The sequence below is a fragment of the Pseudomonas sp. A-1 genome, from assembly GCF_004801855.1.
Lineage (GTDB): Bacteria > Pseudomonadota > Gammaproteobacteria > Pseudomonadales > Pseudomonadaceae > Geopseudomonas.
The window spans coordinates 1-52863 of the sequence record NZ_SSTC01000002.1; the positions used below are offsets into that span (position 1 = coordinate 1).

A 52863-nucleotide genomic window follows, 5' to 3' on the forward strand; every position below is an offset into this window, starting at 1 on the left:
CAGTCACTGGCCGACGAGAACGCCCGGCTCAAGCGGCTGTTGGCCGAACAAGCCGAGGAGCTGGCCATCGTAAAAAAGGTCGCCGCGTACTTTGCCAAGAGCCTCAAGTGAAGTACGCCTTCATGAGAGCGCACGCCTTGCTGTTCCCGGTGAAAACCATGTGCCGCGTGCTGGGCGTGGCCCGCAGTGGCTTCTACGCTTGGTGCTCACGCAAGACGTCGATGCGCCACCAGCGGAGGATTGAGCTGGATCGGCAGGTCGCGCAGGCATACAGCGCACGCAAAGGGCGCAGCGGGGCTCCACGGCTGTGCCACGACCTGCGAGACGCCGGGCTGCCCTGCAATCGCAAGACAGTTGCCGCTTCGATGCAACGGCAAGGACTGCGTGCCAGGGCCGCCAAGAAGTTCAAGGCCACCACCAACTCCCGCCACTCGCTGCCGGTGGCAGAGAACCTGTTCAAGCAGGATTTCACTGCATTGGCACCGAATCAGAAATGGGTGGGCGACATCAGTGTGCCGCAGCAAGCGGCGTAAGAGATGAGGGTATGGCCCCTCGCCATCAGCTTGCAGGAGCGGGTGGCAAACCACCGCAAGCGGCTTGGGTCAAAAGCCTCGGTCGTGAGCGTTGCGGAAAAGGCGCCCAAAGGCGTCAGGTGTGAACCCGGAAGGCGAACAACCGTGAACTGCCGTTCAAGTGTCGAAACTACTCAGATGACATCGAAACCGGGGAGTGATGTTGCTCCGGGAGAGGCTGGGACGAAACTTGCTTACGGGCCCAGCGGTGTCCGGCATAGAGGCAGCGCGAGCCGGGTTCGGGCTCTTGCGTTGAACTGCGGGAACCTTCGGTGGCGATGGCAAGGGAAAGGCGCAAGCCCGCAAGGCGAGGCCGACAGTACCGATGCGCCACCAAGGGGCGGAGCGGCTCGTAGTAGTGATGAAGTCGCTGTAATGGCGAGGGAGCGAAGGGGCCGCATCATCCAGTCATTCGAATGCGCCAACTGCGTGAGCAGGAGGAGCCCATTCGCATGACAAAGCCGTATGAAATTCCCAAGGCATGGATCTGGGAAGCGTATCAGCGTGTCAGGGCCAACAGAGGTTCAGCTGGCGTCGATCAGGAGTCGATCGAGCAGTTCGAACGTCGGCTGGGCGATAACCTGTATGTCGTTTGGAACCGGTTATGTTCCGGCAGCTACCTTCCGCCGCCGGTGAAAGGCGTGCCGATTCCGAAGAAAGCAGGGGGTGTGCGCCTGCTCGGAGTGCCCACCGTGGCGGACCGGGTGGCGCAAGCCGTGGTCAAGGGTGTATTGGAACCGATCCTGGAGCCGATCTTTCACCGCAACTCCTACGGCTACCGCCCAGGGCGTTCTGCGCTCGATGCGGTGGCGATGGTGCGGCAGCGGTGTTGGGAATACGACTGGGTCATCGAGTTCGACATCAAGGGACTGTTCGACAACATCGACCATGAGTTGCTGATGCGGGCGGTCCGAAAGCACTGTCAGAATCCATGGGTGCTGCTGTATATCGAGCGCTGGCTCAAGGCACCGATGGAAATGGCGGATGGACAGCGGGTAGAGCGGACACGAGGCACGCCGCAAGGTGGCGTCATCAGCCCGCTGCTGGCCAACCTGTTCATGCACTATGCCTTCGACCGCTGGGTGACCGAGCATCTGCGCAGCGTACGTTTCTGCCGCTACGCCGATGACGGGGTGATCCACTGTAAAAGCCAGGCGCAGGCGGAATATGTCTTGCGCCGACTGGCCGCCCGGTTCGGTGAGTGTGGGCTGGAGCTGCATCCGGACAAGACGCGGATCGTCTACTGTCGGGGTATCAATCGTCCGGACGACCATCCGGTCATCCAGTTCACGTTTCTTGGCTACACGTTCCGTCCGCGCAAGGCGGTGGACAAGCATGGCCGGGTCTATGTGAACTTTGCTCCGGCAGTCAGCCGCGATGCCCTGCGGGCAATGCGGCAGACTATCCGGGGCTGGCATCTCCAGCTTCAGTGCGACCGACAACTCGGCGACCTGTCTCGCCGGTTCAATCCAGTCTTGCGTGGCTGGTTGAACTATTACGGACGCTTCTATGGCTCGGCAATGGCCGATGTCTGGAAACACCTGAACGCTTATCTGGCGCGGTGGCTAATGCGCAAGCACAAGTCCCTGGCTCGTCATAAACGACGGGCCAGGGCAATGCTTGGGCGGTTGGCTGCCGCATGGCCTCGGGCTTTCGTACATTGGGAGCTGGGATATGCTCCTTCGGCTGGATGATGGGAGCCGGATGAGTCGAGAGGCTCACGTCCGGTTCTGCGAGGGGCTGGGGGTGAAATTCCCCTGGTCTACTCACCCTTACCTGCACACCGAGGAAGGTTGGCTGTATCTGGCGGTGGTCATCGACCTGTATGGCCGATCCGCGCGGCGGTTTCCACCGCCCAGCGTTGCAGGCGGGTCAGGCGTTCCGGCGTATTGGCCTGGTAACGCTGCGCCGCCAACAATCGTCAGGCCGCGGGGTGCAGGCGCGTCGCCAGCGCCGTGCGGCGGATCACCAGCTTCTCCAGCTCGGCCACGCAGAACACCAGCAGGCCGGCGCCCAGCACCTTGAGCCACTCCAGCGGGGTCAGCCCGGCCGAGCCGAAGATCCCCTGCATGAACGGCGCGTAGGTGAAGGCCAGTTGCAAGGGGATGCAGGCGGCGATGGCCAGCAGCACGTAGCGGTTGCCGAGCAGGCCGCCGCGGCCGAGCACCGGGGCGAAGATGAAGCGGCTGTTGAGCAGGTAGAACATCTCCGCCACCACCACCGCGTTGACCGCCATGGTCCGCGCCGTCTCCAGGCTGGTGCCGGCGGCCAGCTCCCAGAGGAACAGGCCGAGCGCGCCGGTCATCATCAGCACCGAGACCATCAGCACCCGCCAGACGAAGAAGCCCGACAGCAGTGCCTCGCCCACCGGCCGCGGGCGGCGGCGCATGATGCCGCGCTCGGCCGGCTCGAAGGCCAGTGCCAGGCCCAGGGTGCTGGAGGTGACCATGTTGATCCACAGCACCTGCGCGGGGGTGAGCGGCAGGGCCAGCTCGAAGAGGATGGCGGCGATCACCACCAGCGCCTCGCCGCCGTTGGTGGGCAGCATGAACAGGATGAACTTCCTGATGTTGTCGTAGACCGCGCGGCCCTCGCGAACCGCGCTGGCGATGGTGGCGAAGTTGTCGTCGGCCAGCACCATGTCGGCGGCCTCCTTGGCCGCCTCGGTGCCCTTGAGGCCCATCGCCACGCCGACGTCGGCGCGCTTGAGCGCCGGGGCGTCGTTGACGCCGTCGCCGGTCATCGCCACCACCTGGCCGTCGTCCTGCAGCGCCTGTACCAGGCGCAGCTTGTGCTCGGGGCTGGCGCGGGCGAACACGTCCACTTCCATCGCCACCCGGCGCAGGGCGGCATCGTCCATCAGCGCCACCTCGGCGCCGGTGAGCGCCGGCTTGCCCACGCCGATGGCCAGCTGCGCGCCGATGGCGCGGGCGGTCTCGGCATGGTCGCCGGTGATCATCTTCACGCGGATGCCGGCCAGGTGGCAGTCGGCGACGGCGCGCATGGCCTCCTCGCGCGGCGGGTCGATGATGCCGACCAGGGCCAGCAGCACGAAGCCGGATTCGGTGTCGGCGAACGCCAGCCGCTCGCGCTGCGGGGCGGCGCGCTTGCAGGCCAGGGCGAGCAGGCGCAGGCCCTGGGCCGCGGTGTCGGTGGCCATGCGCCGCCAGTAGTCGACCTCCAACGGCCGCTCGCCGTCGAGGTCGAGCTGCGCCACGCACATGTCGAGCACCCGCTCCGGCGCGCCCTTGACGAACAGCCATGGCTCGTCGTCTCCGTCGCGGTGGTAGGTGGCCATGAAGCGGTGCTGCGACTCGAAGGGAATCGAGTCGAGGCGCGGCCAGGCCTCCTCGCCCAGCTGCTGGGTGAAGCCGGTCTTGCCGCCGAGCACCAGCAGGGCGCCTTCGGTGGGATCGCCCTCCACGCGCCACAGCTGGTCTTCCTCGCGCAGGCGGGCGTCGTTGCACAGCACGCCGGCGCGGATCGCCATGGCCAGCGACGGATAGTGCGCGGCCTCGACGATGCGCCCGTCGAGGCTCATGTCGCCCACCGGCGCATAGCCCACGCCGCCGACGGCGAACACGTGGCCGGCGCAGACCACGCGCTGCACGGTCATCTCGTTGCGGGTCAGGGTGCCGGTCTTGTCCGAGCAGATGGTGGTGACCGAGCCCAGCGCCTCCACCGCCGGCAGGCGGCGGACGATGGCGTTGCGCCGGGCCATGCGCTGCACGCCGAGGGCGAGGGTGACGGTCATGATCGCCGGCAGGCCCTCGGGGATCGCCGAGGCGGCGAGGGCGACCACCATCATGAACATTTCCGCCGGCGCATGGCCGCGCCACAGGGTGCCGAGCACGAAGGTGGCGGCCGACAGCGCCAGGATGGCCAGCGCCAGCATGCGGCCGAAGCGGTCGACCTGGCGCAGCAGCGGCGTGCTCAGATTGCGGATGGCGGAGAGCATCTGGTTGATCTTGCCGAGTTCGGTGGCCGCGCCGGTGCCCACCACCAGGCCGCTGGCCTGTCCGTAGACCACCAGGGTGCCCGACCAGGCCATGCCGTGGCGGTCGCCCAGCGGGGCGTCGGCGGCCACGCTGGCGGCGCTCTTCTCGACCGGCAGCGACTCGCCGGTCAGTGCGGCCTCCTCGACGCGCAGTTCCTTGACCTCGACCAGGCGCAGGTCGGCCGGCACGCGGTCGCCCGAGGCGAGCAGCACCAGGTCGCCGGGGACCAGGTCGGCGGCGTCGATCTCGCGGCGCTGGCCGTCGCGGACCACGGTGGCGTGCGGCGAGAGCATGGCGCGGATGGCGTCCAGCGCCGATTCCGCCTTGCCTTCCTGGATGAAGCCGATGATGGCGTTGACCAGCACCGCCAGCAGCAGCACGCCGGTGTCGACCCAGTGGCCGAGGATGGCGGTGATCACGGCGGCGGCGAGCATCACGTACAGCAGGATGTTGTGGAACTGCAGCAGAAGGCGCAGCAGCGGGCCGCGCTTCTTCGGTGGCGCCAGCCGGTTGGGCCCGTGGTGCGCCAGGCGCCGCCGGGCCTCGTCCTCCGACAGGCCGGCGAGGCCGGTCTGCAGGGCCTGCTCGATCTGCGCTCGCGACAGGGTATGCCAGGCAGGTTGCGCGGCTTCCTGGGGGGATGGGGTCGGGTGATCGGTCATTGATCCGTCCTGTTCCGAGTTCCGTCGTGGGCAGGATAGGCCTGGCAATCCGGCAATTCCCTGCAGGATATGTGTGATCTTGTTTCGCGATCGTGTCGACGACCGCTACGGAAGGCGTGGCTGAGGGCGAGTCCCCGGGCACGGTTTGCCGAGCCCGGTTATAACTACAGGTCTCATCGTTCTAAACGCTTATGACAAAAAGCCGTTATTCTCCCGCGCAATTTGCGATGGGCTTGAGTTCGCTCTGCAGGGGTGATGATGGATTCGGCGATTTTCGGTTTCGTGTTTGCAGGCCTGGCGGTCGGCTTCATCGTCGGCATGACCGGCGTTGGCGGCGGTTCGCTGATGACGCCCATCCTGCTGTGGTTCGGCATCAATCCGGCTACCGCGGTGGGCACCGACCTGCTGTACGCGGCGATCACCAAATCCAGCGGCGTGCTGGTGCACGGCAAGAACAGGAACATCGACTGGGCCATCACCGGCTGGCTGGCGCTCGGCAGCGTGCCGGCCGCGGCGCTGACGCTGCTGTTCCTGCACAACCTGCATGCCGACCCGCAGGCCCTGAATGCGCTGATCAAGCAGGCGCTGGGCTTCGTCCTGCTGCTGACCGCGCTGGCGATCCTGTTCAAGAAGCAGCTGCTGGCCTTCGCCAGCCGGCATGCCGGCGACCACTACCAGCTCAGCCCGCCGACGCTGAATGCGCTGACGGTCGTCACCGGCGTGATCCTCGGCGTGATGGTGACGTTGACCTCGATCGGCGCCGGCGCGCTGGGCACGGTCGCCCTGTTCATGCTCTACCCGTTCCTGCCCACCCGCCGCCTGGTCGGCACGGAAATCGCTCACGCGGTGCCCCTGACCCTGGTCGCCGGCCTGGGTCATGCCGGCATGGGCAGCATCGACTGGCAGCTGCTGGGCTACCTGCTGGTCGGCTCGCTGCCGGGCATTTATATCGGCAGCCATCTGACCGGGCGGATTCCCGAGCATCTCCTGCGTCCGTGCCTGGCGATCATGCTGTCCCTGATCGGCTACAAGCTGGCGTTCTGAGCCAGTCCCCCCGGCCTGCGCGGCCGGCAGGGCAAGCCAACGATGGGCGAAGCACCTTGCGGTGTCTTCGCCCATCGCGTTTCTGGCGGGCTTACAGGCTGAATTCGCCTTCCGCGGCGATGGCTTCCAGCGCCAGGCGCGGGCTGGGGGTTTCGCGGGCCTGCAGCGGCTCGGGCAGGCTGGCGGCGTCGCCGCGCTTGCCGACGGCGACCATGGCATGGACCTCGTAGCCGTCCGGGATCTTCAGCTCGCGGCGCGCCAGTTCCTTGTCGAAGCCGGTCATTGCGTGGGTGTGCCAGCCGGCCAGGTGCGCCTGCAGGGCGAAGAAGCCCCAGGCAGCGCCGGTGTCGAAGGCGTGCGAGGGGGCGGGCTGTTCCTCGCTCTTGCCCGGCGCCACGAAGCTGGTCTTCGAGACGATCACCAGCAGCGCCGAGGCGTGCTGCGCCCAGCCGCGGTTGAACTCGACCAGCAGGCTCAGGTAGCGCGGCCAGTCGGCGCTGTCGCGGCGCGCGTAGAGGAAGCGCCAGGGCTGCGAATTGTAGGCCGAGGGCGCCCAGCGCGCAGCCTCGATGAAGCCGAGCAGGGTGGTTTCGGGGATGTTCTCGCCGGTGAAGGCGCGCGGCGACCAGCGCTTGATGAACTGCGGGTCGATGGCATGGGTGGCGACGCGGGAATTGTCGGTCATGGCTCCTGGATCCTTACTATCCGTTGATTGAAAACCTACCCTTATAATTCGATGGCCTGACTTTGGTAACCCGTTGCGGATTTTTCCGGGCCTTCGCCCGCGGCGGAGACTCCCCAGCCAGGTGCGCCTCGGCGGCAGCGACCTGTAGTCGACCGGCCGCGGCGTGGTTTACTGCGCCAGCCAGCCCGTCGCAACGTGCTTCGCGGGCCCATGGAGAATCCGCCCGATGCTTCGCCCCTTCGTGTCCGCTCTGCTGTCGTTGCTGATCACCGCTCCGCTGTTCGCCGGGCAGGTCGAGCGCCAGCCCCTGTTCGACTTCGTCAGCCCCGATGAGGCGGTGCAGCTCGCTACCCACAATGCCGCCCTGCCGGCACCCGCCGCCGAGGTCACGGCGCAGGGCGAGGCGCTGCGCCGGCTGACCTTCGCCGCGGGCGAGGTGGCGAGTGTGCGCCTGGCGCCGCAGGCGGGGAGCTGGGACTGGTCGCAGGCCGGCGCGATGAGTCTGCGCCTGCAGAATGCGATGGACTGGGCGCTGACCATCGACGTGAAGATCGAAAGCGCCGACGGCCAGGCGCTGGTCAGTCGCATCGCCCTGCCGGCCGGGCCGGCCCAGGAGCTGCTGGTGCCACTGCAGGCCAGCTCGCCGCGACAGCAGGGGATGCGCGCCGCGCCGCCGATGCCATGGGAGCACGGCGGCCAGCGCATCCTGCTGGCCACGCAGGTGGATGGCCAGCTCGAGCGCAACCGGGTGGTGGCGGTGACGCTTTCGCTGGATCATCCGCAAGCGCCGCAGAGCCTGCTGCTCGGCCAGTTCGGCGTGCGCGCCGGAACCGATCTCCAGCAGGCGGGCTATGCCGGCCTCGTCGACGGCTACGGCCAGTTCAGCCGCGGCCAGTGGCCCGGGAAGGTCGACAACGACGCCCAGCTGCGCGAAGCGGCCGCCGCCGAACGCATCCAGTTGCAGGGCTGGCTGGCCGGGCGCCCTCGCCAGGATCGCTACGGCGGCCTGCTGGACGGCCCCAGCTTCGTCGCCAGCGGCTTCTTCCGCACCGAGAAGCGCGACGGCCGCTGGTTCCTGGTCACTCCGGAGGGCCATCCGTTCTATTCGCTCGGCGTCAATGCGCTCAGCGCGGCGCAGAGCGCGACCTACGTCGAGGGCCGCGAGGCCATGTTCGCCGACCTGCCGGCGGCCGGCAGCGCCCTGGCCGGCTGGTACGGCAGCGACGACAGCCGGCGCGGCACCGGCGCCAGCCGCGACCTCGGCTTCGCCCACGGGCGCTGGTTCGACTTCTACCGCGCCAACCTGCAACGCAGCTATGCCGAGCCGCGCTGCAGCAGCCCGGCGCCCGCCGCCGCGGCGGACTGCAGCGCCTTCGACGCCCGGCGCTGGACGACGCACACCCTCGACCGCCTGCAGGCCTGGGGCTTCAACACCATCGGCAACTGGAGCGATGCCGCCCTGGTGGAGGCCCGTCGGGTGCCCTACACCCTGCCACTGCTTATCAGCGGCGACTACGCGGTGGTCAGCACCGGCCTCGACCTGTGGGGCGGCATGCCCGATCCGTTCGATCCCCGCTTCGCCGCGGCTGCCGAGCGTGCCGTGCAGGTCGCCAGCCGTGGCCATCGCGACGATCCCTGGCTGATCGGCTACTTCGCCGACAACGAACTGGCCTGGATCGGCAGCGGCGATCCGCTGCGGGCGCGCTACGCGCTGGCGCTGGGCACCCTGCGCCTCGGTCCGGAGTCGCCGGCCAAGCGCGCCTTCGTCGAGCAGTTGCGCGGCCAGTACGCCAGCGTCCGGCAGCTGGCGGCGGCCTGGGGCATCGCGCTGGCGGACTGGGGCGCTCTGGAGGGGGCCGGCTTCCAGGCGCCGCTGCCGCAGGAGGGCCGTCCGGCCATCGCGGAGGATCTGCAGCGCTTCCAGCGCCTGTACGCCGACCGCTACTTCCGCACCGTCGCCGCGGCGCTCGAGGCGCAGGCGCCCAACCACCTGCTGCTGGGCGGGCGTTTCGCCGGCACCACGCCGGAGGCGGTGGCCTCCTGCGCGCAGTACTGCGACGTGCTGAGCTTCAACTTCTACACCCGCGAGCCACAGCATGGCTACGACTTCACCGTGCTGCGCGCGCTCGACAAGCCACTGCTGGTCACCGAGTTCCACTTCGGCTCGCGCGACCGCGGGCCGTTCTGGGGCGGCATGCAGGAGGTCTGGGTCGAGGAGCAGCGCGGTCCGGCCTATGCGCACTACCTGGAGCGGGCGCTGGCCGAGCCGAGCATCGTCGGCCTGCACTGGTTCCAGTACCTGGACCAGCCGGTGACCGGGCGCCTGCTCGACGGCGAGAACGGCCACCTGGGCCTGGTGGCGATCACCGACCGGCCCTGGCAGGGCTTCGTCGAGGCGGTGCGCCAGGCCAACCTGGCAGTCACCGCGCGCCTGCTGGGTCACTAGAGAACTATGCCCACCAGCTTCTTCAGCAGTTCTTCGAGCGGCATGACGGTGAGCAGCAGCGGCACCACCGGCAACAGCGTCGCAAACGCGAGGCGCATGATGACATCCCTGGTGACCGGGGCGATGCGCATCTCCTGCACCACTGCAAAGCTGTTGCCAAGATCGGCAAGCGACTGGATATCGCCGCTGCCCACCAGCGGCTCATCGGCCGGAGCGCCACCGCGCAGCCATTTGTTGTCGAAGTCGCGCACGTAGTTCATCGCCAGACCGCCGTATTCGCGCAGGCCGATGCGCTTGGCGTTGGCCAGTTGCGCCGAAAAGACGAACAGCGGGGCAATGACCAGGCACTCGACGAAGATCACCACCATGGCGATCTCGGCCTTGAAAGCCGGCAGCCTGGAGCCGACGTAGAAGATCCGGTTGGCCAGCATCCCGGCCAGCAGCGCGCCGTGCGCCAGCGCCAGCGGCATGAAGGCGTAGGCCGAGTTGGCGAGGAAGCCCAGGCCGCCGACCCGGTCCGGATGGGTGGGTACCAGGTTCAGCTCGATGCGCGATACCTGCCAGAGAAAGCGCATCCAGATGAACAGGCGGAAGAACCAGCGGATCAGCAGGAACTGGAAGATCGGCACGCTCACGTAGCCGTACCAGATCCCGGCCAGCGACAGATCGAATCCCGAAGCGGTCGGCACCGTATACCAGGTGGCGGTATCGAGGACGGCGGCGCTGCGCCATACCACCAGCACGCCAACCCCGTAGACGAAGGCGATGAGCAGCACCTCGGCGATCACCGAGTTGCGCAGGCGCATGGCGGAGGCAATGGCGGCCTCGAATCTCGTCGTCGCAGCTTCGGGGACCAGCCGGCGCTCGAGGAACTGCCTGACTACCGGACGGATACGCTGATGGACGATCAGCTCGGCGCCGATCAGCAACGGCATCGCCACTAGGAAGCGGATATGCACGTCGAAGTCCATCAGAAAGGGGATGGCCACCCCGCCGCCCAGCAGTCGTCCCTCGAGCGCCGAGAGCAGCAGCAGCGGCAGCCAGGCCAGCAGCGCGATGAAGAGGATGCGTTTCTGCGCCAGTTCGAGCGCGTCGCCGGACAGCCGCGCGCGGCGGAACAACTGGAACAGCGGGCCGCCGAGAACCAGCGAGAAGTCGGCCGGATCACTGGTGAATCGTTCAGGCGCTGTCGGCTGGTCGGGTGCAGTCTTCATTCCGGCTACCATGGCGGAGTCAATGTCCCTGACTGGCCCGTCAGGGCGGGGAGCCTTGCCCGGACAGTCCTGCTTGCCGGCCCGGAGCGCCCGGCGCGGTGTCCCCCGTTTCACGATAGACGATGAAGTCCGGGCCGGCGGCCGGCGACCTCCTGATCGCCAGCCGCTGGCGGTGTTCGCCTCGTCGCTGGCCGGCGTGGCGACCAGCATCAGTCATCCGGGCAAGACCTCGTCCCGCGGAGTGCCAGTGGAAACCCTAGCCAGCCTGGGCATCCACGATGGCTCCGTGCGCGTCTCGGGACGATTGTTCAGATCCACGCAGCAGGCGTGGCTGCGCTCTCGTCACCCGGCCTGCAGCTCGAGGTGCTGCGGGGCGATCTCGCCGTCGCTGACCAGCAGGGCGAAGTGGATGACGCTTTCCAGTTCGCGGGTGTTGCCGGGCCAGGCATGGCGCTCCAGCACCTGCTGCGCCGCCAGGCCCAGCGTCGGCGCCGGCAGGCCGAGCCGCTGGGCGTGTACGCCGAGGAAGTAGCCGGCCAGCGGCAGGATGTCGCCCGGCCGCTGGCGCAGCGGCGGCAGTTCCAGGCTGCCATCGGCCAGGTAGTCGATCAGGCGCTGGTCGAACTTGCCCACCGCTGCCGCGCGGCTCAGGTCGAAGCTGGTGGCGGCCACCAGGCGCACGTCCACCGGATTGGCTTCCCGCGCACCGACGCGCAGCACCTCGCGGGTTTCCAGGGCGCGCAGCAACTGCCCCTGCAGCTTCAGCGGCAGATCGCCGATCTCGTCCAGATAGAGGGTGCCGCCGTGCGCCGAGCCGAACCAGCCGGCGCGGCTGCTCGCGGAGCCGTTGTGGACACCCGGCACGTGGCCGAACAGTTCGGCCTCGGCGTGCTGCGGGCTGAGGCTGGCGCAGTTGAGGGCGACGAACAGGCCGGGCCGGCCGCTGGCGCGGTGGATGTGGTGGGCCAGCAGTTCCTTGCCGGTGCCGGTTTCGCCGCGGATCAGCAGCGGCTGGCCGCCGGGAGCGAGGCGCTTGACCTCCTGGTACAGCGCCTGGGAGCGCGGGTCGACGAACACCAGCGCCTTGGCGCGGATGCTCAGCGGGCTGCGCTCGGCGTCGCTGAAGGTCAGCACGGGTTGGGCGAGCGGGTTGTCGGATGGCATGGCGGACTCCGGGCCGGGGTGCGCGCCGGCCGTTCAGGACGAGGGGAGGCCCGCCGCGCGGGCTTCAGGCCAGGCGGCGGGCATGCTGTTCGATCAGGTTCTGCAGGCGGAAGAGGTGGGCGAAACCCTGCTCCCACTGGCGGTGGCCGGACTTGACGTTGATGTGCCCGGCGCCGGCCAGCAGAACCGGCTCGGCACCCCACTGGCGGGCCAGCTCCAGGGCGCGTGCCGGGGTGGCGGCGGGGTCGTTGTCCGAGCCGACCAGCAGGCTGGGGAACGGCAGCAGCTGGCGCGGGATGGGCGCGAAGTCCTGCAGCGCCTCGGGGCAGCCGGGGCGTTCGACGTCCGCCGGCGCCACCAGCAGCGCCCCCAGCACCTTGTCGCGCAGCGCCGGTGCCGCCTGGGCCGCCCAGTGGGCGAGGGTGACGCAGCCCAGGCTGTGGGCGATCAGGATCAGCCGCCGGGGCGCTGCCGCCACGTGGCAGTCGAGACTGGCGACCCAGTCCTCGCGACGCGGCTGCAGCCAGTCGTCCTGCTCGACCCGGCTGGCATCCGGCAGGCTGCGCTGCCAGTGACTCTGCCAGTGTTCGGCGGGGGAGCCCTGCCAGCCGGGCAGGATCAGGTAGTGGACGGCGTGACGGCGCATGGGCTGGCCCTCGTGGAGGCTGTGGACCCGTGCAGTCTAGGTAGCGGATGAAATATTGTTAAGTAATAAAAAATTATTTATCTATTCTATATGGTTATTTTTTTGTGACTCAACCATGCCCCGGCCGATGGCGGTGGGGCGCCAGCAGCCAGTGCTGATCCTTGCCCTGCAACCGCTGCATGCCGTTCTGCAGCCAGTGGCTGGCGGCCTTCTCCGCCCGCTGGATGAGTTCTGCGGTGTGCGAGAAGTCGAAGGTGTTGATGGCCAGCGGGCACAGGGGCGGCAGCACGACCAGTTCGCAGCGCTGCGCGAAGCGGTCGACGTCGGCCAGCAACTGGCGCATGGCCAGCAGGTTGATGGCGTGCAGGGCGATGGCCAGCGCGCCGTGGGGTGGCTCCTGCAGCGCACAGGGCGTGCCGGTGGGCAGGATCAGCACGCGGGTCGCCCCCAGTTCGATCGCTGCGGAAATCGGCGTGTTGCTGGCGATGCCGCCGTCCATCAGCGGCCGGCCGTCGATGACCACGCTGGGAAACACTGCCGGGATGGCCGCACTGGCGAGCAGGGCATCGGCGGCATCGCCGGTGGAGAGGATGACTTCCCGGCCGTCCAGCGCATCGGTGGCAACCACGTGGCAGGGCAGCGCGGCGTCTTCCAGGTTGCGGTAGGGCAGGCGCGTGGCGATCAGGGCGCGCAGCGGGTCGGGCTGCGCCAGAAAGTCGCGCCGGCCGAGCAGGCAGAGCAGGGTGTCGCTGGTCGACAGCGGGAAGACATCGCTGCGGCGCAGGTCCAGCCAGATGCGCTCGAGCTGCGCGACGCCGCTTTCGTCGGGTGCGGCGGCATAGTAGGCGGCGTTGATGGCTCCCACCGAGGCGCCGACCACCAGGTCGGGGGTAATGCGCGCGCGACACAGCGCCTTGAGCATGCCGACCTGCACGGCGCCGAGGCTGCCGCCGCCGGCCAGCACGAAGGCGGTCTTCGGCGCGCCCATGAGGTTTCAGGGCAACAGGCTGGGCCAGATGCCGATGTTCGGTGGCAGCGGGCAGTGGTGGACATGGTCGCCGGTACACCCCTGTGCGAGCGGACCGCTGGCCGCGCTCTGGGCCTGGCCGCCGGCGACAAGGGCGACCCCCACGATCATGGCACCCAGCAGCCAGGGATAGGCATCAACCTTGACCTTCATGGCACGCCCCTTCGGTAGCGGTCAGGGAGTGCGGTCCGTGCATGCGGGGCAGAAAGCCGGCCTGCGGTTTCTGTCCCGGGCGTGGCGTGGGCGGAGCGGCCGTGGCCACGGATCCTCACAGGCTGAGCTTAGCCCAGCCCATCCGGGGCGGCATGGCGAGGGGAGGGGCGCTGCCCAGGCGGCAGGCTGGCCGGCAGTCCCGGAGCGCGTGGCGCTCCGGGAGCCTATCGGGCTGACGGGTCAGCGGGAGGCGGAGGACAGGCTGCGCACGCCATCGACCAGCACCTTGCCGTCGACGCCGCTGGCGTCCTTGATCCAGGCATCGGCGACGCCGGCAGTGGCGTCCTGCATGGCCTTGTAGGCGGCGGCGTCGATGGCCACCAGGCCTTCGGCCGGGGTGGCGCTGCGGGCGGCGTCCATCGCCTTGTCCCAGGCGGTGGCGAAACGGTCGTTCAGCGCCGGGCCGCTGTTGCGGTCGATGATTTCCTGCAGGTCCTTGGGCAGGCTGGCGAACTTGTCCTGGTTCATCAGCATGGTCAGCACGGTGTAGCCGAAGGCGTTTTCGCCAGCCGGGGTGGCGCTGTGGTACTGGGTCACCTCGTTGAGCTTGGTGGCCGGGACCACTTCCCAGGAGGCCAGGGCGCCGTCGACCACGCCCTTGGAGATGGCTTCGGTCATCTGCGCCGGCGGCATGCTCACCGGGGTGACGCCGAGGGCTTCCAGGGTCTTGGCGGCGGTGCGGCTGGAGGCGCGCAGCTTCAGGCCCTTGAGGTCCTCGAGGGTCTTCACCGCCTTGCCGCGGGTGTGCAGGTCCATGCCGCCGTCGCCGAACACGGAGAGCACCTTGTAGCCCTTGAAGTCGTCCTTGGCATACTGCTCGTAGAACTTCCAGATGATGTCGTTACCGGCCTTGCCGCCGTAGGGCAGCATGAACGGCAGCTCGAGGGCCTCGACGCGCGGGAACTTGCCGGCGGAGTAGGCCGGGGCGGTCCAGACGATGTCGGCCACGCCGTTGCGCGCCATGTCGGCCAGCTTGGCGGGGGTGCCGCCCAGCTGCATCGACGGGTACAGCTGGCACTTCAGGCGGTCGTTGGACTCCTGGCGCAGCTGTTCGCACCACGGCTCGATGATGTTGACCTGGGCGTTGGAGGTGGACGGCAGGAAGTGCGCAACCTTCAGGGTATAGCTGTCGGCGGCCTGGGCGGCGCCGGCGGCGCCGATGGCGAGGGTGAGGGCTGCGAGCTTGAGGGTTTTCATGGAAGGAGGCTCCCGTTCTTGTTGTGGCTGGATTGTTAACATTTCAATCAAGGGGTTGCACGTGTTTTTTGAAGCGTTTTCACGCTTGCGCGGCGCGCCTGCATTCGCGGCAAGGCGCTGCCCGTGCGTGCCCGGCGACGCTGGCCGGCCATGCGGCATGGTCCGCGGGGATGGCGTCGGCCGCGACTTTCCGTGATCCCGCGACGCTACCTGAGCGATTGGCGTTGCGCACCGCGCAAAAGCTGACCCAGGTCAACGCCAGCTCCGATCCCGCGGAAAAGCCGCGCAATCAGGCGAGAAACGAGACGGCGCCGGCGGCGAGGCACGGCTGCGGCGCGGTCACTTCTTCTGCTCGTCGGCCAGTTCGGCCGCGGGATCGCTCCGCTGGCGAGGGCGGGCAAATAGGTCGAGAATGGCCGCCTGATGCGCGCCCGGCAATCGGCGCGCGCGACCACGGTCAGCCCCGGCAGGGGCCAAGCGGAAGGACAGCATGGACAAGATATGGCAACAGATGTGCACGGCGGCCGGTATCGACCCGCAGCGGCGGCTGGCGGCGCGCCGGGCGATCCTCGAGGACGCCCAGGCGCTGGAGTGCACCCTCTACCGCCCCGACGAGAATGACCCGGATGCCGAGGAGGAGGATCTGGGCGAGGCCCGCGTCCTGCTGGTCGGGCCGTTCCAGGCACCGGAGCACTGGGAGGCCGCGGAGCGCGAGGCATTCTTCGGCGACGACGATCCGGCACTGTTCGTCACCGCGCTGATCGAGTGCGAGGCCGAGCCCGGCTCCGCTGCCTTCTTCCTCGCCGAGGAGGGCGACTACCTGGCGGCGATGACCGGCCAGGGCGAGGTGGCGATGTATTACGTCCACGACTGTGCCGAGGACGACCACGGCCGGCGTTGCGTGCTGATCCGCGACGACCAGCCGCTGGATTGAGCGGCGCGCCTCAGTGGCGCAGCAGATAGGTCTCGTCGTCGGCCTGGACCTGTTCGAACACCCACTGCCAGTAGCCCAGCAGGGTGGCGCCGCCATTGATCGCGTGCAGCCACTGGGCGCGGGAGAAGTGCGGGTGTTCGGCGTGCCGGTGGCCGGCCGCGTACTTGTCCTGCAGCTCGTTGGGCGAGCAGCGGAAGTCGTTGAGATCGTAGGGAGAGGCCTTCCTCAGGGCTATCGTGCGGCCAGTGAGCGAGATGAACATGGCTGGGCTCCTTGCGGTTTGCTTCGATGACTGTCGCCCCGGCGGGCGCCGGGACGGAGGGCGGACAGGCCCTCCGGCTTCCGGATTACTGTATATGCGTACAGTTAAAAATCAAGCATTCCTGCATGCGGAAACGACAGACCCCGGCGCAGGCCGGGGTCTGTGTGGCGTCACCCGGGGAGGGTGGCGGGGGGTGATGTGTTGCTTCAGTGCACGAGCTGCTCGAACAGGTAGTCGGGCAGCGGGTCGATCACGATGCTCTGGCCCCGGTAGTTGGCCTTCACCTCGTCCCTGGCGATCACGCCGTGCGGCAGGCGCGTGTCGTCGCCCAGTTGCTCGCGCGCGCGGTAGTCGATCAGGCAGCCGTCGGCTTCTACCCAGATATGGGGAGAGATCACCTTGCCGTCCAGTTCCACAGTTCCCAGCATTGCCCGATACGGAATCCGCTTCTCGGCGAGGCGCGTCACCACGAGGCGGCTCAGGCCGTCGCAGGCAGCCTTGGCGGAGTCCAGGTCATCGAGCAGGTTCTTTAGCTGGGGTTCGTTCATGAGGGGATTCCTCTGCTTGTCAAGGTGGCCCCATTTTAGACCAAGGTCTAATGCTCGTGAATAGGTTAACGACGGATTCGGGCGATTTTTTTGCGGCGCACAACGGTCGCTCGCTGCCCGGGGGCAGCCTGCGCCGACCTGCCGTGGGCTGGTCGGCGCCGGACAAGCGTACCTCAGTGGGGCTTGCTGCGCGTCGACTTGCGCCGGGCGGAGGCACCCTCGGGGCTCAGCAGGTGCAGGTAGTCCTGCAGGTAGTCCTGCAGGGTGGTGCTGATCGGCATGGCTCCGGTGGTTTCCTTGAGGGCGGCGGCGGCCTCCTTCTGCCAGGCGGATACCGCTTCCTGGGTCGCGGCGGAGAGCGAGCCGTGATTGCTCAGGGTGGTTTCCGCCAGATGCTGCACGGCGCGGGTCTGCAGCTGCAGGGCCTTCCAGTAGAGGTCGCTGGAGACCAAGGCCAGGCGGCTCCAGTCGCTGGCGTCGAGCATGCGCGTGGTGGCGTTCTCCAGTTCGGCGGCGCAGGTGTCGACCGCCCGGCTGCCGGCCTCGTTCCAGCGCAGGGCGTTTTCCCGCTGCAGGTCGCAGAGGCGGAAGGAGAACTGCAGATTGACCTTGTACAGCGTCAGGGCGGACTGGGCATCGAAATACATGGCGACTTCCCTCGGGGCTGAGGTGGGAGGAGGGGCGGCAGGCTACTTTTCACGCACGTACTGGCCGGGCGCGTCGTCGAGCGGCGGATAGCCGCGCTCGGGGGTGCCCAGCGCGGGTGGCGCGACGGGTGCCCCTGAGCGCTCCTGCAGCCAGGCCTGCCACTGCGGCCACCAGGAGCCCTCGTGGCGCGGTGCATTGGTCAGCCAGGCGTCGGGGGCCACGTAGGTGCCGCCGGCGGGGCGGTCCATGACCTGGTAGTGGCGCCGGGCCCGGCCCGGTTCGCTGACGATGCCGGCGTTGTGGCCGCCGCTGGTGAGCAGGAAGGTGATCGGCGCCGGCGTCAGGTAGTGCAGCTTGAACACCGAGCGCCAGGGAGCGACGTGGTCCTGGGTGGTGGCCACGCAGAAGATCGGCGTGTCGATGTCGCTCAGCGACACCGGGCGCCCGCCCACCGGGTAGCGTCCCTCGCTGAGGTCGTCGTTGAGGAACAGGCGGCGCAGGTACTGGGCGTGCATGCGGGCCGGCATGCGCGTGGCGTCGGCGTTCCAGGCCATCAGGTCGTTCATCGTGCCGCGCTCGCCCATCAGGTACTCGCCGACCATGCGCGACCACAGCAGGTCGTTGGAGCGCAGCAGCTGGAAGGCGCCGACCATCTGTCCGGCGGTCAGGTAGCCGGTTTCGCGCATCTGGGCCTCGAGCAGGCTGACCTGGCTCTCGTCGATGAACAGCGCCAGCTCGCCGGGCTCGGTGAAGTCGGTCTGCGCGGTGAACAGGCTGACCGAGGCGAGGCGCTCGTCGTTGTCGCGGGCCATGGCGGCGGCGGCGATCGACAGCAGGGTGCCGCCCAGGCAGTAGCCGGTGGCGTGCACCTTCTGGCCGGGGACTATGGCGTTGATCGCCTCGAGGGCGGCGAAGAAGCCGAGCTGCAGGTACTCGTCCATGCCCAGGTCGCCGTCCTCGGCGCCGGGGTTCTTCCACGACAGGCAGAACACCGTGTGGCCCTGGTCGACCAGGTACCTGACCAGCGAGTTGTGTGGCGACAGGTCGAGGATGTAGTACTTCATGATCCACGCCGGCACGATGAGGATCGGCTCGGGATGGACGGTACCGGTGGTCGGCGCGTACTGGATCAGTTCGATCAGGCGGTTCTTCAGCACCACCTTGCCGGGCGTCGTCGCCACGTCGCGGCCGACCACGAAGTTCTCGGCGCCGGCCGGCGGCCGGCCGGCGGCCATCCGCTCGAAGTCCTCCAGCCAGTGGATCATGCCGCGCGCCAGGTTGCCGCCGCCGGTTTCCAGGGTGCGCTGCAGCACCACCGGGTTGGTCGGCAGGTAGTTGCCGGGCGAGAACAGGTCGAGCAGCTGGCGGGCGGCGAAGGCCACCACCTCCTCGTGGTGGCGCGACACCCCGCGCACGCCGTGGGTCGCCGCGCGCCACCAGTCCTGGGTGAGCAGGAAGGACTGGTGCATCAGGTTGAACGGCCAGTCGTGCCACTCCCGGGCGGCGAAGCGACGGTCGCGCCTGGGCGGTTCGACGCAGTCGTGGGCCGGGCAGTCGGGGGTTGCGAGGGCGATCTCGCGCAGGTACTGGCTGACCCGCCGGGTATGTTCCAGCGCCAGGCTGGTCAGCTCCAGCTGCTTGCCGGGCGAACCGGCCAGGTGGCAGGACCAGTCGATCAGGGCGAGCAAGAGGGCGGTGGGGGAGAGCGACGAACTGGCCCGGGCGATCGCGGCGTGGACCTTGAGATCGAGGGGATTGGGGGCGCCGTCGTCCGGCACGGGCGTCGAAGGCGGCAGGGCGGCCGCAGGGGTGGGCATGTTCATCGTTTACTCCTTCAACTGGCGGAACAGGCTCTCGCGGTGCCGCAGCGCTCCGTTGATGCGGCGCAGACGCCCGCAGGCGGACGTCTGGAAGGCTCGGGCCAGACGGTATAGAGATCGGGGCTCGAGGAACAGGATAGCTGTCTTTTGTGCGCTGCAACAGGAAAAGCTCGGGTGGCTCACTCCCGGGCGTCGTCAGCGGTGCGGGTCAGCGGCGGCAGGAAGTCGCGGTCCGGGTCGTAGTCGGGCTTGAGCCAGGGCGACAGCTCCTGCAGGTCCTCCGGGCTGAGGATGCCGGCCGCCTGCTTGAGGCGCAGCTGCTCGAGGAGATAGCTGTAGCGCGCCTCGTTGTACAGGCGCACGGCGCTGTACAGCTGGCGCTGGGCATCGAGCACGTCGACGACGTTGCGGGTGCCCACCTCGTAGCCGAGCTGGGTGGCTTCCAGGGCGCTGCTGCTGGAGACGATCGCCTGCTTGCGGGCCTCCACCTGGGACACCGCGCTGTTCACCGCGCGGTGGGAGTCGCGGGTATTCTGCACCACCTGGCGGCGCAGGCTCTCGCGCTGTTGCTCGCTCTGGCTCAGGCGCTGCCAGGCCTCGCGCACCTGCGAGCTGGTCAGGCCGCCGCTGAACAGCGGGATGTTCAGTTCCAGGCCGATGCTCTGCTGCGCCACGTCGCTGATGAGCGGGCCGACGCGCCCGGACAGCGCGGTATTGCTGTAGCCCAGGCGGTCGTTGTCGCCCTTCTGGTACTGCGCCACCAGGTCGATGGTCGGTGCGTGGCCGGCCTTGCGCTGGCGCAGGGTCTGCTCGGCGCCGCTCACCGCGTACTGGCTGGCCTGCAGCAGGATGTTGCGCTGCATGGCGGTGTCGACCCAGGAGTCGGATTCGTTGGGTGCCGGCGGGACGATCGGCAGCTCGTGGCGGACGCCCTCGACGAAGCGGTAGTGACGGTCGGTGAGGGTGGTCAGCGCCTGGAAGGCGTCCTCCACCCGGCGCTCGGCGATCAGCCGGTTGGCGCGCGCGGTGTCGCGGCCGGCCTGGGTCTCGAGCACCTCGGTGCGATCCGACAGGCCGACCTCGAAGCGCGCGCTGGCCTGCTCGAACTGACGCTGGAAGGCCGCTTCCTCGGCCTTGGTCGCCGCCAGGGTGTCCTGGGCGCGCAGCACGCCGAAGTAGGCGTCGGCGCTCTGCAGGATCAGGTTCTGCTCCACCGCCGACAGCTCCAGCGCGGCCTGGCTGCTCACTGCCTTGGCGGCCTGCAGCTGGAACCAGCGGTCGGCGCGCAGCAGCGCCTGGCTGAGGCTGGCCTGGAAGAGCGGGCCGCTGCGCGAGAAGCTGGTCGAGGGCTGGTCCAGCTCGGTGCGGGTGTCGCGCAGGCTGGCGCCGCCGTTGAGCTGCGGCAGCAGGGCGGAACGCGCCTGCGGTACCGCTTCCTTGCGCGCCTGGTAGTCGGCACGTGCGGCGGCCAGGTCGGCGTTGTTGCGCATCGCCTCCATGTAGACGCCGAACAGGTCGACGCGGGTCGACAGCGCCGGCTGTTCGGCTCGCAGGCCGTGGCTGGCGCCCAGGGCGATGGCCAGCGCCAGCAGGCGAGCGAGGCTGGGGGTCCGTTTCAAGGTGAGTTTCCTCATGTTCCTGATCTGCGAAGTATCCGTCACTGCAGCGACCTGCGCAGGCGGCCGAGTGCGCCGGCGAAGAAGGCCGCGCCGATGGTCGCCAGGGCCAGCAGCTGCGGCCAGACGATGTCGACCCCGGCGCTGCGGAACAGCACGGCCTGGGCCAGCTGGACGAAGTGGGTGGTGGGCGCGGCCAGCATCACCTGCTGGACCGCTTCGGGCATGCTCTCGCGCGGGGTGACGCCACCGGAGAGGATGTGCAGCGGAATCATCACCAGGATGGTCAGCAGGCCGAGCTGCGGCATCGAACGCGCCACGGTGCCGAAGAAGATGCCCATCGAGGTGGTGGCGAACAGGTGCAGGGCGCAGGCGCCGATGAACAGGGCCAGCGAGCCCTGCAGCGGGATGTCCAGCCAGCCGCGCACCACGAAGGCCAGCGAGAAGGCGGCGGCGGCGAGCACCACCAGGCCCATCGCCCAGATCTTGCCGAGCATGATCTCGACGGGGGTGACCGGCATCACCAGCAGGTGCTCGATGGTGCCGTGCTCGCGCTCGCGGATCAGCGCCGCGCCGGTGAGGATGATCGCCAGCATGGTGATCTGGTTGACCACCTCGTTGACCGCGCCGAACCAGGCGCGGGTCAGGTTGGGGTTGAAGGCGGTGCGCACCACCGCCTCCACCGGCAGGGCCTCGGCGCTGCGGTAGCGCTGGACGAACTCGGCCACCTCGGCGGCGATGATCTGCTGGATGTGCCCGGCGCCGGTGAACGCCTGGCTGACCTGGGTGGCGTCGACGTTGAGCTGGATGGCCGGCCGGCGGCCGGCCAGCAGGTCCTCCTGGAAGCCCGGCGGGATGTTCAGGGTGAAGGTGTAGCGGCCATCGTCCATGCCGCCGTCCATCTGCGCGTGGTCGATGTACACCGGCGGCACGAAGTAGGGCAACTGGAAGGCGTTGAGCAGGCGCTGCGAGACCGGCGAGCGGTCCTCGTCGACCACCGCGATGGTGGCGCGGTGCGGCGCCTCGGGGATGGCGGTGGCGCTGGAGTAGATCGCCAGGGTGAAGGAGTAGACGATCAGCACCACCAGCGCCGGGTCGCGGTACAGGCTGCGCAGTTCCTTGAGGCCGAGCTGGAGGATGTTGGACAGGGCGCGCATGTCACTTCTCCTGCTTGCGCAGGCCGGCGACGCTGGCCAGGGTCAGCAGCGGGATGGCCAGCAGCAGCGGGACGAACGAGGGCAGCAGCTCGCCCATGTCGAGCGCCTTGGAGAACACCCCGCGGCTGATGATCAGGAAGTGGCTGGTCGGGTACAGCTGGCCGATGAAGGCGCTGGCGCCCTCCAGCGCCGACACCGGGTGGGTCAGCCCGGAGAACTGGATGGCCGGCAGCAGGGTGGCGATGGCGGTGCCGAAGATCGCCGCGATCTGGCTGTGCAGGATCGACGACATCAGCAGGCCCAGGCCGGTGGAGCAGAGGATGTACAGCAGCGCGCCGAGGCTCAGGGTCAGCAGGCTGCCCTTGAGCGGGATGCCCATGACGAACACGGCGAGCAGCACCATGGTGAAGAAGTTGATCATGGCCAGGCCGACGTAGGGCAGCTGCTTGCCGAGCAGGAACTCCAGGCGGGTGGTCGGCGTGACGTAGAAGTTGGTGATCGAGCCCAGCTCCTTCTCGCGCACCACGCCGAGGGCGGTGAGCATCGCCGGGATCATCATCAGCAGGATCGGGATCATCGCCGGCACCATCGCCGGCAGGCTCTGCACGTCGGGGTTGTAGCGGTAGCGGATGGCCACCTCGGCCGGCTGGGTCGCGTCGACCCCGGCCTCGCGGGCCAGCTCCTGCAGGTAGCTGGCGTGCAGGCCCTGCACGTAGCCCTTGACGGTGTCGGCGCGCACCGGCATGGCGCCGTCGATCCAGAACGCCACCTGCGGGCGGTCGCCGCGCTTGAGGTCGCGGCCGAAGCCGGGCGGGATCTCGATGGCCAGGCTGATCTCGCCGCTGCGCAGGCGCCGGTCCAGCTCGGCGTGGCTGGCCAGCGGCGCCTGCTCGATGAAGTAGCGCGAGCCGGCGATGTTCTGCAGGTAGCTCTGGCTGGTGGTGGTCTGGTCGCGGTCGAGCACCGCGTAGCTGAGGTTCTCCACGTCGAAGCTGACGCCGTAGCCCATGATGAACATCAGCAGCACGGTGCCGAGCGTCGCCAGCAGGGCACGCACCGGGTCGCGGCGCAGTTCCATGGACTCGCGGCGACTGTAGCTGAGCAGGCGCCGCAGGCTGAAGCGCGCGTGCTGTTCGGCGCTGCCGGCGACCTTGCGCGGCGCCGCGCGGGGCGCGCTGTCCGCGCTCGGCTGCTCCTCCGCGGCGTCGGCCTGCGCATCCTCCAGATAGGCGATGAAGGTCGCCTCCAGGGTCGGCAGGCCGCGCTTTTCCATCAGCGCCTGCGGCGTGTCGCTGTCCAGCACCTTGCCGGCGTGCATCAGCGAGATGCGGTCGCAGCGCAGCGCCTCGTTCATGAAGTGGGTGGAGATGAAGATGGTCACCCCTTCCTCGCGCGACAGCTGGATCAGCAGTGCCCAGAAGCCGTCGCGGGCGATCGGGTCGACGCCCGAGGTGGGTTCGTCGAGGATCAGGATCTCCGGCTGGTGGATCACCGCCACTGCCAGCGACAGGCGCTGGCGCACGCCCAGCGGCAGGTTGTCGGGCAGGCTGTCGAGTTCGTCCTGCAGCTCGAAACGCTCGAGCATCTCGCGGATGCGCGCCTGGCGGCGTTCGGCCGGTAGGTGGAACAGGCGGGCGTGCATCTCGAGGTTCTGCAGCACGCTCAGCTCGCTGTACAGCGAGAAGGCCTGCGACATGTAGCCGACGCGCTGGCGGGTCTGCAGGTCGTGCGGGTCCACCGGCTTGCCGAACAGCAGCGCTTCGCCCGCGCTGGCCGGCAGCAGGCCGGTGAGCATCTTCATGGTGGTAGTCTTGCCGCAGCCGTTGGAGCCGAGAAAGCCGAAGATCTCCCCGCGTTCGATGCGGAAGTTCACCCGGTCGACCGCCACGAAGTCGCCGAAGCGCATGCTCAGGCCGTGCGCCTCGATGGCGATGCTGTCGTTGTGCTGGCGCGGCGGGATCACCAGCGCCTGGTGGTGCTGGCGCCTTTCCTCCGGCAGCAGGCGGATGAAGGCCTGCTCCAGGTTGTCGCTCCGCGTGCGTTCGAGCAGTTCGGCCGGCGTGCCGGTGGCCAGCACCCGACCGGCGTCCATCGCCACCAGGTGGTCGAAGCGCTGCGCCTCGTCCATGTAGGCGGTGGCCACCAGCACGCTCATCTGCGGGCGGCCGGCGCGGATGCGCTCGATCAGCTCCCAGAACTGGTTGCGCGACAGCGGATCGACGCCGGTGGTCGGCTCGTCGAGGATCAGCAGGTCGGGGTCGTGGATCAGCGCGCAGCACAGGCCGAGCTTCTGCTTCATGCCGCCGGACAGCTTGCCGGCCGGGCGGTCGAGGAAGGGGTGCAGGCCGGTGCTGCGGGTCAGCTCGTCGATGCGCCAGCGCCGCTCCGCGCGGGCCTGGCCGAACAGGCGGGCGAAGAATTCGAGGTTCTCGCGCACCGTGAGAGTAGGATAGAGGTTCCTGCCCAGGCCCTGCGGCATATAGGCGATGCGCGGGCACACCGCGCGGCGGTGGTCCTTGTCGGCCATGTCGCCAGCGAGCACCTCGACGCGGCCCTGCTGGATCTGCCGGGCGCCGGCGACCAGCGCCAGCAGGCTGGACTTGCCGACCCCGTCCGGGCCGATCAGGCCGACCATGCACCGGGCGGGGATCTCCAGGCCGATGCCGTCGAGGGCAGGGGTCTTGCCGTAGACGAGGCTGACGTTGTCCAGCCGGGCGACGCGCTCCTCACTCATTGGCCGGCATTCGCGTTCAGCTGCAGGTGGGCGGGCCACTGGGCCTCAGGCGCGAGCTTGAGGTAGGCCATGCCGGGCAGGCCGGTCTTCACCTGGTCCTGGTGCTTGCGCAGCAGTTCCGGGTCGATGCGCGCCTTGACGCGGAACATCATCTTTTCCCGCTCGCTGGCGGTTTCCACGGTCTTGGGGGTGAACTGGGCGACGCTGGCCACGTAGCTGACCCTGGCCGGGATGACGAATTGCGGCGCGGCGTCGAGCACCACGCGCACCTCGCTGCCCAGCGCCACCAGTCCGGCCTGGCGCTCGGGCAGGAAGAAGGTCATGTACACGTCGGCCAGGTCGACCAGGTTGAGCAGCTTGCCGCCGGCGCCGAGCACCTCGCCGGGCTGGGCGATGCGGTACTGCACGCGGGCCACGCGGTCGATCTTCAGCGCGCTGTCGTCGATGTCCGCCTGCAGGCGGGTCACCGTGGCCTTGGCGGCCTCGACGGCGGATTCGGCTTCGATCACCTGCGAGCGGGCCGCCTCGATGGCGGCCTGGTCGGACAGTACCCGGGCCCGCGCCGCGGCCAGCGCCGCCTGGGCGCCCTGCAGGGCGGCGAGGTCGTCGTCGAGCTGCTGCAGGGCCATGGCGTTGCGCTTGACCAGCGCCGCGGTGCGCTGGTGGCGCTTCTGCGCGGCGGTCAGCTCGGCCTGGCGCTGCAGCACCACCGCCGCGGCGGTGGCCTTCTCGCTCTCGCGCTGGGCGACCAGGGCGTGGGCGGTGTGGATGGCGTTCTGCGCCTGGCGCACCTGGGCCTGGGCCTGGCTGAGCTGCGCCTGCAGCACCGTGGTGTCCATGCGCGCCAGCACCTGGCCGGGCTGGACGAAGGCGCCCTCGTCGACCTCGATGGCGGCGATGCGCCCGGCCAGCTTGGTGGCCACGTCGATCTCGGTGGCCTCGATGCGCCCGTTGCCGCTGACGAAGCCCTCGCCGAGGCCCTTGGGCTGCAGCCCCTGCCAGACCAGCCAGCCGGCGCCGGCCAGCGCCGCGAGGAGAATGCCGCGGGCGATCCATTTGCGTTGATTCATCTCGTCCATCCGTTTGCGAGGGCGCTTCCTCTATCTATCAGACCAGCCGTGCATTGCCTATCGCTCAAGCGGACTATCCGCAGCGCCCCGGCCTGTGGACGCTGCATCAGCTGCGCCGCCGCCGCCGCAGTTGCCAGCCCAGGCGCAGGTCGTCGAACACCGGCACCAGCGCCAGGGTCAGCAGCAGGGCCGCCAGCGGTACGGTGACGAGAAAGCCGAAGTGCTGGAAGCCGAAGGCGCCGCTGACTCCGCCGGTGAAGAAGCAGCCGACCAGCAGGGCGTTGATGCGCAGGCGCTCGCGGTTGGCGCGTACCGGCACCTGGTCCGGGCGCTCGTGGCGGTTGACGTAGAGCGCCTTGCCCAGCTCGATGCCGATGTCGGTGATCATCCCGGTAACGTGGGTGGTGCGGATCTCGGCGTTGGAGAGCTTGGTGATGATGGCGTTCTGCAGCCCCATGATGAAGCACAGCAGCATCACGGTGAGCGGCACGAAGAAGCCGGGAATCTCCATCAGCCGCGCCCCCAGCACGCCGAAGCACAGCAGCAGGCCGGCCTCCAGTAGCAGCGGCAGGGCGAACTGGCCGTGCAGGCGGCGCCGGCGCGAGAAGTTGATCAGCAGGGTGGAGGTGATGGCCCCGGCGACGAAGGACAGCAGGCCGCCGATACCGCCGAGGGCCAGGTCGCTGGCGCCGAGCACCAGGTTGTCGGCCACCGAGGAGAGGATGCCGGTCATGTGCGAGGTGTACTGCTGCACGGCGATGAAGCCGCCGGCGTTCGCCGCCCCGGCGATGAACGCCAGGCACAGGCCGAGCTGGCGATTGCTCTGCCGGGAACGGCGGCGATCGGTGAGGCGGCGGGCGTACTTGATCGGCATGGCTCCGGGGAATCCCTCCGTCCGGGCTGCGGGGTAAGTGGCCGGATTATACGGCCGGCTTGCAGTCGCGTGGTGAGCTGGTTGGGCCTGGCGATCCAGCGGCAGTGGCGAGTGGGGGGCAGGCAGCCATTTTATCAGGCGTCACTTAACATAATGAATTGCAATCGCCCATGTTGGCATCACCTGCACGCTTCACCGGTCAACAGAAGAGCGCATTGATCGCGCGCGCCCATCGTCGATCCGCGGCGCCTGGCGTGGGCGCTGGCAAAGCCCGTGCCGCTGGCTAGATTCAAGAGGTCGCCGCCGAGGGCTTCGGCCCGGAGAGTCCCATGAGCACGTTCAAGATCGCCTGCCCGTCCTCACTGTTCGACAGCTTCATCCTCGAACACGCGATGATCGATCTGGCCAGCACCGACTTCACCAACGTAGCCGCCGTGGTGACGGCGGCGGACGAGGCGCGCGAGGTGCTGGCCCGGATCGCCCATACCGGTTTCCCGATCCCGCTGTTCGTCGCCCTGCGGCCGGGCGAGGCGGTGCCGGAGGACATCCTGTCGCGCATCGCCGGCACGCTGCAGGTGGGCAAGGGCGAGCGCCATTTCAACGGCAAGCGCATCGCCCAGGCGGCCGAGACCTACGCGCAGAAGCTCTACCCGCCGTTCTTCAGGGCGCTCAAGGAGTACGTGAAGACCGGCAACGTGGCCTTCGACTGCCCAGGGCACCAGGGCGGGCAGTTCTTCCGCGGGCATCCGCTGGGGCGGGCGTTCTTCGAGTTCTTCGGCGAGAACGTGTTCCGCGCCGACCTGTGCAACGCCGACGTCAAGCTCGGCGACCTGCTGATCCACGAGGGACCGGCCCGCGATGCGCAGATGAACGCCGCGCGCATCTACAACGCCGACAAGACCTACTTCGTGCTCAACGGCACCTCGACCTCCAACAAGGTGGTCACCAGCGCCCTGCTGGCCAAGGACGACCTGGTGCTGTTCGACCGCAACAACCACAAGTCCATCCATCTCGGCGCGCTGATCCTCTGCGGCGCCAGGCCGGTGTACCTGGAGACGGCGCGCAACTGCTACGGCTTCATCGGCGGCATCGATGCGCACTGTTTCGACGAGCAGTACATCCGGGCGGCGATCGCCGAGGTCGACCCGGACAGGGCGCAGCAGAAGCGGCCGATCCGCCTGGCGGTGATCCAGCTCGGCACCTACGACGGTACCATCTACGACGCCCGCCAGGTGGTGGAGAAGATCGGCCGGCTGTGCGACTACATCCTGTTCGACTCGGCCTGGGTCGGCTACGAGCAGTTCATCCCGATGATGCACGACAGCTCGCCGTTGCTGCTCGACCTGGGGCCGGACGATCCGGGGCTGTTCGTCACCCAGTCGGTGCACAAGCAGCAGGCGGGCTTCTCGCAGTCGTCGCAGATCCACAAGAAGGACCGGCACATCAAGGGCCAGCCGCGCTACTGCAACCACAAGCGGCTGAACAACGCCTACATGATGCATGCCTCCACCAGCCCGTTCTATCCGATCTTCGCGGCGCTGGACGTCAACGCGCAGATGCACGACGGCCTGGCCGGGCGCAACCTGTGGCGCGAGTGCATCAGGAACGGCGTGGAGGCGCGCAAGCTGATGCTGCGCACCTGCAAGTACATCAAGCCGTTCATCCCGGCGCAGGTGGACGGCCGCCCGTGGGCCGAGCACGAAACCGAGATGATCATCGACGACCTGCGCTTCTTCAAATTCCGGCCGGAGGACCAGTGGCACGACTTCGCCGGCTACGCCAGGGACCAGTACTACGTCGATCCGTGCAAGATGCTGCTGACCACCTTCGGCATCGACCCGACCACGGGGGGCTATGCCTCGCTCGGCGTACCGGCCGCGGTGCTCGCCCACTACCTGCGCGCCAACGGCATAGTGCCGGAGAAGGCCGACCTCAACTCGATCCTGTTCCTGCTCACGCCCTCGGACAACTTCGCCAAGCTGCAGCACCTGGTGGCGCATATCGCCCAGTTCGAGCGGCATATCGACCACGACAGCCCGCTGAGCGAGGTTCTGCCGGCCATCCATGCCGCGCACGAGAAATACGCCGACTACACGCTGCGCCGGTTGTGCCTGGAAATGCACGATTTCTACAGGCGCCACGAGATGAACAAGCTGCAGAAGCAGATGTTCCGCAAGCAGCACTTCCCCCGCCAGGCGCTGACGCCGTGGGAGGCCAACCAGCATCTGCTGCGCAACAACGTGGAGCTGGTGCCGCTGGCCGAAATCGACGGGCGCATCGCCGCCGAAGGGGCGCTGCCCTATCCGCCGGGGGTGCTCTGCGTGGTGCCCGGCGAGGTGTGGGGCGGTGCGGCGCTGCAGTATTTCCTGGCCTTGGAGGAGGGCGTCAACGCGTTGCCCGGCTTCGAGCCGGAAATCCAGGGCGTCTACCTGCAGCGCGAGGCGGACGGGCGCAAGCGCGCCTACGGCTATGTGATCAGGGAGTAAGGCCGGGTTGCTGGCGCTACTGGTGCAGTACCAGCCGGTGCTCCGTGCGCAGCGTGCCGAACAGCTCGGCGGCGGCGTAGGTGCTGTAGTGCAGTTCGCGCACCGGCAGCGGCAGTAGTTCGGCGTCGGCGAACTCGCCCAGCCGCTTCTGCAGGGCCTGCCGCGGCACGGCACGGGCGAACAGGCCGACCGTCAGGTGCGGGTGGTAGGGCGCCTGGCGGATTTCCGCGCTGTGCGCGGCCAGCGCTGCGCGCAGGGCCCCCAGGCGCCGGTCGGGATCACCGACGGTGAGGAAGGGTGCGCTGGCGTAGCTGTCCAGGCCGCCGATCTGCAGCTCGAAGGGGCGATCCGCCAGCCGGCGCAGTGCATCGAACTGGGCGGAGAGGCGTTCGCCGGGAAAGTCGTCGTCGAAGCGCGCGGCCTCGGCCGGAAAGCCGCAGACGAACAGGGTGATATGCGCCTGGCGCCGGTAGTCTCCATGCAGCCAGGCGCCCAGATGCGCGCGCGCCCGTTCGAGGCGGGCGAGGATGCGCGGGCAGTCGACCGGCAGGGTCCACACGCCATAGCGGGTGCGGCCGCGGTGCCACTCCGGATAGTCGCGCCGCTCGCAGGCGATGCTCTGCTCCGGGGCGTGCAGCGGGTCGGAGAAGCGCACCTCAGGCCAGCGGCGCCAGCAGGGCGTCGAGGTCCGCCTCGCTCAGCGTCCATTCACCCTGGCCGCCGCCTTCCAGCACGCTGCGGGCGAGACTGGCCTTGTTCTGCTGCAGCTGCTGGATCTTCTCCTCGACGCTGCCGCGGGCGATCAACCGGTAGACGAACACCGGCTTGTCCTGGCCGATGCGGTAGGCGCGGTCGCTGGCCTGGGCCTCGGCGGCCGGGTTCCACCAGGGGTCGAAGTGGATCACCGTGTCGGCGGCGGTCAGGTTGAGGCCGGCGCCGCCGGCCTTGAGGCTGATCAGGAACACCGGCACCCGGCCGCCCTGGAACGCCTCTACCGGCGCGCGGCGGTCCTGGGTGGCGCCGGTGAGCTTGGCGTAGGCGATCTTGCGCGCCTTCAGTTCGGCTTCGATCAGGCCGAGCATGCTGGTGAACTGCGAGAACAGCAGCACGCGGCGGCCCTCGGCGATCAACTCCTCGAGCATCTCCAGCAGCGCAGTGAGCTTGCCGGAGTCGGCGCTGGCGTGTTCGGCGCCCTCGTCGCCGAGCAGGCGCAGGTCGCAGCAGGCCTGGCGCAGGCGCAGCAGCGCTTCGAGGATCACCAGCTGGCTGCGGCCCAGGCCGAGGCGCTGGATCTCGGCGCGCACCTTCTGGTCCATGGCCAGGCGCAGGGTCTCGTAGCGGTCGCGCTGCACGTCGGTCAGCTCGATGCGCTGGGTGATCTCGGTCTTCGGCGGCAGCTCGCGGGCCACCTGCTCCTTGGTGCGGCGCAGCAGGAAGGGCTTGACCCGCGCCACCAGGTGGGCGAGGCGCAGCGCATCGCCGCGCTTCTCGATCGGCGTGCGGTAGACCCGGGTGAACGCCTTGCTGTCGCCCAGCCAGCCGGGCATCAGGAAGTTGAACAGCGACCACAGCTCGCCGAGGTGATTCTCCAGCGGCGTGCCGGTCAGGCACAGGCGCTGATCGGCCATGAGCTGGCCGGCGGCCTGGGCGGCGCGGCTGCGCGGGTTCTTGATGTTCTGCGCCTCGTCGAGGATCAGCAGGTGCCAGTGGCGGCCATGCAGCTGCTTGAGGTCGCGCGGCAGCAGGGCGTAGGTGGTCAGCACCAGGTCGCTCTGCTCGATCTGCGCGAACAGGCCCTTGCGCCGGGCGCCGTGCAGGGCCAGCACGCGCAGCTCGGGGGCGAAGCGCGCCGCCTCGTCCTGCCAGTTGGGGATCAGGCTGGTGGGCATGACGATCAGCGTCGGGCTGGTCAGCCGGCCGGCCTGCTTCTCGGCGAGGATGTGCGCCAGGGTCTGCAGCGTCTTGCCCAGGCCCATGTCGTCGGCGAGGATGCCGCCGACCTTGAGTTCGCGCAGGGCCTGCAGCCAGGCCAGGCTGTGCTGCTGGTAGTCGCGCAGTTCGGCGCGCAGACCGGCCGGGGTGGCCACCGGCTGCTGCGGCAGCTCCTGCAGGCGGCGGGCGAACTCGCGCAGGCGCTCGCCGCCCAGCCAGTGCAGCGCCGGCACCTGCTCCAGGGCGGCCAGGCGCGCGGCGTCGGCGCGGCCCAGGCGCAGGCGCTCGCTCCAGATCGCGTCCTCGTCCTGCTCGGCGCGGAAGTACAGCTCGCCGAGGCTGGCCAGCAGCGGCTTGAGGCGGCCGAAGGGCAGGGCGACGCGGCGCCCGCCGTAGCTGCGCGGCAGCGGCACCAGCAGCTCCTCGTCGTCGCCGCGGCGGGCCAGCGCCTCGCCGGTGAGCAGCCAGGGCGAGTGGCGGATGGCGTGGAGCAGGATCGGCAGCAGGCTGACCTTCTCGCCGTCCACCTCGATGCCCATCTCCAGGTCGAACCAGTCGCCTTCCTCGGCTTCCTCGATGCCGACGTGCCAGTCGCCGAGGGTCGCCAGGTTGAACTGGAAGTCCGGCTGCAGGCGGATCTGCCAGCCCTGTTCGCGCAACTGCGGCAGCTGCTCGCGGACGAAGTGCAGCCAGGCGGCATCGTCGGGCAGCTCGAAAGGCTCGCCGGCGCTTTCCGGCAGGGCCTCGCTGCGGCGCAGGGCGATGCTGAAGCCGCAGGCAGTGAGCTGCTGGCGCAGCGCGGCCTCGACTTCCAGCTGGCGGGCGATGCGCAGCTGGCGGCGGGCGTCGAGGGCGACCAGCCACTCCTTCTGCGCCACCCGGCCGAAGGTGACGTGGCCCTGGTAGTCGAAGGCCAGCGCGGCGCGGTGCTGGGTCTGCTCGATCATCCGCCCCTTGCGCGCGTCGTAGTGCACGCGCACGTGGCTGCCGAGGATCAGCCGCGGCTGCGGCGCCGCGGCGGGCAGGTCGATGATTTCCGGCGGGGCGTCGCGGTCGGGCACGCTATGCCCCTGCAGCTGCAGGCGCTCGAGGGTCAGCAGGGCGGCGACCACGTGCTTGCAGTTGTAGCCGACCGGGCAGCTGCAGCGGCCGTCGACGTCCCAGTGCGCGCCGCGGTCGATCAGGCGGATGCGCTGGCGGTAGCGCTGGCGGCCGGATCCGCGGCACTCGGCGAGCAGCACGCCCTTCTCGAGGCCGTCGATCTGCGAGCGGTTGTCGAGGAAATAGTCGCGGCCACGGCTGTAGTCGCCGGTGCCGAAGGCCTGACGCCAGTCCTGTACGCGCAGCTGGTGGATGCTCAGGGTCATGGATGATCGGACCGGAAAGCCTCGGGCGGCTCCCGATCCGGCAGCCCGCCCCGACGGCTCACCCCAGTCGACGCTCCCACAGTTCGGCGGCGCGCTGGAAGGCGGCCTCACGCTCCAGGCCCAGGCCACGCAGGGCGAGGGCCATGGTGGCGAGCACGGCCAGGCGGCCGTAGGCGTCCTCGGCCTCGCCGCACCAGAAGGCGGCCAGGTGCTCGGGGTCGAGGCTGGCCGGCTTGACGTGACGCTGCGCCGACAGCGCCGGCCATTCCTCGTCCCACGCCTGGCCGGCGGTGGCGCCGAACAGGTGGGTGTCGACGTCGGGATTGACCTCGATCTCGCCGCCATCGCCCTTGATGACGATGGCGTGGTCGCCGAGCAGCACGCTGGCCTCGCGGTGGATGGCCTGGTAGCCGGGGTGGAAGATGCTCTGCAGCACGCAGCGCGCGCCCAGCGGGTTGAGCACGCGGGCCAGCGAGTGGATCGGCGAGCGCAGGCCGAGGGTGTTGCGCAGGTCGATCATGTGCTGCAGGCGCGGCATCCAGGCGCCCAGCGGGATAAAGGCGACATTGCCCAGGTCCAGGGCCTGGCCGACCTGCGCCCAGTCGCTGCAGCAGGGGATGTCCAGCCGGTCGAGCAGCTGCTCGCTGTACAGGCGCCCGGCGGTGTGTGCGCCGCCGCCGTGCATCAGGATGCGCACGCCGCTGGCGGCCAGGGCCTTGGCCGCCAGCAGGTACCAGGGCAGGTGGCGCTTCTTGCCGGCGTAGCTCGGCCAGTCCAGATCGACCACGGTGGGCGGTGCGTTGAGGCGCTCGCGCACCGCCTCGGTGAAGCCGGCGATCTCCTCGGCGCTCTCCTCCTTGTGCCGCAGCAGCATGAGGAAGGCGCCGAGCTGGACCTCCTCGGCCTTGCCGTCGAGCAGCATGCCCATGGCCTCGCGGGCCTCCTCGCGGGTCAGGCTGCGCGCGCCGCGCTTGCCCTTGCCGAGGATGCGCACGAACTGCGCGAAGGGGTGTTCTGCGGGAGTCACCAGGGTCGGGGTCATATGCAATTGGTCGGTTTGGGCAGTCCGGCCAGCTTGGCGGCCAGTTTGGCAGGAGTGCCATGGAACAGTTGGTTGAGGTGCAGGCTGTTGCCCTTTTCCGGGCCGAGCTGCTGGGCGGTGTAGCGGATCAGCGGGCGGGTGGCCGGCGACAGCTGGAATTCGGCATAGAAGCGCCGCAGCAGTTCGAGGATTTCCCAGTGCGCCGCGCCCAGCACGATCTGCTCGCGCGCGGCCAGCGCCTCGGCCACCGCCGGGTTCCAGTCGTCCAGCGCGACCAGGTAGCCGTCCTTGTCCAGGGCGATGTCCTTGCCGTCTACGGTGATCATGTTCATAGCCAGCTGTTGGTCCGCTCGAAACGCAGGGTCAGCTCGACGAAGCCGGGGTAGTCGAGCGGGTGGACGAACTCCGGCGCGGCGATGCCGCGGGCCTGGAGGTCCTCGGCGAGGGCGAACAGCCGGCGGTCGGCCGGCAGCGCGCGCAGCACCTCGAACGGCTGCGAGCCGGGTTGCAGGGCGTAGACGGCGTCGCCGCAGAGCAGCAGGCCATCGCCCGGGCCGAGCAGGCGCAGGCAGCTGGCGCCGCTGGTGTCGGCGAACGGCGAACGGGAAAGCAGGTGCAGGGTGGCCATCAGAGGGTGATCACCAGGTCGTGATGGTTGAGCAGGGCAGGCAGTTCGGCGTCGGGCAACTCGGTGACCGGCAGGGCGAGCTGCCGGGCGGTGAGGCCGCGGCGCTGCAGGTCGCTGGCGGCGACGTACAGCGCCTCGACCCCGAACAGCGGCAGCGCCTGCAGGTTGGCGGTCAGGTCCTTCTGCTCGACGGCCTTCGGGTGCTGGCCGCTGTGCAGCTGGAACACGCCGTCATCGAGAAACAGCAGACTGATCGGCAGGTCGAAGGCGCCGCCGGCCAGGGCGATGTCCAGCGCCTCGCGGGCGGCCGGGCCGTTCCACGGCGAGCGGCGGCAGATCAGCAGCAGGGATTTGGCCATCTCAGTCCCCTCCGAAGCAGATCAGGCGGTCGGCGTCCTGGGCCGCCTCATGCAGCTGGCCGAGACCGGACAGCTCCCAGGGCGCCTCCAGGTTGTGGCTGGCGCGGCCGTAGCGCTGCGCTTCTTCCGCGTTCAGCACGCCGCGGCGCAGGGCGGCGGCGATGCACACCACGCCATCCAGCTGGTGCTCGGTGACGAAGGCGCGCCAGGCGGCCGGCAGGTCCAGCTCGTCCTGTGCGCTGACCGTCAGCGCGGAAGCCAGCTGCACGGCGTCCTGATAGAAGAACAGGCGGACGATCTCGTGGCCGCCAGCCAGCACTGCCTCGGCGAAACGCAGGGCACGGCGGCTGGACGGGGCGTGGGGCGGGGCGAACAGGGCGATGGCGAATTTCATCTGGAGCGGCCTGGCAACAATGCCGCCCATGATAAACGCAAACGAAAGAGCCCGCCAAAGTGGCGGGCTCCAGAGGGCACGGCAGGGCGGGATCAGTCGTCGCTGCCCATGATGCCGAAGATCTGCAGCAGGCTGATGAACAGGTTGTAGATCGACACGTACAGGCTGACGGTCGCCATGATGTAGTTGCGCTCGCCGCCGTGGATGATCTCGCTGGTCTGGTAGAGGATCGCCGCCGAGGAGAACAGCACGAAGCCGGCGCTGATCGCCAGTTGCAGGCCGCTGATCTCGAACAGCCAGGCGGCCAGCATGGCGCTGAGCAGCACGAAGAAGCCGACGGTGATGAAGCCCGACAGGAAGCTCATGTCCTTGCGGGTGGTCAGCACGTAGGCCGACAGCCCGCCGAAGACGATGGCGGTCATGGTGAAGGCGCTGACGATCACGTCGGCACCGTTGGCCATGCCCAGGTAGCGGTCGAGGATCGGGCCGAGGGTGTAGCCCATGAAGCCGGTCAGGGCGAAGGTGCTGAGCAGGCCCCAGCCGGAGTTGCGCAGCTTCACGGTCAGGAAGAACAGGCCGTAGAAGCCGACCAGGGTGATCAGGATGCCCGGGTGCGGCACATGGGCCTGCTGCGCGGCGAAGGCCACCAGGCCGCTGAAGCTCAGGGTCATCGCCAGCAGGGCGTAGGTGTTGCGCAGGACCTTGCTGGTCTCGATCTGGTCGACCTGCGTGCCCTGCAGGACATAGGGTTGTTCGCGCATTGTGCTTTCCTCCTGGACATGCAACGTCCGCCAGACTGGCGGGATGCCCGAATCTTAGCAAAGCCGGACGCCACGCCAAGAAACAGAGTTTGACAGTCTGTTTCGATCGGGTAGTATTGCCGCCCGTTGTGGAAGTGTGGCCGAGTGGTTTAAGGCAGCGGTCTTGAAAACCGCCGACGGGCAACCGTCCGTGAGTTCGAATCTCACCGCTTCCGCCATTACATCAAGCCAGAAGCCGCGCCAGTCGCGGCTTTTGCGTTTCTGGCAGTCTGGCGCGGTACCGCAGCGCGTCGCATCGTTTCCGCAACTTCTAGGATCGTTTCCGCAACTCGGCTCACTTGGTGGGTTCGACGATCTCGCCAATGCGCCTGTAAACGGTGTCGGTGATCCGCTTGTCTGTATGCCCGAGCAAGCGGGATGCCTTGCTCAAATCCGCGATTTCCGAGGCTGCTTTGGGGCGGATGTCGCGGAACTGGAACTGCCGGATGACGGCCGCCAGCTTCTCGTCCTCGGCCTTCAGCGCTTTGGCAGCAGCCTTGTCCCTGGCATCGTCGAAGCGCCGGCGCAGCATGGGGGAAGTGACCCTGACGGCGTCGTCGGTGACTATCAGCCACGGCCCACGTACCGACAGCTGCCGGCGTCGTTCCAGCAGCCGATCAACCAGCGTGCCCAGGGCGGTGCCCTCGAGCACGATGCGCAGCTTCTTCGTCGTCTTGCTCTGTGCGACCTGCAGGTATCCGTCAACGATGTCTGCCGCCCGCATGGCCAGAACGTCCCCCGGGCGCTGGCCTGTTAGGTAGGCCAGGTCCATAGCATCGCGCAGTTCGGGCGCGGCCTGGGCGTAGACCGCATCCCACACCTCCTGCGTGGCGTAGTAGTCGCGCGGCGTTTCCTTGTTCTTGCGCAGCCGGGTCGCCGGGTTCGGCTTGTCGGTGATCCCCCACTCGCGTGCGATGTTCCAGATGTGCGACAGGAGGCTGATCTCCCGGTTCGCCCTGACCTTGGCTGACCGCGCGTCCCGGTACTGGGCGAGCACGGCGGGAGTGATCGCCTCCAGCGGCGCGTCACGGAACACCTTGCGCAGCTGGGTCAGCGACAGCAGGTTGTCGCGCTGTGTCCGGCTGGCCTTGTCCGGAATGATCTCCCGTTCATACCGATCGAACACGGCGCCCATCGTTCCGCCAGCCGACGGGGCTGGTTTGCAGTCCAGCTTTGCCCACTCCCGCTTGGCTGCGTCGAAATCGCTGCCAAGCGGAATTTCCTTCCTTTTTCCATCTTCATCGCGGCCGTTGTAGAAGTAGTAGACCAGCCGCTTACCACTTTTCAGCGTCCGCACCCGCTCCAGCATCCTGGGCGGGAGCTTCCGGTTCTGCGGGGACTTCGGGCGCATCATCCCACCTTCGACAAATCAAGGCTCCAGGCTTCGGCTGGTGCCGACTTCGGCGCGATTCCGGCCATCCGCATGCGGGCATACACGCGGCCGACGACCGGGTGCCCCGCGCGATTCTTGTGATAGACCCATCGCTCTACGTCAAGCCATTCGCGCTGCTTGCTTGGCATGCTGTAGCCGGTGATTTCTGCGAGCTCCTGGTCGGAGAGGATTTCGCTTTCCATGGGCAATAGTCCTCCTGGCCGCCCGGCTGGGCAGCGCTCAGGTGTGGATAGGGGGAGGAGTCAGGCTGCGGCAGGTGGCCGGTGCTGATCAGTCGTTGCTATGGTGCTGGGTGCCGCTGAGGCACTCCGGATCACCGCACTCGCAGGTGCTGGTGCCGACCTGCTCCCACTCGATGTCCTCGTCATCGATGCTGCCCAGCTCGGCAAACGGACCGGCCTCGATCTGCTCGCGCGCCAGGCTGGCGGCCGTGGGCTCGTCGATCTGGTCGAATGCGGCGTCGAGTTGGTCCCAGCCATCGTCGTTGTCTGGGTACCCGAGCTTGATGTCGCAGACGCTGCCGTTGGGCATGCGGAAGGTGATGGCCAGCTCCGGGCCGTCGTCGCCGCGGCGCGTGATGACCAGGATCTGGCCGATGCCTTCGACTGCGAAGAGTTTGGCGAAGGGCTTGCTCATGCTTGGTTCTCCTTGATCTTGTCCTGGTGCACGGGCCGGCAGCGGTGGCAGCTGCAGCCGGCTGCTTCGCGGAGGGGCAGTTGGGATCTGCAGTAGGTGGGGCGGTTCATTCGACCGACTGCTCCTGGCTGAAGGTGGGCAGGGCCCCGGCGAGCTTGCGGACCTTCGCCATATCCTCCGGCGGGTAGCCCCACACATTGCCGGCATACCAGGCGCGCTCAGGGCCGAGGAGCCAAATGGGTACCGGCTCGCCGGTGAGGACGTACTCGCAGAGTTGCTCAGCCAGGTACTGCAGGGTTCCGCCGTGGTTGAAGCCGTGCCACCGACTGGCGCGGCTGTCCTGGTGCGTGTCAATCCGCTCGCCCGAGCAGTCATCGACCCACCAGATGCGGCCGTGCAGGTCGACCTCGACACGCGCGTAGCGATCGAGATTCTCGGAGTAGAAGAAGCGGCGACCGTGGTCGCCGATGATGCGAATGGCTTCGTTGCAGTGCTCGGCGCGCTGCTGCATCAAAGCGTGGTTTTCTGTGGGCATGGGAATACCTCGCCGGGGTGGCGCGATGGCATGGAGTGCGGTAGTTTTTGGGCGTAACTAAAGGGAGGATTTGGCGGTAATGGCGATGCTAAATGAATTTGGGCGTAGTTTGTTCAAGCCATGGTTTTCAGTTCAGAATGTTTTGTTGGCTCTAGCAGGGATATTTATTATTTCGCTTTTCAAGCTTTCGGCTACTGAGTTGGCTAGCTGGGTTCAGGCTATAGGGTCTATTACAGCTGTGTGGGGGGCGTTCAAAGTAAGCCAGCTTCAGCGGGAACAGGGCGAAGTTCAACGGCGGGAGAGCGATAGAAAGAAGGCCGAGGCTTACTATGCGGTAGTCTCAAGCGCCGTTACTGATGCTACCGTGCTTGGCGCGATGGCTTATTCAAACTCGTTCAATGGTGGGTTCAAGGAGAATTGGGATGAATATTTGTGCAAGATGGTTGAGTCATCGTTTAACTCGCTCAAGAAAATCCCGGCCCACGAGTTGGGAAGTAAAAAACTTGTGAGCTCTTATGCTGGTATTGTTAGTTGCATTGCTCAGATGATTGGAAAGATCGAGGCGGCAATGCGAGACACTGAATGTCAAGAGCAGGAAGTAGCTAATGCATGTGCAAGTGTTGTCGCTCTAGCAAAATTGCTGGATTATAACTGGCAGTGTTATAAGGAAGCCTCATCTGCTGGGTGATGGAGCCTCCTTAATATCGCGGTTGTGTGCAGCGCGTCACTTTTACGAGTGATCGCCAAGTTGCTCAATGCTAAAGCCCACCGCTACCGGCCGCACCCAGATCGGCATAGCCGACAGCATGAACGTCTCCCCCTGCCCGGCCAGCAGCAGGGTGGTCCCCATGACGTGGGCGATGGCCTCTGCTGCCGCCGGCGGCACCGCGTTGCCGATGCGCTCCCGCCAGGCCTGATCGGACAGGCCGTCCAGCTCCAGCTGCTCCTCCGGGTCCACCAGGCTCTGCAGGGCGGCCAGCTCGAGCGTCGTGAACGGTCGGTGCCAGGTGCCATCGAGGGCGCGGATCACACAGGTCAGGCGCTCGTCGGCTGCCGGCATGCGCGGATCGGCGACGCTCCAGCGGCCGTTGTCTTGGCGCGCGCTTGCTGACACGGCGCCGGCCAGGCCATCCCAGGCCACCACGCCGTAGTGCCCGCCGGTCAGGTAGGCGTCGCCGGCGACACGGCGCATGCCCGGGCGTGGATCGGCAATCGACTGCTGGCCACCCTGCACACCCTTGCCCCCGGCGATGACGGTACCGGCCGGCTGGCTCCAATCCCGCACCACCAGGTTGTTGCTGTGGCGATTCCAGCCCGGCCGCGGATCGGCCACGCACTGCCCGCCAGCGCTCGGCGACTGGCCGCCGGTCACGGTGCCGGCTGCCTGGTCCATCGGCACGATGCGGTAGACGTTGTTGTGGCGCACGCCGGCCGGCCGCGGATCGGCGACGCTGAACGTGCCTTGCCCGGGCGACTTCACGCCGATCACCGCCCCGCTGGTCTCGTCCCAGCGGCGCACGCCGTACTGCTGGTACTGCAGGGCCTCGGCCGGCGCCCGCGGGTCGGCCACCGAGAATGCGCCGTTGGTGGGGCTGCTGCGGCCGGCGACGGTGCCAACCGCCTGATCCCAGTCGCGCACGCCAAGGTAGCCGGCCTGGTACTCGGGAACGATGACGAAGTCGCGCAGGTAGCCGTCCTCGATCGCCAGGCGGTTCAGGCTGCGCCAGTCCTTCCCGGCCTCGACCAGGGCGAGACGCACCCAGGTCTTCCACTGCAGTGCCGGTACCCGGTGCATCGGCCCGGCGGCCTCGACATCGCCGGCCAGCGGCATGCGGCCGAGGATGTCGCCCACCGAGCGCAGGGTCTTCTTCTCCGGCTCGTACAGGAACGGCGGCACCTTCTCGACGTGGCGCGCCACCAGCAAGAAACGCTTGCGGCTCTGGGCCAGGCCGCCGAGCTCGCCGCAGTCGTGAGTGGTTTCGGCGACGGCATAGCCGTAGTGGCCGAGCAGCTTGCCGATCTGGTCCAGCAGGTGCCGGCCGCGGGTGGCCAGCCGGGGCACGTTCTCGAACACGATCAGGTCGACCGGGTTGTGCCGCCAGGCCTCGCACATCAACCAGACGCACCTCAAGGTGAGTTCGTTCAAGGCCTGGTACTTCGGGGTCTTGCTCATGCTCTCGGACAGCAGGCCGCTGGCGCCCTTGCATGGGCTGCTGATGAAGACCGCGTGCGGGTCTTCGTTCTGTGCGGCGCGGCGGATGTCCTCGGGCGTTGCCTCCCTCCAGCCGGCCGGCGGCTCTACGCCGTGGAAGCGGGTGTACTGGTCGCGGGTGAACAGGTCCAGCAGGGTGCCCGGCACGCCGGCCAGCCGCTCGAAGTCGCGCAGCCCGGCCGGGTCGACGTCGATGCCGCCGAGGCAGCGCCACTCGGCCTGCTGGTTGCCGACCACCGGTCGGGCGCGGTTGAAGCCCTTGGCGCCGCCGCCGAGGCCGCAGCAGAAGTGGAAGTGCTTGAAGGTGCGTTTGATCATTCCTGACACGGTGTTCTCCAGGCAAAGCAATGCCGCGCCGTCGGAGATCGCGGCGGCGGGCGAGGGTGATGGGGGAACCTGCGCTATGCAGTTTCTTCAAGTGGAAGCCCGCGTTGCTGCAGTGCAGCCATACAGGCAGGATTGAGCCAGAGGCACTCGGTGCGCGTTGCGCCTCCGCGGCCTGCGGAGATCCGTGCAGTTGTAGTGTTCATGGCCCAGCCATGGAGAGCATCGCGGTACATGTCGCTCGGGTAGCCGGAGAGAACAACCATGCCCTGGAGGCTGGCGATCGCTTGGAGCAGGTCTCTGTGTTCGTCGTTGCTCAGCTCGTGCCGGTAGTAGCCATTCTTGCCGGCATCGAGCACTCGAGTTTCGTGCAGATAGGGCGGGTCGACGTAATGCAGGGTCAGCGGCGAGTCGTGTGCGGCCATGACCTCAATCGCCGACCGGTTCTCGATGAGTACGCCAGAGAAGCGCAGCCCAATGGCTGCCAGTTGCTCCGGGTAGCGGGCCCACAGTTGCTGAGCTGTGCCGTAGGCGCGTTTGGTGTCGATCCGAAAGCCGGTCGCACCCTTGGTGGCGCCGGCGGAGCCGAATCCCATCTGTGCTCGGATAATCGTGCGGCGGGCCCGCTCGATAGGATCCGCAGCCGGCTCCCAGGCGAGTTCGAACTCAGCGCGGGCGTAAGGGGTCAGCACCAGCAGTTCCGTCAGTGCCTCCCGGTTGGCGGGCTGCTGTAGCACTCGGAATAGGTTGACCATTTCGCCATCTAGGTCGTTGTAGACCTCGCCGTGAGACCGCTGCTTGCGAAGCATCACGCCGGCAGCACCACCGAAAGACTCGACGTAGATCTGGTGTGGGGGGAAGTGCTGAATAACCCAGGGAGCAAGCCTGAACTTGCCTCCGTGGTAGCGGATGGCCGGTGAATTAATCACGGGGTGCCTTCTCCTGGTCGATCGATGCCGCGCCGCCGGCGTTGGCCGGCAGCAGGCGGGTGGTGTGGTGGTTATGCTCCCGCGCTGCTTTCGGCGCGGGCCTTGGGCTTGCGCCGCTTCAGCACCGTCTCGGGGTCAATGCGGCTGGTTCGAGGCGGCACCGGCACCGGATTGAAGCCGGCGATCACCCGGACCTCGCCGCCGCAGGCCAGGTGCTGGCCGAGCAGGGAGGCGAGCCGTTGCCGCTCGGCCTCCTTGCTGCCGATGGTGTTGATCCGGTCGTAGGGCTGCGGATCGATCATGCGGCGGCCTCCATGGCGTTGCCGATCACTCCACCCTCGACCCAGACCGCCTGCAGGCCCGGCGGGGTGCTGACCATCGGCGCCTTCATGGTGCCGGCGATGATGGCGCTATCCAGCGTGCCGTCCTGGGTGCGTGCCATCAGAAGCCTGATGATCTGGCCGCGGCTCGGCAGGTCCAGCACGTCGTAGCGATCGAGCACCACGAAGCGCAGGCCGGACAGCGAAGCGATGGCGATGGCCAGCAGCGCGTCGCACCGCCAGCGCTCGGACTCGGACAGCAGGCCGTAGGCGCGGCCGCCGAACTCGACGCCGATGTCGCTGCCGATCTGCACCGGCTGCCAGCCAGCGGCGGCGGACAGGTCGGCCAGCAGGGTGTTCACCGGGGCGAGCGCGCCGGCCAGGATCTCAGCCGGGATGCCAGTGGGCGCCAGTGCGTCGGCGATCAGCGTCCAGCTCTTCACCGCGGCGTGGTGGCCGGCTGCCTCGGCGATGATCTTGCCGCGGTCGGCCTGGGCACGCTGGGCATCCTGCAGGGCCTGCTGCTTGGCCATCAGCCTGTCCCGCTCTTGGCGCAGGTCGTGGATGGCCTGCTCAGCGTTGGCCATGGCCTCCGCGGTCGGGATGCCGGCGGCCTCTGCTTCCAGCGCCTGCAGCTGCGCGGCGGCGTCCTGCGAGGCCTTCAGGTCGCGCTCGTCGTTGGCGACTGTGCGAGTCAGGCTGTCGACGTAGCCTTGATACTCGGGGACGCTCTTGGCCAGTTTGGCGTCCGCGGCCCCGGTCTCGGCCAGCGGGCCGTGCTCGGCGGTGTAGCGCTCGAGCAGCAGCTTGGCGCGGTCCATCTCCTCGAGCACGCTCCAAGGCGTGGTGAGGCCGCTGTCGGCCTCCTGCACGCCGGCAGTGCGCAGGGCCAGCGCCTGCCAGTCGGCCAGGTTACGCGCCATGTCGTGCACCAGTCCCTGCTTGCCGCCGGCCGCTGCAGCCTCCGCGGCGGCGAGCTGGCCCTGCCAGTGCTTGAGATCGCCGGTGTCGTTGTTCAGCTTGTGCTGGCGCCGCTGCAGCAGGGCGGCCGTCTCGCGCAGCTCGGCGATGCGCTGCTGGCGCTGATCGGCGGCGGCCATGGCGGCCTTGTGGCCGCCGATGGTCTGCTGTGCCTCGGACAGATCGAGCTCGACCACGGACAGCTCGCGGCTGACCGCCTCGAGGTCTTCCGGCTTCACCTCGACGGCAGTGACCGTTTCCGGCTCCCAGCCCTCGGCCTTCTCGCTGCCGTAGGCCTCGCCGGTGATCGCCTTCCAGGCGCCACGCGCCTCGCTGGCGTACTCCTTGGCCTGGACGACGGCGGCATCGAAGCCTGTCCGGAGCATCGGCTTGATCCGCTCGATCAGGCTGGCCTCGGCGCCCTTGTCGGCCAGGCGCTTGGCGATCTCGTTCGGGCTGGCGCTGGCGCCGGTGAGGCCGAACAGCACGCGGCGGCGCTCTTTCTCGTCCAGTGCGGCGAACTTGCTGGTGTCCAGCACGAAGGGCAGGCAGGGCAGGTCGACCAGGGGCGCACCCTTGCCGCTGGGCAGAGCCACCGCGGCGGACTCCTGTTCGCCGGTGGCGCCGGTCCAGCTGACCACCGCCTCGCCCTTCTTGGCGCCCTCGGTGACCAGCTTGGCCAAGTCCTTCTTCAGGTTGACGCGACGCGGCTGGCCGGTGAGGGCCATGCTGATCGCATCCAGCATGCTCGACTTGCCGGCGCCGTTGAAGCCGGAGACCAGCAGCACCGGCTCGGAAACAGCAAGGGCCGCATGACGCAGCCCTTGGAAGTTGGTGACTTCGATGTTCGTGATTCGCATGGCCTGTTACTCCAGGTTGAGCTCCGCCGGCTTCTTCAGGACGCGGTACAGGTTCTCGTCCGGGTGCGCGCCTTCGGTTTCCAGCGCGATGGTCCCGGCCTCCAGCATCAGCAGGATGACGCGGCGGGCCTCGTCGTAGCTGAGGGCGAAGCGCGACTGCAGGTAGCCGAGGTCGATGGTCTTCTTGCGGGTGACGACAGCGGCCTCCAGATCGGCCAGCGTGTGGCCCGCGAAGGTTTCGGCGGCCGGCAGGCTGAGAGTGTCGTCTGCGGTGGTGTACTCGGCATCGAGCGGGGCGTCATCACCCCAGGCACCAGGATCCTGCATGTCCCGGTCGCCGCCGTTCAGGTCCAGCGGGTTCTGGTCGGGATCGGGCGCGACGGCGCCGTCGACGTTGCCCATGAACTCATCGGCGCCGCCCAGGATGATCAGGCAATCCTGCTCGACGGCATCCAGCAGCTCGTGGCGGCAGGGGCTGTGCTGGTTGATCACCAGGACCGCCTTCATCTTGTCCTTGATCGCCACAGACTCGAGCTTGCCATAGGCGGTTTTGCGCTCAGCGCTGGCGATCATGTGCACGGCCAGGGTCACGGCATTGGTGACCTGGGTCTTCAGGCGATCGATGACGTCGGCCTGCTTGGCCTCGCTCATCTTCTGCCAGCAGTCGGGCATGATGCGGATCTCCTGCACCAGGCCGGCGAGGATCTTTTCGCCGATATTGTCGGCGGTCATCTGCAGAAACTGCGGGTTGTGCTCGGTCATGCGGTAGTCCTTATGCGGCTGCAATGCGCTCCAGCTGCTCGAGCTGGGTGTCGCTGAGGTAGGTGCGGGTGCCGTAGCGCTGGAAGTTCGCGCGCAGGTCCGCGGCGAACTGGTCTTCCCAGTCGTTGCTGGCGTTGAGCTCGGCGGCGCCGAGGAGCGCGGTGAACTCCTCGGGCCGGTCGAAGATTTCCGTGATGGTGCGAGAGGCCATCGGCGCTTACTCGAAGTTCAGGCCGTCCAGGTTGGCGGGCTGCTGCTGGGCCTGGGGTTTGGCCTGCTGCCGCGCGGGCTCCGGCTCGGGCTGGAGGATCTCGCCGGTGATGGTGTCCACCACCTCGGCCTCCTCGTGCGGCAGGGCCTCCTGCCGATCGGCCTGCGGGGCGGCAGGCTCGACGGTGCGCAGGGTGTCCAGGTCGACCGAGTAGCCGCCGGAGCCGTCGCGCTTCGCGTCAAAGGTGTCGCGCAGCTCTTCCTCGGTTTGCAGGCCCATGCCCAGATCGGGCGCGTAGGCGCGCTGCCAGAAGGCGGCGGCGCGGTAGATGAACATCTGGTCGGGCATGGTCTTCCACTTGCTGCCGTTCTTGGTCGACCAGCCCTCGGCGTTGACCATCTCCCAGGTGACCCAGATCCCATCGAGGCGCTCGTTGGTTTCCTTCTCGACCGCCCAGGCGCGGCAGCCGTAGTCCTTGTCGCCGGGCTTGCCCTTCCACTCGTAGCGCAGGGTGCTGTAGCGCCCGCAGGTGTTCACCGTGGCGATCAGGAACTTGCTCGACCAGCCCGGGGTGCCGTGCACCACGTACAAGTTCTGCATTGTCATGAGGGGGTTGGCGCCGATGCGTTGGGCCATGTCCAGCGCGATCATGCAGTTGGGCAGGTTGCCCTGGTACTGCTTGGGCACCAGGTCCGAGGAGGCAAACGCCTTGGCGATGCGTTGCATCAGCTCGAAGCCCTGCAGGTCAAAGAAGCTCATGGCGACGGGCGCTTGAGCACGCTGCTGGGGCTGCTGGAGCTGTTGAATGGAAGTGGGTTGGTTCATCGTGTGCTCCTGGCTATTCGGCCTTGTAGGGACAGGTCTTCCAGCGCACGCAGTAGCGTGCGCTGCAGAGAGGGCTTTGCGGGTTGGGCGGGAACAGGCCGGTGCGGAACATGTCCGCGGCGAACTGGATCAGGCCGGGGTAGTCCTCTGTGCCGACCATCAGCTCGCGGGCGCCGATGATTTCGCCGGTACCGGTTTCCGGCCGGCCCTTGGTCTTGAGGCCGATGATCTCGGCCGGCGCGGTGCAGGGCTCGCCGGTGGTGTGCTCGTAGAGCAGCTCGTAGGTGCCGAGCTGGGGCTTGTGGCCCTTGGTCTTGGCGACGCCCTGGCTGACCGCGGCGCCGCCGGTCTTCACGTCGGCGATGCCGATGCCGTCGCAGTCGCGCTTGATGCGCGCCCTGTCCAAGGTGCCTGTGAGACGCACGACGACCCCGCCGCCGCAGTTGATCTCAAGCGGCTTGGTTTCCAGCTCAACCGCCACGAACTGGTAGCGGGGGCTGATGTCCAGGCAGTAGCGGGTGTGCAGGGTCAGGCCGGTGGCTTCCGCCTCGCTTGGGGTAAGGTCGGAGCCGCGCCAGTCGACGTCGAACTCGGGATGGCGAAGCGTCTCGACCAGGTGCTCTGCGGCATCGAAGGCCGAAAGCTCCTGGCCGGCGATACGGGCGGCGTCGAAGGCCGCGGTGCTGGCGTGGATGGCGGTACCGAGCAGGGCGCGCGGGCTACTGGGCGACTTCATGCCCAGCAAGTGGACGCCCTCCCAGCGGTACCCACAGTCGAACAGCGAGCCCCAGGACGAGGCTCGAACGGTGGTGGTGCTGGTCATGGGGTGTTCCGATCAGGAAGTGATTGCCTCGGCCAGGCCCAGCGCCGCGCAGTATGCGGCCATGGCCAGGAGGGCGAGGGATGTGCCGCACCAGGTGGCACGGCGGCGGGCTTTCTGGTGCTCGGAGGTCACGGTCGCACCTCTAGCTCGATGTACCGGCGCCCGCCGCGGATGGTCAGCGCACCTCGCAGGCCGCACTCGATCAGCGGGGTATTCGGTGGCAGACCCAGCGCCTCGGGCAGCGGCCGGGTGGTGAGCACGGTGACGGTGCGGATCTCGTTGAGCTGGTCGTCGACGATGCTGCGGACGGGGGAGGTGGTCATGCTTCGCCTCCCGCGCGCTCGGCGATGAAGCGGGAGCGGCACTCGTTGTCCATGCAGATCCGCAAGCAGTCGAGCGGCTCGCCAACCACGTCGTCGAGGCGGTCGCGCAGGGTGCGCCACTTGCTGTCACTGACGCGGAACAACGCGGCCATGGCGTCGATGATCTCGGCGTGGCTCATCACCTCGTAGGCGTACTCGGCGAACGCCTTGGTGGTTTCCTTATCGCCGCTGTCGAGCAGGTCGGAGATGCGATCCTCTGCCTCTTCACGGGCGTAGTCGTGCTCGGGTTCGGCTGTGTCGTGGGCGAACTGGCCGCGGCGCATGGCGGCGGCATTGCGAAGTGCTGGGGTCATGGCGTGCTCCTGCGTGCATGAGTCGACGCACCGCGCTGATGCGGCGACCGATGCAGACTGGGGATGGGAGGAGGGTGCCGGCAGTGCCACCACGGGATGCCGGCGGTGATGCAGGGCGCATCGGGAAGACCAGCGATTCGCATGCGCTACCTCGGGCTCATGCGCGATGCGCTGCCACTGAGCTGCATGGTCTGGCCTTTCCGATCCGCCCTGGTGGGGCGGTCGGGCCGGTCTTTCCCGGCTGTCATCTGCTCTTCGCCACCGGCGCAGTTGCCGGCATGGGGCCTCGTACGGGGCTGGCTTGCGGATTACTCGAACTGCTGGGGCGCATGTCCGCGACCGTGATCGCGGCTGCCGAGGGTTTCAGCGCTGACCCCTGCAGCATCCCGATCCACCGGCGGGTGTCGCTGCGGTTACTGGCCGCGGGCCTTGGCGATGGCTGCGCGAGCTGACTTGATGGCATTACCAAGACCGCAGCAGTAATACGGCTCGTCCCACCTTGCGCATACTTGCTCCAGCGCCTCCAGCAGCCCGCTGTGGTCGCCCGGCATAGCCGCGACTACGCGCCCGCCGGCCAGCTGCTGGCCCACGTGGATGCCCTCGGCGTGGTCCTCGATGACTACTGTGATGCGGGTCATGCCGGCACCGCCTTCGCAGGGGCCGGCAGTCCGGCCTGGATGCGCTGGTAGATCTCCTCGCGGTGGACGTCGATGTCCTTCGGCGCGTTGATGCCGATGCGTACTTGGTTGCCTTTCACTCCGAGGACGGTGACGGTTATGTCGTCGCCGACCATCAGGGTTTCGCCTACGCGCCGAGTCAAAATCAGCATTTCTGACCTCCTTGGTCATGGTGTTGGTGTGCTTCCGGCATGGCCCTCGTGTTGAAGGCCATCCCGCGAAGCACCCGGCGCGGGGCCGGGCACTTGGCGCCTGTCAGGCTGCGGTCAGCTTGCTCGGCCGCACGCTCACGGGCTTCCCGTCGACCTCGACCTGGGCATACACGCCCAGGCCTTTGCCCGGGCCCCGGTTGATCTCGCCGAGGTACTTGCCGGTCTTCATCTGGCCGCGCGGGTTGGTGAACTTCACCGGCTGGTTTTTCTTGAACTCGCTCATGGCGCACTTCCTTCGGTTGGTGGTTTTCCCAATGGCCGCTGTCGCCAACGGCCATCAGTGAAAACGTCAGGTCTTGCTGGGCGCTGTTTCTGGCCACCTGCGCCTGCCTGCTAGACTTCGTGCACTGACCAGGGGCCGTACATGAAGAAGAAAAAACAGCCAAGCGGCGTGAAGAAGCCAACTGCTCGCCAGTTGGTGAAGCGGCTGGAAGAGCAGATCGCAGCCGCTCGGTTGCAGATGGAAAGCCGGCAACCTGGGAGCGGTGGTGCCGGCATCGCAAATCACATCCTGAATCTTGAGCGGCAACTGGCTGTCGCCAGGTCTCACATCAAATCCAAGTTCTCTTCCGTCAATCACAGCGTGGTCGACGGTTCCTTCGGTAGCGGCAAGCGCCGCTGATCCCCTGACCAATCCGCCCTGGGGAGCCAGGCGGGGCACGATGCGTTGCGGGTCATTCGCACGGTTAGAGCATTTCGCCCTGGATCAGCCGATGGGTTTCTCCCACCGTTGGCAGGCTTTCGCGCCTGTCTGCTCCCCGGTCGCCGCAAGAGGCATCGTGGTCTGTTTCATCGGTTTTCTGACCTCCCACCGATGGAGCCGGGAGTGACCTAGGCCGCCAACGCGTGGCGGGGTAGTCGTTCATGGCGCAGGTTGTTAAAGAGCGTTCGGGCCAATGCCCGGGCATCGCTGCCCTTGTCGGCCCTGCTAGGGCCTGCCGTGTGTGCGGCGTTGAAACAAATATCACGCATTGTGTTTTTGCAGTCAACACGAATCGTGATTTTTATTTCGTGGTGCATGAAAAAGCCCGCACGGTGGCGGGCTTGAGGTAGCGCTGATCGACAGGCTCAGGAGCGGTCGAGGTACCAAGAGAGGAGCACCCGACCGTCGCCGAGGCTGACCAAGCGCAGGTCGGTGGTGCTGCCCAGCTCGTAGAGCAGGCGCTGCCAGTCCTGCAGGCTCTCGCAGGGCCGGCGGCTGATTGTCACCTCGTGGAGACGCTGAGCCCGAGGTGACCGGATGGCCTCCTGCACACGGCAGGCGAGCGCGAGGTAGGTGTCTGTTGGGTGGAGGTCCGGAATAGGCATGGGAAGATCCTTTTCACTCGGAGCTGATCACTCGGTACTCGGTGCTGCCCAGGTCAGGTAGACGGAGCCGTCTTCCTGGGGCGCCAGGGTCACGCTCTCTTCTTCGCTCAGTTGCTCGAGCAGCAGGTTCCAGTCGTCCTCCAGCTCATCCGGCTCGCGGGCGATGACGGCCCGGCGCTCCAGCTGGGCGCGCGGCGCCAGGATCAGCTTCTGGATCCGGCGGGCGAGGAGTTCGTAGGGAGTGGGAAGGGTGGTGGCGGTTGCTTTCTTTGCCATGCAGGCATCTCCTTTGCTGTATGTATATACAGTATTTTGAGATGAACGCGAGAGCAAGAGGGAGATGGTGTAGAACGGCTGACGCAGAAACAAAAAGCCCCGCTCAGTGGCGGGGCAAATAGGGGGAAACTCTCAGTCCCTGCAGGCTATGCCCCGGACCGTGAAGGTTTCGTCATGCGGATGTCGGGCAGACGTGAATTCAACGCTGGCTCTGCAGCTGTCCAGAGGCCCAGGCTTTCTCGAACCTCTCGCGGGCCTTATTGGCCGACGCCTCGCACACCTGCTTCCGCTGATCGGACTCTGGATACATGCACGCTCTGGACGGCTGGTAGAAGTGCTCCCAGGCGTCATCCTTCGCGGCGATCTCGGCCTGCCGGAGCCGTGCTGCCGCGACTAGCTCGGCTTGGCGACGCGTATCGACGGCTTGCTGCCGGGCGAGCTGCTCGGGGGTTGGCCTCGGAGGGGGAGCGGCCAGGCGCTGTCGTGCCTGCTGTTGCTGCTGGATCTTCTGGACGGCGGCCTGAGCTTTCTCGGTCTGCTGCTGAGTCATGTCCTGGATGGCGGAAGCGCTCACCCGGTAGACGGCGTATGAGCCACCGACGGAGATGATCACGCCCAGCAGCCAGGCGATGGGGGATAGTGGTTTGCGGTGGCGTCGTGCCATGAGTGGCATCCGTGCGATAGATCACAAAATGATATCGCAGAGGATCGCCGCTCGGGAGGCATGAAGTGAAAAGCCTACGCGGCGACGGCCGCTCTCTCAGATTGGCTGACGCTCTGTTAACTCCTCCCGCAGCACCAGCAGCTCACGCGGCGCATCGACCATCAGTCGCACCTGGGCGCCGCGACCGCTTATTTCCTTGATAGTGATCTCGATGCCATCGGCCTGCAGGGCGCGCAGGAACTCCTGCGGGTCGGCTGCGGGGTCGAGGGTAATGACCAGCTTCTGGCCTGCTTTGCGGCTGAGGATGAGGGGCATGGTTCGCGTCCTGGCGATCAGTTTCGTTATTGGCTGAGGGACTCGCGCTGGGCGTTGTCCCGCGCTACAAGCTCCTCTCGCAGCACCTTCACTTCCTGTGGCGCCGTGATGTCGAGGTACACCCGAGAGTCACCGATGAAGGCGACGCCGATCTCTATCCCTTCTTTGAGGATTCGCTGGACGGCCTCCTGCAGATCTGCGGCTGGATCTATGGTCAGGAAGATTCGCTGTCCGACACGGCGAGTGAGCTGGAGAGGCATGGTACGTCCTTGCGTTGAAGGGTTACCGGCAGAGCGCCTCGCAGGGCACGCCGTCGTTGTTGCCGTCCAGCCGACCGTTGCCGCACTGCTGCAGGTGGAACTTCGCCTCCTCGCACGAGGACATCTGGCCGCACGTTTTCTTCGTCGAGCAACTGTAGCTGGTGCCACCGGCGCTGCCGCCGATTGCGCTGCCGGAAGAGGTACCGGCTACGCGCTGCGCGCCGCCAGAGCAGTTGCTCAGGTCCACCTCTCCAACGTAGGGGTTGCCCCAGCCCATGGCGCAGGCCGTTGCCTGGTTGCGCCACTTCTCCCACGCGCTGACCGGATACTGGTGGTTCCAGGCCTCGTAGGTGCGGCGGTCCAGATTGGAGAGCCGCAGCTTGTAGCGGTCGGCCATGTACAGGTATATCCGAGCGGAGGCGCCGCGCACTTTTTCCGGCGGCATGGCGGTCTTCGCCTTGAAGTCCACCACCATGGGGCATGCGCCGTACTGAGTCGGCTTGCCGGTGACCATGCCCAAGGCGAAGTTCGATCGGTCGCCGTTCACCTCGCCGATGCTCGGTACCAGGTTGTGCAGGTCGGCTTCAGCCGCAGCGAATACCGGGTCGTTCGCTGTGCAGTTGTCGCGCCCGCCGGCCTGCCAGCACTGACGCTGGTGGCCGATCACCCATGCGGGCACGATGTGCTCCCACTCGACGCGGCTGGCTCGCTCGGCGTTCTTGCGCGGCTGGTAGCCGCAGCTCTCGAGGTCGACGCGATTCCCCGTGTATTCGCAGCCGCAGTAGAAGGTCCTCTCCTGACCGGCGTAGAGCTTCCACGCTACCTTCTTGGCTTCGTTGAAGGTGCGCGGAGCCTCGATGCCCTGGAAGGCGAGGGCGACAGGCGAGAAGAGGGCGAGCAGCAGGGTGGCTGCGAGGAGCTTGGAGTGCATGGCGCGTCCTTGCGTTGTTGGCTGTTATCGCCGGAGCTTCATCTTGGCCTCGACGACCACGCCGATCAGGCGGCAGCGCTCGTCGATCGGGATCATACGATAGGCCGGGTTCAGTGGTTTCAGGTAGAGCTGGCCGGCGTCGGCCACCAGCAGCTTGAAGGTGGCTTCGTCGGCGTCAACCAACTTGGCCACCACCATGTCGCCCGGGCGCGGCTCGACGCCGGTGTCCACCAGGATCAGGTGCCCCTCGGGGATGCTCGGCGGTACCGGCGAGGTCATGGAGTCGCCGCTGACCTTCAGCCAGAACGCAGAACCCTTGGCCTGGTAGTCGGCCAGCTCGAAGGTGTCGTAGGCCCATGGCTCGTAGGCCTCGATGGCCTCTTGCCAGGCGCCGGCAGCCACCTGGCTGATCACGGGGTAGCGGTAGAGACGGTCGGGCTGCTGGGCGGGGGTGACGTTGCCGGATTCGGCTGTCTTGGAGCCTCCGTCGGCCTGTCCAAGGACGGCTGGCTCTGCTACTCGTTGGGGCGGCTCGCCATATGTGATTTGCGCAACAGACACCCCAACCGCGGCAGCAATTTTTTCCAAATCGGCAAGCGTCGGCTCGCGAGTGCCTGACTCGTAGTTGCCGACCCTTGATTGAGACTTCCAGCCACACGCACTGGCAAGCGCAGCTTGAGATAGGCCTGCTGCTTTCCGGTGGTGGGCGATGCGTTTTCCTAGCGTATTCATGTCGCTGATTCTAATCACGCTCCGTTATAGGGCGGTTTCACTTATCGTGTTTGCGATCATCACGAAACGTGTTTATTCTGTGCTCGTTGCCGATGGAGTACGCACATGAACCGTATTCGTGAAATCCGCGAGTCGGCTGGAATCAGCCAAGCCGACCTTCGCCGCCAGCTCAACTGGGGACAGGCGCGACTCGCTAACTACGAGCTAGGTATCCGAAAACCTGGCCTGGATGAAGCTCGAGCCTTGGTTGGGGCGCTTCAGGCTCTTGGGGCCGACTGCTCATTGGACACTGCTTTCCCTCAAGAACCAGCCCACAAGCCCGCCGCCTGACTCAAGCCCGCCAACCACCCGCGAGGAACCACCCCATGACAAAACTCCGCGAAGACCGGCGCCGCAAGGCGCCCGGCACGCACCTGACCGAGGAGATCAAGGTGCGCGTGTGCGACGAGGACTACCGCGAGCTGATCGAGGCGTCGCGGCTGA

At 67.7% G+C, this 52863-nt stretch carries 58 protein-coding genes, 1 tRNA gene and 3 pseudogenes (1 of these 62 only partly in view); 11 read left to right on the forward strand and 51 right to left on the reverse strand.

All coding sequences use genetic code 11. From position 1 onward, the window contains the following. A pseudogene (locus tag E5198_RS00490) lies at positions 1-512 on the forward strand (IS3 family transposase); the annotation flags it as partial. A 512-nt stretch (positions 513-1024) separates the two neighbouring features. Next, positions 1025-2266, forward strand: a complete 1242-nt coding sequence (ltrA, locus tag E5198_RS00500) for a group II intron reverse transcriptase/maturase (RefSeq protein ID WP_136488057.1) — start codon at positions 1025-1027, stop codon at positions 2264-2266. Positions 2267-2493: 227 nt separating this feature from the next. On the opposite strand, the gene E5198_RS00505 is transcribed toward ltrA, so the two are convergent. Beyond that, positions 2494-5232: a cation-transporting P-type ATPase gene (locus E5198_RS00505; RefSeq protein ID WP_136488058.1), complete on the reverse strand. Its 2739-nt coding sequence runs from the start codon at positions 5230-5232 to the stop codon at positions 2494-2496. 258 nt (positions 5233-5490) lie between these two features. Between E5198_RS00505 and E5198_RS00510 the strand changes: the two genes are divergently transcribed. Next, positions 5491-6276 carry a sulfite exporter TauE/SafE family protein gene (locus E5198_RS00510; protein ID WP_136488059.1) on the forward strand — a complete coding sequence of 262 codons (786 nt, stop codon included), beginning with the start codon at positions 5491-5493 and terminating at the stop codon, positions 6274-6276. Positions 6277-6367: 91 nt separating this feature from the next. On the opposite strand, the gene E5198_RS00515 is transcribed toward E5198_RS00510, so the two are convergent. After that, positions 6368-6961 carry a nitroreductase family protein gene (locus E5198_RS00515; protein ID WP_136488060.1) on the reverse strand — a complete coding sequence of 198 codons (594 nt, stop codon included), beginning with the start codon at positions 6959-6961 and terminating at the stop codon, positions 6368-6370. Positions 6962-7187: 226 nt separating this feature from the next. On the opposite strand from E5198_RS00515, the gene E5198_RS00520 reads away from it, so the two are divergent. Beyond that, entirely contained in the window at positions 7188-9407 is a 2220-nt protein-coding gene (locus tag E5198_RS00520; RefSeq protein ID WP_136488061.1) for a beta-agarase, read from the forward strand. On the opposite strand, the gene E5198_RS00525 is transcribed toward E5198_RS00520, so the two are convergent. From E5198_RS00525 to E5198_RS00555, 6 genes are all read right to left on the reverse strand, one after another. Beyond that, complete coding sequence (locus E5198_RS00525) at positions 9404-10831, reverse strand: hypothetical protein (RefSeq protein ID WP_218569022.1); 1428 nt, start codon at positions 10829-10831, stop codon at positions 9404-9406. The two genes, E5198_RS00520 and E5198_RS00525, sit on opposite strands and share 4 nt — an antisense overlap. Before the next feature lie 132 nt (positions 10832-10963). Beyond that, on the reverse strand, positions 10964-11785 hold the full coding sequence (locus E5198_RS00535) for a sigma 54-interacting transcriptional regulator (RefSeq protein WP_136488063.1): 822 nt from the start codon (positions 11783-11785) through the stop codon (positions 10964-10966). A gap of 64 nt (positions 11786-11849) precedes the next feature. Then, positions 11850-12431 (reverse strand): alpha/beta hydrolase, encoded by a 582-nt coding sequence (locus tag E5198_RS00540; RefSeq protein WP_136488064.1) that lies wholly within the window; start codon positions 12429-12431, stop codon positions 11850-11852. 109 nt (positions 12432-12540) lie between these two features. Beyond that, positions 12541-13419 (reverse strand): patatin-like phospholipase family protein, encoded by an 879-nt coding sequence (locus E5198_RS00545; protein ID WP_136488065.1) that lies wholly within the window; start codon positions 13417-13419, stop codon positions 12541-12543. Between the two features lie 6 nt (positions 13420-13425). Next, positions 13426-13611 carry a hypothetical protein gene (locus E5198_RS00550; RefSeq protein WP_136488066.1) on the reverse strand — a complete coding sequence of 62 codons (186 nt, stop codon included), beginning with the start codon at positions 13609-13611 and terminating at the stop codon, positions 13426-13428. 240 nt (positions 13612-13851) lie between these two features. Then, on the reverse strand, positions 13852-14868 hold the full coding sequence (locus E5198_RS00555) for a TRAP transporter substrate-binding protein (RefSeq protein ID WP_136488067.1): 1017 nt from the start codon (positions 14866-14868) through the stop codon (positions 13852-13854). A gap of 511 nt (positions 14869-15379) precedes the next feature. Here E5198_RS00555 and E5198_RS00560 point away from each other — a divergent pair. Continuing rightward, entirely contained in the window at positions 15380-15802 is a 423-nt protein-coding gene (locus E5198_RS00560) for a hypothetical protein (protein WP_136488159.1), read from the forward strand. A 10-nt stretch (positions 15803-15812) separates the two neighbouring features. On the opposite strand, the gene E5198_RS00565 is transcribed toward E5198_RS00560, so the two are convergent. The 9 genes from E5198_RS00565 to E5198_RS00605 all read right to left on the reverse strand — a co-directional run bounded on the left by E5198_RS00565 (position 15813) and on the right by E5198_RS00605 (position 26531). Continuing rightward, the gene (locus E5198_RS00565; protein WP_136488068.1) at positions 15813-16064 is read right to left on the reverse strand and encodes a hypothetical protein; all 252 of its coding nucleotides are present in this window, start codon (positions 16062-16064) and stop codon (positions 15813-15815) included. Between the two features lie 206 nt (positions 16065-16270). Then, positions 16271-16612, reverse strand: coding sequence for a hypothetical protein (locus tag E5198_RS00570; protein ID WP_136488069.1), 342 nt, complete (start codon positions 16610-16612; stop codon positions 16271-16273). A 173-nt stretch (positions 16613-16785) separates the two neighbouring features. Beyond that, positions 16786-17259 (reverse strand): hypothetical protein, encoded by a 474-nt coding sequence (locus tag E5198_RS00575; protein ID WP_136488070.1) that lies wholly within the window; start codon positions 17257-17259, stop codon positions 16786-16788. Between the two features lie 42 nt (positions 17260-17301). Further along, the gene (locus E5198_RS00580) at positions 17302-19083 is read right to left on the reverse strand and encodes an alpha/beta hydrolase (RefSeq protein ID WP_136488071.1); all 1782 of its coding nucleotides are present in this window, start codon (positions 19081-19083) and stop codon (positions 17302-17304) included. Between the two features lie 176 nt (positions 19084-19259). After that, positions 19260-20699, reverse strand: a complete 1440-nt coding sequence (locus tag E5198_RS00585) for a TolC family outer membrane protein (protein ID WP_256658922.1) — start codon at positions 20697-20699, stop codon at positions 19260-19262. Positions 20700-20737: 38 nt separating this feature from the next. Next, on the reverse strand, positions 20738-21853 hold the full coding sequence (locus tag E5198_RS00590) for an ABC transporter permease (protein ID WP_136488073.1): 1116 nt from the start codon (positions 21851-21853) through the stop codon (positions 20738-20740). Position 21854: 1 nt separating this feature from the next. Beyond that, complete coding sequence (gene rbbA, locus E5198_RS00595) at positions 21855-24587, reverse strand: ribosome-associated ATPase/putative transporter RbbA (protein ID WP_136488074.1); 2733 nt, start codon at positions 24585-24587, stop codon at positions 21855-21857. Next, on the reverse strand, positions 24584-25657 hold the full coding sequence (locus E5198_RS00600; protein ID WP_136488075.1) for an HlyD family secretion protein: 1074 nt from the start codon (positions 25655-25657) through the stop codon (positions 24584-24586). Before E5198_RS00600 ends, rbbA begins: the two co-directional genes overlap by 4 nt. Before the next feature lie 106 nt (positions 25658-25763). Then, positions 25764-26531, reverse strand: a complete 768-nt coding sequence (locus E5198_RS00605; protein ID WP_136488076.1) for a YoaK family protein — start codon at positions 26529-26531, stop codon at positions 25764-25766. Positions 26532-26860: 329 nt separating this feature from the next. On the opposite strand from E5198_RS00605, the gene speC reads away from it, so the two are divergent. Then, positions 26861-29017, forward strand: coding sequence for an ornithine decarboxylase (gene speC, locus E5198_RS00610; protein ID WP_136488077.1), 2157 nt, complete (start codon positions 26861-26863; stop codon positions 29015-29017). A gap of 16 nt (positions 29018-29033) precedes the next feature. Here the strand turns inward: speC and E5198_RS00615 are convergent, their stop codons facing one another. From E5198_RS00615 to E5198_RS00650, 8 genes are all read right to left on the reverse strand, one after another. Then, positions 29034-29672, reverse strand: coding sequence for a 2'-5' RNA ligase family protein (locus tag E5198_RS00615; protein WP_136488078.1), 639 nt, complete (start codon positions 29670-29672; stop codon positions 29034-29036). A 1-nt stretch (position 29673) separates the two neighbouring features. Then, on the reverse strand, positions 29674-32316 hold the full coding sequence (locus E5198_RS00620; RefSeq protein WP_136488079.1) for a DEAD/DEAH box helicase: 2643 nt from the start codon (positions 32314-32316) through the stop codon (positions 29674-29676). Positions 32317-32374: 58 nt separating this feature from the next. After that, the gene (locus E5198_RS00625) at positions 32375-33358 is read right to left on the reverse strand and encodes a glycosyl transferase family protein (protein ID WP_136488080.1); all 984 of its coding nucleotides are present in this window, start codon (positions 33356-33358) and stop codon (positions 32375-32377) included. Beyond that, positions 33355-33690 (reverse strand): TusE/DsrC/DsvC family sulfur relay protein, encoded by a 336-nt coding sequence (locus E5198_RS00630; protein WP_136488081.1) that lies wholly within the window; start codon positions 33688-33690, stop codon positions 33355-33357. The genes E5198_RS00625 and E5198_RS00630 overlap by 4 nt, the downstream gene beginning before the upstream one ends. After that, a complete protein-coding gene (gene tusB / locus E5198_RS00635) occupies positions 33687-33986 on the reverse strand; it encodes a sulfurtransferase complex subunit TusB (RefSeq protein ID WP_136488082.1) in 300 nt (99 codons plus the stop codon). The genes E5198_RS00630 and tusB overlap by 4 nt, the downstream gene beginning before the upstream one ends. Beyond that, a complete protein-coding gene (gene tusC, locus E5198_RS00640; protein WP_136488083.1) occupies positions 33986-34345 on the reverse strand; it encodes a sulfurtransferase complex subunit TusC in 360 nt (119 codons plus the stop codon). Before tusC ends, tusB begins: the two co-directional genes overlap by 1 nt. 1 nt (position 34346) lies before the next feature. Beyond that, positions 34347-34739 (reverse strand): sulfurtransferase complex subunit TusD, encoded by a 393-nt coding sequence (gene tusD / locus E5198_RS00645; RefSeq protein ID WP_136488084.1) that lies wholly within the window; start codon positions 34737-34739, stop codon positions 34347-34349. A gap of 92 nt (positions 34740-34831) precedes the next feature. Continuing rightward, positions 34832-35500, reverse strand: a complete 669-nt coding sequence (locus E5198_RS00650) for a Bax inhibitor-1/YccA family protein (RefSeq protein WP_136488085.1) — start codon at positions 35498-35500, stop codon at positions 34832-34834. 130 nt (positions 35501-35630) lie between these two features. Here E5198_RS00650 and E5198_RS00655 point away from each other — a divergent pair. Further along, a tRNA-Ser gene (locus tag E5198_RS00655) sits at positions 35631-35718 on the forward strand. A 116-nt stretch (positions 35719-35834) separates the two neighbouring features. Here E5198_RS00655 and E5198_RS00660 read toward each other — a convergent pair. The 4 genes from E5198_RS00660 to E5198_RS00675 form a co-directional block, all read right to left on the reverse strand. Further along, positions 35835-36890, reverse strand: coding sequence for a tyrosine-type recombinase/integrase (locus tag E5198_RS00660; protein WP_136488086.1), 1056 nt, complete (start codon positions 36888-36890; stop codon positions 35835-35837). Further along, a complete protein-coding gene (locus tag E5198_RS00665) occupies positions 36890-37114 on the reverse strand; it encodes a DUF4224 domain-containing protein (protein WP_305956026.1) in 225 nt (74 codons plus the stop codon). Before E5198_RS00665 ends, E5198_RS00660 begins: the two co-directional genes overlap by 1 nt. Positions 37115-37202: 88 nt before the next feature. Next, positions 37203-37568, reverse strand: coding sequence for a hypothetical protein (locus E5198_RS00670; RefSeq protein WP_136488088.1), 366 nt, complete (start codon positions 37566-37568; stop codon positions 37203-37205). 106 nt (positions 37569-37674) lie between these two features. Next, positions 37675-38103 carry a hypothetical protein gene (locus E5198_RS00675; RefSeq protein WP_136488089.1) on the reverse strand — a complete coding sequence of 143 codons (429 nt, stop codon included), beginning with the start codon at positions 38101-38103 and terminating at the stop codon, positions 37675-37677. 79 nt (positions 38104-38182) lie between these two features. Between E5198_RS00675 and E5198_RS00680 the strand changes: the two genes are divergently transcribed. Further along, complete coding sequence (locus tag E5198_RS00680; RefSeq protein ID WP_136488090.1) at positions 38183-38791, forward strand: hypothetical protein; 609 nt, start codon at positions 38183-38185, stop codon at positions 38789-38791. A 42-nt stretch (positions 38792-38833) separates the two neighbouring features. Here E5198_RS00680 and E5198_RS00685 read toward each other — a convergent pair whose 3' ends face one another. The 13 genes from E5198_RS00685 to E5198_RS00745 all read right to left on the reverse strand — a co-directional run bounded on the left by E5198_RS00685 (position 38834) and on the right by E5198_RS00745 (position 48117). Next, positions 38834-40633 (reverse strand): DNA cytosine methyltransferase, encoded by a 1800-nt coding sequence (locus E5198_RS00685; RefSeq protein WP_136488091.1) that lies wholly within the window; start codon positions 40631-40633, stop codon positions 38834-38836. A gap of 83 nt (positions 40634-40716) precedes the next feature. After that, positions 40717-41568: a DNA adenine methylase gene (locus E5198_RS00690; RefSeq protein ID WP_256658923.1), complete on the reverse strand. Its 852-nt coding sequence runs from the start codon at positions 41566-41568 to the stop codon at positions 40717-40719. 71 nt (positions 41569-41639) lie between these two features. Then, positions 41640-41870 (reverse strand): hypothetical protein, encoded by a 231-nt coding sequence (locus E5198_RS00695; protein WP_256658924.1) that lies wholly within the window; start codon positions 41868-41870, stop codon positions 41640-41642. Beyond that, positions 41867-43708 carry an AAA family ATPase gene (locus E5198_RS00700; protein ID WP_136488092.1) on the reverse strand — a complete coding sequence of 614 codons (1842 nt, stop codon included), beginning with the start codon at positions 43706-43708 and terminating at the stop codon, positions 41867-41869. Before E5198_RS00700 ends, E5198_RS00695 begins: the two co-directional genes overlap by 4 nt. A gap of 6 nt (positions 43709-43714) precedes the next feature. Beyond that, positions 43715-44470, reverse strand: a complete 756-nt coding sequence (locus tag E5198_RS00705) for a cell division protein FtsK (RefSeq protein ID WP_136488093.1) — start codon at positions 44468-44470, stop codon at positions 43715-43717. Positions 44471-44480: 10 nt separating this feature from the next. Beyond that, positions 44481-44681, reverse strand: a complete 201-nt coding sequence (locus E5198_RS00710; protein ID WP_136488094.1) for a hypothetical protein — start codon at positions 44679-44681, stop codon at positions 44481-44483. Between the two features lie 6 nt (positions 44682-44687). Next, positions 44688-45440: a recombinase RecT gene (locus tag E5198_RS00715; RefSeq protein ID WP_256658925.1), complete on the reverse strand. Its 753-nt coding sequence runs from the start codon at positions 45438-45440 to the stop codon at positions 44688-44690. Positions 45441-45519: 79 nt separating this feature from the next. Continuing rightward, complete coding sequence (locus E5198_RS00720; RefSeq protein WP_136488095.1) at positions 45520-46329, reverse strand: PD-(D/E)XK nuclease family protein; 810 nt, start codon at positions 46327-46329, stop codon at positions 45520-45522. 128 nt (positions 46330-46457) lie between these two features. Further along, positions 46458-46652 carry a hypothetical protein gene (locus tag E5198_RS00725; protein ID WP_136488096.1) on the reverse strand — a complete coding sequence of 65 codons (195 nt, stop codon included), beginning with the start codon at positions 46650-46652 and terminating at the stop codon, positions 46458-46460. Continuing rightward, on the reverse strand, positions 46649-47005 hold the full coding sequence (locus E5198_RS00730) for a hypothetical protein (protein ID WP_136488097.1): 357 nt from the start codon (positions 47003-47005) through the stop codon (positions 46649-46651). The genes E5198_RS00725 and E5198_RS00730 overlap by 4 nt, the downstream gene beginning before the upstream one ends. 413 nt (positions 47006-47418) lie before the next feature. Continuing rightward, a complete protein-coding gene (locus tag E5198_RS00735) occupies positions 47419-47643 on the reverse strand; it encodes a hypothetical protein (protein ID WP_136488098.1) in 225 nt (74 codons plus the stop codon). Next, positions 47640-47834, reverse strand: a complete 195-nt coding sequence (gene csrA, locus E5198_RS00740; protein WP_136488099.1) for a carbon storage regulator CsrA — start codon at positions 47832-47834, stop codon at positions 47640-47642. The genes E5198_RS00735 and csrA overlap by 4 nt, the downstream gene beginning before the upstream one ends. Positions 47835-47937: 103 nt before the next feature. Further along, on the reverse strand, positions 47938-48117 hold the full coding sequence (locus E5198_RS00745) for a hypothetical protein (protein WP_136488100.1): 180 nt from the start codon (positions 48115-48117) through the stop codon (positions 47938-47940). A 141-nt stretch (positions 48118-48258) separates the two neighbouring features. Here E5198_RS00745 and E5198_RS00750 point away from each other — a divergent pair, with 141 nt between their 5' ends. Further along, the gene (locus E5198_RS00750; RefSeq protein WP_136488101.1) at positions 48259-48516 is read left to right on the forward strand and encodes a hypothetical protein; all 258 of its coding nucleotides are present in this window, start codon (positions 48259-48261) and stop codon (positions 48514-48516) included. A 446-nt stretch (positions 48517-48962) separates the two neighbouring features. Here the strand turns inward: E5198_RS00750 and E5198_RS00755 are convergent, their stop codons facing one another. The 9 genes and pseudogenes from E5198_RS00755 to E5198_RS22290 all read right to left on the reverse strand — a co-directional run. After that, positions 48963-49202 carry a DUF1654 domain-containing protein gene (locus tag E5198_RS00755; protein WP_136488102.1) on the reverse strand — a complete coding sequence of 80 codons (240 nt, stop codon included), beginning with the start codon at positions 49200-49202 and terminating at the stop codon, positions 48963-48965. A 27-nt stretch (positions 49203-49229) separates the two neighbouring features. Next, a complete protein-coding gene (locus E5198_RS00760) occupies positions 49230-49478 on the reverse strand; it encodes a DUF1654 domain-containing protein (protein ID WP_136488103.1) in 249 nt (82 codons plus the stop codon). 199 nt (positions 49479-49677) lie between these two features. After that, positions 49678-50142, reverse strand: a complete 465-nt coding sequence (locus E5198_RS00765; RefSeq protein WP_136488104.1) for a hypothetical protein — start codon at positions 50140-50142, stop codon at positions 49678-49680. 96 nt (positions 50143-50238) lie between these two features. Then, entirely contained in the window at positions 50239-50457 is a 219-nt protein-coding gene (locus E5198_RS00770; protein WP_136488105.1) for a carbon storage regulator, read from the reverse strand. Between the two features lie 26 nt (positions 50458-50483). Then, positions 50484-50717 (reverse strand): carbon storage regulator, encoded by a 234-nt coding sequence (locus E5198_RS00775; protein WP_136488106.1) that lies wholly within the window; start codon positions 50715-50717, stop codon positions 50484-50486. A 22-nt stretch (positions 50718-50739) separates the two neighbouring features. After that, positions 50740-50901, reverse strand: a complete 162-nt coding sequence (locus tag E5198_RS21865; protein WP_372239854.1) for an excalibur calcium-binding domain-containing protein — start codon at positions 50899-50901, stop codon at positions 50740-50742. Positions 50902-50928: 27 nt separating this feature from the next. Next, positions 50929-51648 (reverse strand): annotated as a pseudogene (locus tag E5198_RS00780) (endonuclease); the annotation flags it as partial. 24 nt (positions 51649-51672) lie between these two features. Beyond that, the gene (locus tag E5198_RS22285; protein ID WP_372239855.1) at positions 51673-52062 is read right to left on the reverse strand and encodes a LexA family protein; all 390 of its coding nucleotides are present in this window, start codon (positions 52060-52062) and stop codon (positions 51673-51675) included. 144 nt (positions 52063-52206) lie between these two features. Then, positions 52207-52380 (reverse strand): annotated as a pseudogene (locus E5198_RS22290) (helix-turn-helix domain-containing protein); the annotation flags it as partial. A gap of 105 nt (positions 52381-52485) precedes the next feature. Between E5198_RS22290 and E5198_RS00790 the strand changes: the two are divergent. Together E5198_RS00790 and E5198_RS00795 are read left to right on the forward strand one after the other, a co-directional pair. Further along, on the forward strand, positions 52486-52710 hold the full coding sequence (locus E5198_RS00790) for a helix-turn-helix transcriptional regulator (protein WP_136488108.1): 225 nt from the start codon (positions 52486-52488) through the stop codon (positions 52708-52710). A 35-nt stretch (positions 52711-52745) separates the two neighbouring features. Next, positions 52746-52863, forward strand: the beginning of a protein-coding gene (locus E5198_RS00795; protein WP_136488109.1) for a hypothetical protein. The gene runs 236 nt beyond the window's last position; 118 of the gene's 354 nt are visible here — the first part of the coding sequence; the start codon lies at positions 52746-52748; its stop codon lies off the right edge, out of view.

Bases quoted from the DNA above. Each gene is read 5' to 3' on its own strand.
- E5198_RS00515 (WP_136488060.1), bottom strand. From the start codon at position 6,961: ATGACCGACAATTCCCGCGTCGCCACCCATGCCATCGACCCGCAGTTC.
- E5198_RS00680 (WP_136488090.1), top strand. From the start codon at position 38,183: ATGGCGATGCTAAATGAATTTGGGCGTAGTTTGTTCAAGCCATGGTTT.
- E5198_RS00710 (WP_136488094.1), bottom strand. From the start codon at position 44,681: ATGGCCTCTCGCACCATCACGGAAATCTTCGACCGGCCCGAGGAGTTC.
- E5198_RS00665 (WP_305956026.1), bottom strand. From the start codon at position 37,114: ATGGAAAGCGAAATCCTCTCCGACCAGGAGCTCGCAGAAATCACCGGC.
- E5198_RS00605 (WP_136488076.1), bottom strand. From the start codon at position 26,531: ATGCCGATCAAGTACGCCCGCCGCCTCACCGATCGCCGCCGTTCCCGG.
- E5198_RS00555 (WP_136488067.1), bottom strand. From the start codon at position 14,868: ATGAAAACCCTCAAGCTCGCAGCCCTCACCCTCGCCATCGGCGCCGCC.
- E5198_RS00600 (WP_136488075.1), bottom strand. From the start codon at position 25,657: ATGAATCAACGCAAATGGATCGCCCGCGGCATTCTCCTCGCGGCGCTG.
- tusC (WP_136488083.1), bottom strand. From the start codon at position 34,345: ATGGCCAAATCCCTGCTGCTGATCTGCCGCCGCTCGCCGTGGAACGGC.
- E5198_RS00520 (WP_136488061.1), top strand. From the start codon at position 7,188: ATGCTTCGCCCCTTCGTGTCCGCTCTGCTGTCGTTGCTGATCACCGCT.
- E5198_RS00765 (WP_136488104.1), bottom strand. From the start codon at position 50,142: ATGGCACGACGCCACCGCAAACCACTATCCCCCATCGCCTGGCTGCTG.
- E5198_RS00730 (WP_136488097.1), bottom strand. From the start codon at position 47,005: ATGACCCCAGCACTTCGCAATGCCGCCGCCATGCGCCGCGGCCAGTTC.
- E5198_RS00685 (WP_136488091.1), bottom strand. From the start codon at position 40,633: ATGATCAAACGCACCTTCAAGCACTTCCACTTCTGCTGCGGCCTCGGC.
- E5198_RS00550 (WP_136488066.1), bottom strand. From the start codon at position 13,611: ATGAAGGTCAAGGTTGATGCCTATCCCTGGCTGCTGGGTGCCATGATC.
- E5198_RS00745 (WP_136488100.1), bottom strand. From the start codon at position 48,117: ATGAGCGAGTTCAAGAAAAACCAGCCGGTGAAGTTCACCAACCCGCGC.
- E5198_RS00540 (WP_136488064.1), bottom strand. From the start codon at position 12,431: ATGCGCCGTCACGCCGTCCACTACCTGATCCTGCCCGGCTGGCAGGGC.
- E5198_RS00575 (WP_136488070.1), bottom strand. From the start codon at position 17,259: ATGTATTTCGATGCCCAGTCCGCCCTGACGCTGTACAAGGTCAATCTG.
- E5198_RS00735 (WP_136488098.1), bottom strand. From the start codon at position 47,643: ATGACCCGCATCACAGTAGTCATCGAGGACCACGCCGAGGGCATCCAC.
- tusB (WP_136488082.1), bottom strand. From the start codon at position 33,986: ATGGCCACCCTGCACCTGCTTTCCCGTTCGCCGTTCGCCGACACCAGC.
- E5198_RS00570 (WP_136488069.1), bottom strand. From the start codon at position 16,612: ATGAACGAACCCCAGCTAAAGAACCTGCTCGATGACCTGGACTCCGCC.
- E5198_RS00560 (WP_136488159.1), top strand. From the start codon at position 15,380: ATGTGCACGGCGGCCGGTATCGACCCGCAGCGGCGGCTGGCGGCGCGC.
- ltrA (WP_136488057.1), top strand. From the start codon at position 1,025: ATGACAAAGCCGTATGAAATTCCCAAGGCATGGATCTGGGAAGCGTAT.
- csrA (WP_136488099.1), bottom strand. From the start codon at position 47,834: ATGCTGATTTTGACTCGGCGCGTAGGCGAAACCCTGATGGTCGGCGAC.
- E5198_RS00760 (WP_136488103.1), bottom strand. From the start codon at position 49,478: ATGGCAAAGAAAGCAACCGCCACCACCCTTCCCACTCCCTACGAACTC.
- E5198_RS00670 (WP_136488088.1), bottom strand. From the start codon at position 37,568: ATGAGCAAGCCCTTCGCCAAACTCTTCGCAGTCGAAGGCATCGGCCAG.
- E5198_RS00505 (WP_136488058.1), bottom strand. From the start codon at position 5,232: ATGACCGATCACCCGACCCCATCCCCCCAGGAAGCCGCGCAACCTGCC.
- E5198_RS00770 (WP_136488105.1), bottom strand. From the start codon at position 50,457: ATGCCCCTCATCCTCAGCCGCAAAGCAGGCCAGAAGCTGGTCATTACC.
- speC (WP_136488077.1), top strand. From the start codon at position 26,861: ATGAGCACGTTCAAGATCGCCTGCCCGTCCTCACTGTTCGACAGCTTC.
- E5198_RS00705 (WP_136488093.1), bottom strand. From the start codon at position 44,470: ATGACCGAGCACAACCCGCAGTTTCTGCAGATGACCGCCGACAATATC.
- tusD (WP_136488084.1), bottom strand. From the start codon at position 34,739: ATGAAATTCGCCATCGCCCTGTTCGCCCCGCCCCACGCCCCGTCCAGC.
- E5198_RS00590 (WP_136488073.1), bottom strand. From the start codon at position 21,853: ATGCGCGCCCTGTCCAACATCCTCCAGCTCGGCCTCAAGGAACTGCGC.
- rbbA (WP_136488074.1), bottom strand. From the start codon at position 24,587: ATGAGTGAGGAGCGCGTCGCCCGGCTGGACAACGTCAGCCTCGTCTAC.
- E5198_RS00525 (WP_218569022.1), bottom strand. From the start codon at position 10,831: ATGCTGGTCGCCACGCCGGCCAGCGACGAGGCGAACACCGCCAGCGGC.
- E5198_RS00565 (WP_136488068.1), bottom strand. From the start codon at position 16,064: ATGTTCATCTCGCTCACTGGCCGCACGATAGCCCTGAGGAAGGCCTCT.
- E5198_RS00720 (WP_136488095.1), bottom strand. From the start codon at position 46,329: ATGACCAGCACCACCACCGTTCGAGCCTCGTCCTGGGGCTCGCTGTTC.
- E5198_RS00725 (WP_136488096.1), bottom strand. From the start codon at position 46,652: ATGACCACCTCCCCCGTCCGCAGCATCGTCGACGACCAGCTCAACGAG.
- E5198_RS00700 (WP_136488092.1), bottom strand. From the start codon at position 43,708: ATGCGAATCACGAACATCGAAGTCACCAACTTCCAAGGGCTGCGTCAT.
- E5198_RS00790 (WP_136488108.1), top strand. From the start codon at position 52,486: ATGAACCGTATTCGTGAAATCCGCGAGTCGGCTGGAATCAGCCAAGCC.
- E5198_RS00620 (WP_136488079.1), bottom strand. From the start codon at position 32,316: ATGACCCTGAGCATCCACCAGCTGCGCGTACAGGACTGGCGTCAGGCC.
- E5198_RS00755 (WP_136488102.1), bottom strand. From the start codon at position 49,202: ATGCCTATTCCGGACCTCCACCCAACAGACACCTACCTCGCGCTCGCC.
- E5198_RS00625 (WP_136488080.1), bottom strand. From the start codon at position 33,358: ATGACCCCGACCCTGGTGACTCCCGCAGAACACCCCTTCGCGCAGTTC.
- E5198_RS00775 (WP_136488106.1), bottom strand. From the start codon at position 50,717: ATGCCTCTCCAGCTCACTCGCCGTGTCGGACAGCGAATCTTCCTGACC.
- E5198_RS00695 (WP_256658924.1), bottom strand. From the start codon at position 41,870: ATGATCGATCCGCAGCCCTACGACCGGATCAACACCATCGGCAGCAAG.
- E5198_RS00580 (WP_136488071.1), bottom strand. From the start codon at position 19,083: ATGAACATGCCCACCCCTGCGGCCGCCCTGCCGCCTTCGACGCCCGTG.
- E5198_RS00660 (WP_136488086.1), bottom strand. From the start codon at position 36,890: ATGCGCCCGAAGTCCCCGCAGAACCGGAAGCTCCCGCCCAGGATGCTG.
- E5198_RS00715 (WP_256658925.1), bottom strand. From the start codon at position 45,440: ATGAGCTTCTTTGACCTGCAGGGCTTCGAGCTGATGCAACGCATCGCC.
- E5198_RS00535 (WP_136488063.1), bottom strand. From the start codon at position 11,785: ATGCCATCCGACAACCCGCTCGCCCAACCCGTGCTGACCTTCAGCGAC.
- E5198_RS00675 (WP_136488089.1), bottom strand. From the start codon at position 38,103: ATGCCCACAGAAAACCACGCTTTGATGCAGCAGCGCGCCGAGCACTGC.
- E5198_RS00545 (WP_136488065.1), bottom strand. From the start codon at position 13,419: ATGGGCGCGCCGAAGACCGCCTTCGTGCTGGCCGGCGGCGGCAGCCTC.
- E5198_RS00650 (WP_136488085.1), bottom strand. From the start codon at position 35,500: ATGCGCGAACAACCCTATGTCCTGCAGGGCACGCAGGTCGACCAGATC.
- E5198_RS00630 (WP_136488081.1), bottom strand. From the start codon at position 33,690: ATGAACATGATCACCGTAGACGGCAAGGACATCGCCCTGGACAAGGAC.
- E5198_RS00510 (WP_136488059.1), top strand. From the start codon at position 5,491: ATGGATTCGGCGATTTTCGGTTTCGTGTTTGCAGGCCTGGCGGTCGGC.
- E5198_RS00750 (WP_136488101.1), top strand. From the start codon at position 48,259: ATGAAGAAGAAAAAACAGCCAAGCGGCGTGAAGAAGCCAACTGCTCGC.